46 protein-coding genes and 2 tRNA genes (1 of these 48 running past the window's edge) are annotated in these 57208 nt (G+C 72.0%); 23 read left to right on the forward strand and 25 right to left on the reverse strand.

Annotated features, from left to right (window positions below):
* The 4 genes from B4915_RS14635 to B4915_RS05645 all read left to right on the forward strand — a co-directional run.
* On the forward strand, positions 1 to 419 hold the 3' portion of the coding sequence (locus B4915_RS14635) for a CYTH domain-containing protein (RefSeq protein ID WP_181158467.1). Its footprint begins 304 nt before the window's first position; the window shows 419 of its 723 coding nt (coding positions 305–723); its start codon lies beyond the left edge, outside the window; its stop codon occupies positions 417 to 419.
* A complete protein-coding gene (locus B4915_RS05635) occupies positions 416 to 625 on the forward strand; it encodes a hypothetical protein (protein WP_105804868.1) in 210 nt (69 codons plus the stop codon). Before B4915_RS14635 ends, B4915_RS05635 begins: the two co-directional genes overlap by 4 nt.
* Positions 626 to 931: 306 nt before the next feature.
* Entirely contained in the window at positions 932 to 2353 is a 1422-nt protein-coding gene (locus tag B4915_RS05640; RefSeq protein ID WP_105804869.1) for an NAD(P)/FAD-dependent oxidoreductase, read from the forward strand.
* A complete protein-coding gene (locus B4915_RS05645) occupies positions 2350 to 2721 on the forward strand; it encodes a cupin domain-containing protein (RefSeq protein WP_245907357.1) in 372 nt (123 codons plus the stop codon). Before B4915_RS05640 ends, B4915_RS05645 begins: the two co-directional genes overlap by 4 nt.
* A gap of 70 nt (positions 2722 to 2791) precedes the next feature.
* Here B4915_RS05645 and B4915_RS05650 read toward each other — a convergent pair whose 3' ends face one another.
* Entirely contained in the window at positions 2792 to 3922 is a 1131-nt protein-coding gene (locus B4915_RS05650; RefSeq protein WP_105804870.1) for a 3-isopropylmalate dehydrogenase, read from the reverse strand.
* A gap of 174 nt (positions 3923 to 4096) precedes the next feature.
* On the opposite strand from B4915_RS05650, the gene B4915_RS05655 reads away from it, so the two are divergent.
* Positions 4097 to 5836 (forward strand): aldehyde dehydrogenase family protein, encoded by a 1740-nt coding sequence (locus B4915_RS05655; protein ID WP_245907358.1) that lies wholly within the window; start codon positions 4097 to 4099, stop codon positions 5834 to 5836.
* A 155-nt stretch (positions 5837 to 5991) separates the two neighbouring features.
* Positions 5992 to 6825 (forward strand): SDR family NAD(P)-dependent oxidoreductase, encoded by an 834-nt coding sequence (locus tag B4915_RS05660; RefSeq protein ID WP_105804871.1) that lies wholly within the window; start codon positions 5992 to 5994, stop codon positions 6823 to 6825.
* 55 nt (positions 6826 to 6880) lie between these two features.
* On the opposite strand, the gene B4915_RS05665 is transcribed toward B4915_RS05660, so the two are convergent.
* The 5 genes from B4915_RS05665 to B4915_RS05685 form a co-directional block, all read right to left on the reverse strand.
* A complete protein-coding gene (locus B4915_RS05665) occupies positions 6881 to 8305 on the reverse strand; it encodes an amidase (RefSeq protein ID WP_105804872.1) in 1425 nt (474 codons plus the stop codon).
* Positions 8302 to 10203, reverse strand: a complete 1902-nt coding sequence (locus tag B4915_RS05670) for a dipeptide ABC transporter ATP-binding protein (protein ID WP_105804873.1) — start codon at positions 10201 to 10203, stop codon at positions 8302 to 8304. Before B4915_RS05670 ends, B4915_RS05665 begins: the two co-directional genes overlap by 4 nt.
* A complete protein-coding gene (locus B4915_RS05675) occupies positions 10200 to 11108 on the reverse strand; it encodes an ABC transporter permease (protein WP_181158468.1) in 909 nt (302 codons plus the stop codon). The genes B4915_RS05670 and B4915_RS05675 overlap by 4 nt, the downstream gene beginning before the upstream one ends.
* Before the next feature lies 1 nt (position 11109).
* Entirely contained in the window at positions 11110 to 12057 is a 948-nt protein-coding gene (locus tag B4915_RS05680) for an ABC transporter permease (protein WP_105804874.1), read from the reverse strand.
* 262 nt (positions 12058 to 12319) lie between these two features.
* A complete protein-coding gene (locus B4915_RS05685; RefSeq protein ID WP_105804875.1) occupies positions 12320 to 13834 on the reverse strand; it encodes an ABC transporter substrate-binding protein in 1515 nt (504 codons plus the stop codon).
* A gap of 272 nt (positions 13835 to 14106) precedes the next feature.
* Between B4915_RS05685 and B4915_RS05690 the strand changes: the two genes are divergently transcribed.
* The 3 genes from B4915_RS05690 to B4915_RS05700 all read left to right on the forward strand — a co-directional run bounded on the left by B4915_RS05690 (position 14107) and on the right by B4915_RS05700 (position 20239).
* Complete coding sequence (locus B4915_RS05690; protein ID WP_105804876.1) at positions 14107 to 14877, forward strand: FadR/GntR family transcriptional regulator; 771 nt, start codon at positions 14107 to 14109, stop codon at positions 14875 to 14877.
* Positions 14878 to 14927: 50 nt separating this feature from the next.
* A complete protein-coding gene (locus B4915_RS05695; RefSeq protein WP_105804877.1) occupies positions 14928 to 16322 on the forward strand; it encodes a uracil-xanthine permease family protein in 1395 nt (464 codons plus the stop codon).
* A gap of 113 nt (positions 16323 to 16435) precedes the next feature.
* Entirely contained in the window at positions 16436 to 20239 is a 3804-nt protein-coding gene (locus B4915_RS05700; RefSeq protein WP_245907359.1) for an AAA family ATPase, read from the forward strand.
* A gap of 325 nt (positions 20240 to 20564) precedes the next feature.
* Here B4915_RS05700 and B4915_RS05710 read toward each other — a convergent pair whose 3' ends face one another.
* Both B4915_RS05710 and B4915_RS05715 read right to left on the reverse strand, forming a co-directional pair.
* Positions 20565 to 20897, reverse strand: coding sequence for an FmdB family zinc ribbon protein (locus B4915_RS05710; protein ID WP_105804879.1), 333 nt, complete (start codon positions 20895 to 20897; stop codon positions 20565 to 20567).
* Positions 20898 to 20908: 11 nt separating this feature from the next.
* Positions 20909 to 21550 carry a 5-formyltetrahydrofolate cyclo-ligase gene (locus tag B4915_RS05715; RefSeq protein WP_105804880.1) on the reverse strand — a complete coding sequence of 214 codons (642 nt, stop codon included), beginning with the start codon at positions 21548 to 21550 and terminating at the stop codon, positions 20909 to 20911.
* 58 nt (positions 21551 to 21608) lie between these two features.
* On the opposite strand from B4915_RS05715, the gene galU reads away from it, so the two are divergent.
* From galU to B4915_RS05735, 4 genes are all read left to right on the forward strand, one after another.
* Complete coding sequence (gene galU, locus B4915_RS05720) at positions 21609 to 22535, forward strand: UTP--glucose-1-phosphate uridylyltransferase GalU (RefSeq protein WP_105804926.1); 927 nt, start codon at positions 21609 to 21611, stop codon at positions 22533 to 22535.
* 3 nt (positions 22536 to 22538) lie between these two features.
* Positions 22539 to 23150, forward strand: a complete 612-nt coding sequence (locus tag B4915_RS05725) for a GNAT family N-acetyltransferase (protein WP_281258198.1) — start codon at positions 22539 to 22541, stop codon at positions 23148 to 23150.
* Between the two features lie 94 nt (positions 23151 to 23244).
* Entirely contained in the window at positions 23245 to 24396 is a 1152-nt protein-coding gene (locus B4915_RS05730) for a hypothetical protein (RefSeq protein WP_105804881.1), read from the forward strand.
* Positions 24397 to 24648: 252 nt separating this feature from the next.
* Entirely contained in the window at positions 24649 to 25263 is a 615-nt protein-coding gene (locus B4915_RS05735; RefSeq protein WP_245907360.1) for a YoaK family protein, read from the forward strand.
* A gap of 210 nt (positions 25264 to 25473) precedes the next feature.
* Here B4915_RS05735 and B4915_RS05740 read toward each other — a convergent pair whose 3' ends face one another.
* On the reverse strand, positions 25474 to 25716 hold the full coding sequence (locus B4915_RS05740) for an addiction module protein (RefSeq protein ID WP_105804883.1): 243 nt from the start codon (positions 25714 to 25716) through the stop codon (positions 25474 to 25476).
* Positions 25717 to 26154: 438 nt separating this feature from the next.
* A tRNA-Ala gene (locus B4915_RS05745) sits at positions 26155 to 26227 on the reverse strand.
* 101 nt (positions 26228 to 26328) lie between these two features.
* Here B4915_RS05745 and B4915_RS05750 point away from each other — a divergent pair.
* On the forward strand, positions 26329 to 26958 hold the full coding sequence (locus tag B4915_RS05750) for a LysE family translocator (protein ID WP_105804928.1): 630 nt from the start codon (positions 26329 to 26331) through the stop codon (positions 26956 to 26958).
* A 133-nt stretch (positions 26959 to 27091) separates the two neighbouring features.
* Here the strand turns inward: B4915_RS05750 and B4915_RS05755 are convergent.
* Positions 27092 to 27164 (reverse strand) — tRNA-Lys (locus B4915_RS05755).
* A gap of 120 nt (positions 27165 to 27284) precedes the next feature.
* Positions 27285 to 29123, reverse strand: a complete 1839-nt coding sequence (locus tag B4915_RS05760; protein WP_105804884.1) for an ABC transporter ATP-binding protein — start codon at positions 29121 to 29123, stop codon at positions 27285 to 27287.
* A gap of 219 nt (positions 29124 to 29342) precedes the next feature.
* Here B4915_RS05760 and B4915_RS05765 point away from each other — a divergent pair, with 219 nt between their 5' ends.
* Complete coding sequence (locus B4915_RS05765; protein ID WP_105804929.1) at positions 29343 to 30107, forward strand: response regulator transcription factor; 765 nt, start codon at positions 29343 to 29345, stop codon at positions 30105 to 30107.
* Positions 30108 to 30124: 17 nt separating this feature from the next.
* Positions 30125 to 31600: a sensor histidine kinase gene (locus B4915_RS05770; RefSeq protein ID WP_105804885.1), complete on the forward strand. Its 1476-nt coding sequence runs from the start codon at positions 30125 to 30127 to the stop codon at positions 31598 to 31600.
* Here B4915_RS05770 and B4915_RS05775 read toward each other — a convergent pair.
* Together B4915_RS05775 and B4915_RS05780 are read right to left on the reverse strand one after the other, a co-directional pair.
* The gene (locus B4915_RS05775) at positions 31545 to 32024 is read right to left on the reverse strand and encodes a GtrA family protein (protein WP_245907361.1); all 480 of its coding nucleotides are present in this window, start codon (positions 32022 to 32024) and stop codon (positions 31545 to 31547) included. The two genes, B4915_RS05770 and B4915_RS05775, sit on opposite strands and share 56 nt — an antisense overlap.
* Positions 32021 to 33184 carry an alpha/beta hydrolase gene (locus tag B4915_RS05780; protein ID WP_105804886.1) on the reverse strand — a complete coding sequence of 388 codons (1164 nt, stop codon included), beginning with the start codon at positions 33182 to 33184 and terminating at the stop codon, positions 32021 to 32023. Before B4915_RS05780 ends, B4915_RS05775 begins: the two co-directional genes overlap by 4 nt.
* A gap of 190 nt (positions 33185 to 33374) precedes the next feature.
* Here B4915_RS05780 and lysX point away from each other — a divergent pair, with 190 nt between their 5' ends.
* The gene (lysX, locus tag B4915_RS05785) at positions 33375 to 36734 is read left to right on the forward strand and encodes a bifunctional lysylphosphatidylglycerol synthetase/lysine--tRNA ligase LysX (protein ID WP_105804887.1); all 3360 of its coding nucleotides are present in this window, start codon (positions 33375 to 33377) and stop codon (positions 36732 to 36734) included.
* Here the strand turns inward: lysX and B4915_RS05790 are convergent.
* Complete coding sequence (locus B4915_RS05790; protein WP_105804888.1) at positions 36676 to 37902, reverse strand: DUF418 domain-containing protein; 1227 nt, start codon at positions 37900 to 37902, stop codon at positions 36676 to 36678. The two genes, lysX and B4915_RS05790, sit on opposite strands and share 59 nt — an antisense overlap.
* On the reverse strand, positions 37899 to 38651 hold the full coding sequence (locus B4915_RS05795) for a DUF998 domain-containing protein (RefSeq protein ID WP_105804889.1): 753 nt from the start codon (positions 38649 to 38651) through the stop codon (positions 37899 to 37901). Before B4915_RS05795 ends, B4915_RS05790 begins: the two co-directional genes overlap by 4 nt.
* An 81-nt stretch (positions 38652 to 38732) precedes the next feature.
* Between B4915_RS05795 and B4915_RS05800 the strand changes: the two genes are divergently transcribed.
* The 4 genes from B4915_RS05800 to B4915_RS05815 all read left to right on the forward strand — a co-directional run bounded on the left by B4915_RS05800 (position 38733) and on the right by B4915_RS05815 (position 43285).
* Positions 38733 to 40253, forward strand: coding sequence for a glycosyltransferase family 39 protein (locus B4915_RS05800; protein ID WP_105804890.1), 1521 nt, complete (start codon positions 38733 to 38735; stop codon positions 40251 to 40253).
* The gene (locus tag B4915_RS05805) at positions 40250 to 41062 is read left to right on the forward strand and encodes a polyprenol monophosphomannose synthase (RefSeq protein ID WP_105804891.1); all 813 of its coding nucleotides are present in this window, start codon (positions 40250 to 40252) and stop codon (positions 41060 to 41062) included. The genes B4915_RS05800 and B4915_RS05805 overlap by 4 nt, the downstream gene beginning before the upstream one ends.
* A 5-nt stretch (positions 41063 to 41067) precedes the next feature.
* Positions 41068 to 42459, forward strand: coding sequence for a heparan-alpha-glucosaminide N-acetyltransferase domain-containing protein (locus B4915_RS05810; protein ID WP_105804892.1), 1392 nt, complete (start codon positions 41068 to 41070; stop codon positions 42457 to 42459).
* A gap of 196 nt (positions 42460 to 42655) precedes the next feature.
* Positions 42656 to 43285 carry a hypothetical protein gene (locus B4915_RS05815; protein ID WP_105804893.1) on the forward strand — a complete coding sequence of 210 codons (630 nt, stop codon included), beginning with the start codon at positions 42656 to 42658 and terminating at the stop codon, positions 43283 to 43285.
* Between the two features lie 289 nt (positions 43286 to 43574).
* Here the strand turns inward: B4915_RS05815 and B4915_RS05820 are convergent, their stop codons facing one another.
* The 5 genes from B4915_RS05820 to pstS all read right to left on the reverse strand — a co-directional run bounded on the left by B4915_RS05820 (position 43575) and on the right by pstS (position 49918).
* Positions 43575 to 45383, reverse strand: a complete 1809-nt coding sequence (locus B4915_RS05820) for an APC family permease (protein WP_105804931.1) — start codon at positions 45381 to 45383, stop codon at positions 43575 to 43577.
* 356 nt (positions 45384 to 45739) lie between these two features.
* Entirely contained in the window at positions 45740 to 46519 is a 780-nt protein-coding gene (gene pstB, locus B4915_RS05825; RefSeq protein WP_105804894.1) for a phosphate ABC transporter ATP-binding protein PstB, read from the reverse strand.
* Positions 46520 to 46571: 52 nt separating this feature from the next.
* On the reverse strand, positions 46572 to 47645 hold the full coding sequence (gene pstA / locus B4915_RS05830; RefSeq protein ID WP_425436321.1) for a phosphate ABC transporter permease PstA: 1074 nt from the start codon (positions 47643 to 47645) through the stop codon (positions 46572 to 46574).
* 59 nt (positions 47646 to 47704) lie between these two features.
* On the reverse strand, positions 47705 to 48613 hold the full coding sequence (gene pstC / locus B4915_RS05835) for a phosphate ABC transporter permease subunit PstC (RefSeq protein ID WP_105804896.1): 909 nt from the start codon (positions 48611 to 48613) through the stop codon (positions 47705 to 47707).
* Positions 48614 to 48814: 201 nt separating this feature from the next.
* A complete protein-coding gene (gene pstS, locus B4915_RS05840) occupies positions 48815 to 49918 on the reverse strand; it encodes a phosphate ABC transporter substrate-binding protein PstS (RefSeq protein WP_105804897.1) in 1104 nt (367 codons plus the stop codon).
* A 253-nt stretch (positions 49919 to 50171) separates the two neighbouring features.
* Between pstS and B4915_RS05845 the strand changes: the two genes are divergently transcribed.
* Complete coding sequence (locus tag B4915_RS05845; RefSeq protein WP_105804898.1) at positions 50172 to 51347, forward strand: MarP family serine protease; 1176 nt, start codon at positions 50172 to 50174, stop codon at positions 51345 to 51347.
* Between the two features lie 129 nt (positions 51348 to 51476).
* Here the strand turns inward: B4915_RS05845 and B4915_RS15025 are convergent, their stop codons facing one another.
* From B4915_RS15025 to B4915_RS05865, 4 genes are all read right to left on the reverse strand, one after another.
* On the reverse strand, positions 51477 to 52454 hold the full coding sequence (locus B4915_RS15025) for an NUDIX hydrolase (RefSeq protein ID WP_105804899.1): 978 nt from the start codon (positions 52452 to 52454) through the stop codon (positions 51477 to 51479).
* Complete coding sequence (locus B4915_RS05855; protein ID WP_105804900.1) at positions 52451 to 54601, reverse strand: RNA degradosome polyphosphate kinase; 2151 nt, start codon at positions 54599 to 54601, stop codon at positions 52451 to 52453. The genes B4915_RS15025 and B4915_RS05855 overlap by 4 nt, the downstream gene beginning before the upstream one ends.
* Positions 54598 to 55647: a mycothiol synthase gene (gene mshD, locus B4915_RS05860; RefSeq protein ID WP_105804901.1), complete on the reverse strand. Its 1050-nt coding sequence runs from the start codon at positions 55645 to 55647 to the stop codon at positions 54598 to 54600. Before mshD ends, B4915_RS05855 begins: the two co-directional genes overlap by 4 nt.
* 234 nt (positions 55648 to 55881) lie before the next feature.
* Positions 55882 to 56550 (reverse strand): winged helix-turn-helix transcriptional regulator, encoded by a 669-nt coding sequence (locus B4915_RS05865; protein ID WP_105804902.1) that lies wholly within the window; start codon positions 56548 to 56550, stop codon positions 55882 to 55884.
* Between the two features lie 265 nt (positions 56551 to 56815).
* Between B4915_RS05865 and B4915_RS05870 the strand changes: the two genes are divergently transcribed.
* Positions 56816 to 57112, forward strand: a complete 297-nt coding sequence (locus B4915_RS05870) for a hypothetical protein (protein ID WP_245907363.1) — start codon at positions 56816 to 56818, stop codon at positions 57110 to 57112.
* Positions 57113 to 57208 lie beyond the last annotated feature (96 nt).

Raw genomic sequence — 57208 nt, forward strand, 5'->3', positions numbered from 1 at the left:
CCGAGGGACTGCGCGAGGAGATCCGCGCCCGCATCGGCGAGGCGGTCGACGCGGTGCGGCCGCTCGCCCGCATCGACACCGAGCGCACCGTCGTGCTGCTGCGCGACGCCACGGGCGCGGCGGTGGTCGAACTGGCCGACGACCGGGTGCTCGCCGCCGATGCGGCGGGCGTGCGGCGTGCCTGGCGCGAGTGGGAGGCGGAGCTCGTGCCCGGCGCCGAGCCGGCGCTGCTGGAACGGGTGGAACCGCTGCTGCTGGAGGCGGGCGCCGAGCCCTCGCTGAGCGCGGCGAAGATCGCCCGCGCCACGGGGCGCCTCGTCGAGCTGGCGGAGCGGCAGGGCGCAGACGCGGCCGTGCTCGCGGCGCTGCGCGAGCTGGACACCTCGGATCGCGAGGCGGCGCGTAGGCTGGGCTCATGAGCAGCGGATCGAAGCGCCCCGCCGGCCGGGGCAAGCGGGACGAGCCCTCGCCGGAGGCGCGGCGCAAGCAGATCATCGTGGGCATCGTGATCGGAGCCGTGATGGGCGTGGTGATCAGCGCCCTGACGACCTTCTGGCTGTGGCTGCCCGCCGGGATCGCGCTCGGGCTGGCGAGCGGCGCGATCATCAAGCCGCCCGCCCAGTAGCGCGCCGGGCGTCATCGGTGCCGCGTCCGCGTGTGCGTGTGCGTCCGTGCCCGATGCGCGCGTCGCGGATGTGTACCGTTCTCGCTGCCGTGTACCTTGATCGCCGTGACCTGGGTATACGGCGGCGAGAACGGTATACGGCGGCGAGAACGGTATACGGCGGCGGCCGAGCCGCCGGGTCCGATCCCGCGGGGCGGCGTCGACCGGACGGGCCTGCCCGACAGAATGTCAACATCGTTGACATGATCGTTTACATCAGCGGCCCGATGTGCGAGGATCGAAGCGCACACCGAGGACGAGGACGCCATGCACCCCACCATTTTCGAAACGCACCGACCCGCCGCGAAGATCGTCGAGGACTCCCTCGCCGGCACGAAGCTCGCCTGCTTCTGGACCGAGGACGTCGCCGACCGAGCCGCCCGCTACCCCGCGCTCGACGGCGACACCCGCGCCGATGACGCCGTCGTCGGTGGCGGCTACGCCGGGCTGTGGACCGCGATCAAGCTGAAGACCGCCCACCCCGAGCGCCGCGTCGTGCTGCTCGAAGCCGTGCGCGTGGGCTGGGCCGCCTCCGGCCGCAACGGCGGCTTCTGCGAGGCGAGCATCACCCACGGCGAGCCCAACGCCGAGGCCCGCTGGCCCGACGAGACGGGCACCCTGCGCCGCCTCGGCCACGAGAACCTCGACGCCATCGAGCGCTTCATCGAGCAGCACGGCCTCGACGTCGACTTCGAGCGCACCGGCCAGCTCGCCGTCGCCAACGAGCCCCACCAGCAGGAGTGGCTCGGCGAGGGCGACGACCCCGAGGTCGAGGTGCTCGACCGCGAGGCCGTGCAGCGGCGCATCACATCCCCCACCTTCCTCGGCGGCGAGTTCGCGCCCCGCGAGAACGCGAATCTGCACCCCGCCAAGCTCGCAGCCGAGCTCGCCCGCCACGCCGCGGAGATCGGCGTCGAGATCCACGAGCACACCCCGGTGCAGCGCCTCGACGGATCCGCCGAAGAGCCGATCCGCCTCACCACCGAGCGCGGCGTCGTGACCGCCGAGCGCGTCGCGCTCTGCACCAACGTCTTCCCCTCGCTGCTCAAGCGCTACCGCTTCCACACCGTGCCGGTCTACGACTACGTCCTCATGACCGAGCCCCTCACCGACGAGCAGCTCGCCTCCATCGGCTGGGAGGGACGCGAGGGCCTCGCCGACATGGCCAACCAGTTCCACTACTCGCGGCTCACGAAGGACAACCGCATCCTCTGGGGCGGCTACGACGCCGTCTACTTCGCCGGCGGGCGCATCAAGCGCGAGCACGAGGACCGCATGGAGAGCCACCGCAAGCTCGCCAGCCACTTCTTCACCACCTTCCCGCAGCTCGCGGGCGTGAAGTTCACCCACCGCTGGGCCGGGGTCATCGACACCTCCACCCGCTTCTGCGCCTTCTTCGGTCAGGCGCACGGCGGGCGCGTGCAGTACGTCGCCGGGTTCACCGGACTCGGCGTGGGTGCCACGCACTTCGCCGCCGACGTGCTCCTCGACCGCTTCGAGGGCCGGGTCACCGAGCGCACCGAGCTGGAGATGGTGAAGCAGGTGCCCCTGCCCTTCCCGCCCGAGCCCGCGGCCTCGATCGGCATCAACCTCACGCGCTGGTCGCTCGACCGCGCCGACCACAACCAGGGCAAGCGCAATGTGCTGCTGAAGACGCTCGACGCTTTGGGGTTGGGGTTCGACTCGTGAGCGCTGCGAGCGGGGAGCTGCTGCCCGAGGGGCGCAACGCCGCCGTGCGCGGCCTCGACGCCGCGGTGGAGCTGGAGGCGGTGCCCGCCGCGGAGACGGTCTCGGGGGAGCCGCGCCAGGGCATCGCCGAGCTGGGATCGATCGGCGGCGTCGCGACCGGGATCTGGGAGCTGCGCGGCGGCACCGTCACCGACACCGAGACCGACGAACTGTTCGTCGTGCTCTCGGGCGGCGCGGTGGTCGAGCTGCTCGACGAGGGACGCACCGTGGAGCTCGGCCCCGGCGACGTGATGCGCCTGCTCGCGGGCACGCGCACCCGCTGGACGGTGACGGACCACATCCGCAAGGTGTACATCGCCGCCGAGTGAGCCTCCGGCCCCGCGGCGCACGGCCCGAGCCGGGCCGGCGCCGCGAGGCGGGTTGCGCGGCCGGCCCGCCTCAGCGCCGCGAGGCTGGGAGCGCCGCGAGCGTGCCGAGCAGGGAGTCCGGCACGAGCTCGGCCGAGGCCTCGCCCGAGCGCACGAGATCCGCGATCCGCGATCCGATCTCGCCCGTGCTGAGCCCCATCGCCGGCCCCGCGAGGGCGGGCAGCCCGCCCAGCACCTCGACGGTCGCGGCCTCGACGGCGCGCGCCGCCTCGCCCTCGCCGAGGTGACCGAGCATGAGTGCGAGGGAGAGGATCGCCCCGGCGGGGTTGGCGGTGCCGGTGCCCGCGATGTCGGGGGCGGAGCCGTGGATCGCCTCGAACATGCTGGGGGCGGTGCCGTCGAGGTTGAGGTTCGCGCTGGTGGCGACGCCCAGGCCGCCCTGGATGACGGCGCCGAGATCGGTGATGATGTCGCCGAAGAGGTTGTCCGTGACGACCACGTCGAAGCGCTCGGGCGTGAGCGGCAGGTGGAAGCACATCGCGTCGACGTGCACGTAGTCGACCTCGACCTCGGGGTAGCGCTCGCCGAGCTCGGCGACGACCTGCTGCCAGAGCTGGCCGGCGGCGACGAGGATGTTGGTCTTGTGGCAGAGGGTGAGCCGCCGGCGGCGGCCGAGCGCGAGCCGGAACGAGAAGTCGACGACGCGCTCGATGCCGGCGCGGGTGTTCAGGGACTCCTGCATGGCGACCGCGTGCGGGGTGCCCGCGTGCACGGTGGAACCGCGGCCCACATAGGCGCCCTCGGTGTTCTCGCGGACGATGACCAGCTCGCAGCGCTCGGGCGTGAGATCGGCGATGGGGGTGGGGACGCCGGGGTAGAGGCGCACGGGGCGCACATTCGCGGCCTGCTGGAAGCGCTGCCGCATCTCAAGGATGAAGCCGCGCTCCAGGATGCCGGGGGTGACACGGGGGTCGCCCATCGAGCCGAAGAGGATCGCGTCGGCGTCACGCAGCTCCTCCTCGACCGCGGCGAAGAGCTCGCCGGTCTCCAGGTAGTGCCCGGCGCCTGCGGCGTACTCGCGGCGCTCCGTGGTGAAGCCGTGCCGCGCCTCGGCGGCGTCGAGCACCTGCAGGGCGCAGGAGACGACCTCGGGGCCGATGCCGTCACCGGGGAGGACGGCGATGGAGTGGGAGCGCGTCATCGGGTTCTCGTTTCTTGTCGCGGCCAAACTTTTCACCTATATTAATGGTAAGGCCACTCAGCCGCGAGGGCTGCCGCGCCCTCACCCCGGGCGAGCGGCAGCGCGACGGCGCCGGCCCACCCGCAGCGTCGCACGCACCGCCGCGACCCGCACGGCCCACGCGAAGGAACCCACATGCCTCACACTCCGCACGCCGCTCGCCCGCACGCCGCCGAGGCGCGTCCCGCCGCGCCCCACGCCGTGGAGCTTCGCGCCCCCGCCGGCGCCCTCCCCATCGGCGCCGAGTGGCGCCCGGTCGCCGGCAGCGGGGACGTCGTCTTCCCCTTCGACGGCAGCCTCGTCGCCCGGGCCCCGCAGAGCGAGGTCGCGGACTCCGCCGTGGCGCTCGACGCCGCCGAGGCCGCGCGGGCCGAGTGCGCGGCGCTCACCACCGCGCAGCGCAAGGCGATCCTGAGCGAGATCGGCCGCCGCATCGCCGCCGAGCGCGAGCGCTTCGAGCAGATCCTGGTCCTCGAGACCGGCAAGCCGCTGCGCGACTGCCGCACCGAGGTCTCGCGCACGCTCGTCACCTTCGAGGCCACCGCCGAGGAGGCCTCGCACGTCACCGGTGAGACGGTGCCCCTCGACCTGCAGGAGCTCGGCCGCGGCATGGTCGGCTACTACACGCGCAAGCCCGCCGGCGTGGTGATCGGCATCGCCGGCTTCAACTACCCGCTGCTGCTCGCCACCCACAAGCTCGCCCCGGCGATCGCCGCGGGCTGCCCCATCATCGTGAAGCCCGCCCCGCAGACGCCGCTCGCCACCATCGAGATGCTGCTGATCGTGCGCGAGGTGCTCGCCGAGCACGGCGTCACCGCCGCAGCCGCGCAGCTCGTGAACGGCGGCCCCGAGGTGGGCGAGCTCCTGGTCCGCGATCCGCGCGCCCAGGTGGTCTCGTTCACCGGCTCGGCGAAGATCGGGCACCTCATCGCCCAGCAGGCCGCGCCGCGCAAGGCGCTGCTCGAACTCGGCTCGAACACCGGCTTCATCGTCGCCGACGACGCCGACGTCGAGGCCGCCGTCGGCGCGGTGCTCGCCGGCGGTTTCTACGCGAACGGGCAGGCGTGCATCTCGGTGCAGCGCATCGTGCTGCAGCGCGGCATCGCCGAGGCGTTCTCGGCGCGGCTCGTGGAGCGGCTGGGGGAGCTGGTGGTGGGGGATCCCCGCGATCCCGGCACGCACCTCGCGCCCGTCATCAACGAGGCCTCGGGGCGCCGGATCCGCGCCGCCGTCGAAGCCGCGCTCGCCGCGGGCGCGGAGCTGCTCGCCCCCTCGCCCGAGGCGCTTGCGGCGGGCGAGGGCCCGGTCGCGGCCGCCGCGCTCCCGCCCGTGGTGCTCGGCTCGGTGCCGCGCGACGCGGAGGTGTGGCGCGAGGAGGTGTTCGGCCCGGTCGTGTGCCTGACCGTGGTCGACTCCGTCGACGAGGCGATCGCGGTGGTGAACGACTCCCGCTACGGCCTGCAGGCCGCGGTCTTCACCGCCTCCCTCGAAACCGCCTTCGCGGCGCTCGACCGCCTGGAGGTCGGGGGCGTCGTGGTGGAGCCGATCGGTCCCTTCGTGCCGGCCGAGGTGCTCGACGGGCTCGTCAACTTCTGGCGCAGCCGCTCCTTCGCCGACTTCGAGGAGCTGAGCGAGGCGGATCGCGCGCACGTGCTGCCCTTCATCGCGGAGTGGTGCCAGGCGGGCGCCGGATTCAGCGCCGCCGAGACGGTGCGCCACCGCGGCTGCGCGGACCGGATGGCGCAGCTCACGCGCGCCGCGACGGAGCCCTTCGATCTGGTGCTCTCGCCGGTCACCCCCGTCGCCGCCTTCGCGGCCGAGGATCCCATGCCGATCACGGATCCGCTGCAGACNTGTGCGGCGCAGATACATTAACGGGATGAAGTACAAGTGAGAAGTTTGCGGACGGGTTGACAGTCGGATTCGATCGGTTGCTTTTTTTTTTTTCCAAGCAGAAGCCGGCATACGAACCCAGCCTCGGTCTCGGGGGCTCGGAGTTGTGTAAAACCCACCCGCAGAAAGCAGCGCAGATGACCACCAGCACCCCCGACTACACCCGCCTCTTCCAGCTCGACGGCCGAACCGTCGTCGTGGTGGGCGCGGGCGGAATCGGCCGCGAGGCGGCCCTCGCGCTCGCCGCGCACGGCGCACGCGTGGTCGTGGCGGATCTGTCGCTGGAGGCTGCCGAGTCGACGGCTGCGGCGATCGCCGAGCGCGGCGGCGTGGCCGAGGCGACCGCGCTGAACGTGCTCGACGACGCCGAGGTGGAGGCGGCAGCCGAACGCTACGCGGACGCGGCGGGGCTCGTCTTCACCGCCGCGATGAACGTGCGCAAGCGCATGGAGGACTACACGATGGACGAGTACGACCGGGTGGTGAACCTCAATCTGCGCTCCTCCTTCCAGCTCATCCGCCACTTCGGGCGCGCCTTCGCCGCGAACGGCGGCGGCTCCATCGTCGGCTTCGCCTCGATCCGGGCGCAGGTCGTGGAGCCCGGCCAGGGCGTCTACGCGGCCACGAAGGCGGGCCTCGTGCAGCTCGCGAAGACGGCCGCCGCCGAGTTCGGGCCGAGCGGCGTGCGTGTCAACGTGGTGGCCCCGGGGATCGTGGAGACGCCACTGACGGCGCAGATCCAGAGCGACGAGGAGTGGGGCCGGGCCTACGCCACGAAGAGCGCCCTGGGTCGCTGGTCGCGCCCCGATGAGCTGGCGGGGGCCGTGGTCTACCTCGTCTCCGACGCGGCGAGCTTCGTGACCGGATCCACGCTCTTCGTCGACGGCGGCTGGACCGCCATCGACGGCCGCTTCACCCCTGTCTCTTTTACACATCCGACGCCGCCGACGATATGCAGTGGGTCGGCGTAGGGGGGCTGCGCGCTCGTTCAAAAATAAAATACAGCCTACGAACGATCAACACCGATTATCGTCGGCGGCGTAAGATGTGTATAAGAAACACCCAGTCGGGCTCGGCGGCGGGTCCGCGCACGGTCTCGAACCAGCGGGCCACGCGCAGCAGGCGGTCGTCGGAGCCGATCCGCCCGGCGATCTGCACGCCGATGGTGCGCCCGTCCGCCTGCACGCCCGCGCCCACCGACACCGCGGGCTGACCCGACATGTTGTAGGGCACCGTGAAGGAGATGTGGCCCATCGTCTGCAGCGGATCCGTGATCGGCATGGGATCCTCGGCCGCGAAGGCGGCGACGGGGGTGACCGGCGAGAGCACCAGATCGAAGGGCTCCGTCGCGGCGCGCGTGAGCTGCGCCATCCGGTCCGCGCAGCCGCGGTGGCGCACCGTCTCGGCGGCGCTGAATCCGGCGCCCGCCTGGCACCACTCCGCGATGAAGGGCAGCACGTGCGCGCGATCCGCCTCGCTCAGCTCCTCGAAGTCGGCGAAGGAGCGGCTGCGCCAGAAGTTGACGAGCCCGTCGAGCACCTCGGCCGGCACGAAGGGACCGATCGGCTCCACCACGGCGCCCGCCGCCTCAAACAGCGCGGCGGCGCGCTCCACCGCGCGGCGGGTCTCCGCCTCCACCGGCAGCCCCGATCCGGCGTCGAGCTGCAGCGCGACCCGCATCCCCTGCGGCGCGAGCGGCTCCGTCGACCACTCCATCGGCGGGTAGGGGCGCGTCAGATAGTCGCGCGGATCGGGGCGCGCCACGATCGACATCAGCCGGATCGCGTCGGCTACGGTGCGGGTGAGGGGACCCGCGGCGCGGCCGGTGTAGGGCACGTCGAGCGGGATCAGGCCCTCGCTCGGCTTGAGCGCCGCGAGCCCCTGCCAGGAGCCGGGGAGGCGGATCGAGCCGCCGATGTCGGTGCCCAGGTGCAGGGGCCCGTAGCCCGCGGCGGCGGCCGTGCCCGCGCCCGCGCTCGAACCGCCAGCCGTGTGCGCCGGGTTGAGGGCGCCGCGCGTGATCCCGTGCAGGCTGGAGACGCCGGAGGAGAGCATCCCCCAGTCGGGCATGGTGGTCGAGCCGACGATCACGGCGCCCGCTTCGAGCAGCCGCTCGGTGGCGGGCGCGTTCGCGGAGGCGATGGGCGGGTTCGGGATCGCGGTGCCCGAGGGCTTCGGCTTCCCGGCGCGCGCGATGTTCTCCTTCACCGTCGCGGGCACCCCGTCGAAGGGGCTCAGCTGGCGGCCCTCCCGCCAGCGCTCGGTCGATTCGGCCGCGTCGGCGCGCACCTCGGCGGCGTCGAACAGGTACAGCGCGTTGAGCTCCGGCTCCCGCGCCTCCACGCGCGCGATCACCGCCTCCGCGACCTCGCTGGGGGTGAGCCGGCCGTCGGCGTAGGCCGCCGCGAGCTCTCCGGCGTCGGCCGCGATGATCTGCTGCTGCTCGGTCACGGGGTGCTCCTTCCGGCGAGCTCCTGCCGCAGGGTGAGGGAGGAGTCGATGAGGCGGCGCGTGTAGGGGTGCGCCGGATTCTGGTAGACGCGTTCGGTGTCGCCGGCCTCGACGATCTCGCCCGACTGCATGACCACCACCGAGTCGCACAGGTGCCGCACCACGCCGAGGTCGTGCGAGACGAACACGAGCGTCAGGCCGTACTCGTCGACGAGATCGGCGAGCAGATTGAGCACCTGCGCGCGCACCGACACGTCCAGCGCGCTCACCGGCTCGTCGGCGACCACCACCTTCGGGCGGCAGATGAGCGCCCGCGCGATCGAGATGCGCTGGCGCTGCCCGCCCGAGAACTGGTGCGGGTAGCGCGCGGCCGACTCTGCAGGCAGGCCCACGGCCTCCAGCATCTCGGCCACCAGGCGCGAGCGCTCTGCGGCGCTCTCGTTGCGGCCGCGCACCAGCAGCGGCTCCGAGATGACCTGCTCCACGGTCATGCGCGGGTCGAGGGAGCCCATCGGATCCTGGAACACGATCTGCAGGTTCTGCCGCAGCTCGCGCAGCTGCGACTCGCGGGCGCCAGCGACCTCGTTCCCGGCGACGACCGCGCTGCCCGAGGTGGGCTGGTCGAGGCCGGCGAGGATGCGCAGCAGCGTCGACTTGCCGGAGCCGGACTCGCCGACCACGCCGAGGCGCCCGCCCTCGGGCACCTCGAAGGAGATGCCCTTCAGCGCCTGCACCTGCGGGGCGGGCTTGAGCAGGCTGGTGCGGCCGCGCGAGTAGGTGCGGACGAGCTCGGAGACGCGGATCACGGGGGCGGATCCCGATCCGGATCCCGATCCCGGCACGGATCCCGGCTTGGATCCCGGCTCGGATCCCGATCCCGGCACGGATCCCGGTCCCGATCCTGCGCCGGATCCCGGCCCGGATTCCGGCCCGGCGGCGCGCCGCTCCGCAGCTCCGCCGTCCTGCTGCTCGGCGTGGCCCGTGCCCGGCGGCACGTACGCGGCCGCGCTCGCAACCGTGAACAGCCGGCCGTTCGCGTCGGTGGCCTCCAGATCGGAGGCGGCGAGCAGCCCGCGCGTGTAGGGGTGCCGTGGGTGCGTGAACACCTGCTCCGTCGGTCCCTCCTCGACGATCTCGCCGCGGTTCATCACGAGCACGCGCGTGCACATGTTCGCCACGACGGCGAGGTCGTGGGTGATGAACAGCAGACCGGTGCCGCGCTCGCGCACGAGCTCGAGGATGAGGTCGAGCACCTGCCGCTGCACGGTGACGTCGAGCGCCGTGGTCGGCTCGTCGCAGAGCAGCAGGCTCGGGTCGTTGGCGAGCGCCATCGCGAGCATGACGCGCTGCCGCTGACCGCCCGAGAGCTGGTGCGGGTAGGCGCGCGCCGCCTCCGCGGGGTTCGGCAGCTGCACGGCGTCGAGCATCTCCACCGCGCGCCGGCGTGCCGCCGCGCGGTTCGGCACGGTGCGGTGCTGCAGCATGATCTCGGCCACCTGATCGCCCGCCCGCATGAGCGGGTTGAGCGCGCTCAGCGGCTCCTGGAACACCATCGCCGCGTCCTTGCCGCGCACCCGCATGAGCTCCCGCTCCGAGGCTTCGAGCAGATTCGGCCCGGTCTCGCCGAGCCGCACCGAGCCGGTGGCCGTGACGCCCTCGGGCAGCAGCCCGAGCAGTGCCGTCGCGGTCATCGACTTGCCGGAGCCCGACTCGCCGATCAGGCCGATGCGCTCGCCCCGGCGCATGTGCAGGGAGAGGTCGTGCACGAGGGGCTTGTCACCGGCGGTGACGCGCAGGTGATCGACGGCGAGGAGCAGCTCGCCGTGCTCCGGGCCCGTGCCACGGGCGGCGGGGGTGGCGGTGTGCGGCGCCGCGGCGCCGCTCGGGGTGGCGTTCATGCGCGGCCTCCGCTGAGCTTGGGGTCGAACCGGTCTCGCAGCCCGTCACCGAGCAGGTTGAAGCCCATCACGGCGATCGCGATGGCCGCACCCGGGAAGATCGCGAGCGTGGGGTGGGTGCCGAGGAACTGCTGCGACTCCTGCAGCATGCGCCCCCACGAGGGCGTCGGCGGCGGCGTGCCGAGGCCGAGGAAGCTGAGCGCCGCCTCCGCGAGCACGGCGAGCGCGAACGCCACCGAGCACTGCACGACCACGATGCCGATGATGTTCGGCAGCACGTGCCGCAGTGCGATGCGGAAGCGCGACTGGCTGGCGGCCCGGGCAGCCAGCACGTACTCGGTGTTCATGACCTGGCGGGTGCCCGAGCGGGCCACGCGCGCGAAGCCCGGGATCGTGGAGATCCCGATCGCGATCATCGCGGAGACCGTGGAGGGGCCGAACACCGCGCCGAACATGATCGCGAGCAGCAGCGCGGGGAAGGCGAGCGCGATGTCCGAGGTGCGCATGATGAGCTCCTCGATCCACCCGCCGCGAATGCCCGCGATGATGCCGAGCGGCGTGCCCAGGAGCAGCGCGATGCCCACCGAGATGAGCCCGACGAACAGCGTGATGCGCGCGCCGACGAGCATCCCCGAGAACAGGTCCCGGCCGTACTTGTCGGTGCCGAAGAGGTGCGCCGCGCTGGGGCCCTGAAGCCGGTCCGCCGGCACGGCCTGCACGGGGTCGTAGGGCGTCCACACGAGCGAGAGGGCGGCGGTGACGACGACGATGCCGACGAGCACCAGGCCGGCGATGAGCGTCGGCGAGAGGCGGCGGCCGCCGCGACGGCGCGGTGCTGCGGGCGCCGAGACGGCCTGCGTGCGCGGCGCCTGGCTCGCGGGGACGGGGTTCTGCGTGGTGTCCATGTCAGGCGCTCTTTCGCATACGCGGGTCGACGATCGTGTAGACGATGTCGATGAGGAGGTTCATGAGCAGCGTGATGGCGACCAGCACCATCACGAGCGACTGCACCGTGAGCAGGTCGCGGTTGCCGACGGCGTCGAGCAGCATCGAGCCGAGGCCCGGGATCACGAACACCCGCTCGATCACGACCGCGCCGATGATGAGCGCCGCGATCTGCACGCCGGTGACGGTGATGACGGGGATCGCGGCGTTGCGCATCCCGTGCTTGAGCAGCGCGCCCGTCTTGCTGAGTCCCTTCGCGCGGGCGGTGCGCAGGTAGTCCTCGCTCATGATCTCGAGGACCGCGCTGCGCACGTAGCGGGTGAGGATCGCGCCCTGCACCGAGGCGAGCGCGAGCACGGGGAGGACGAGGCGGCGCAGGAAGTCGCCGAAGTCCTGCCCGGGCGGCGTCCACCCGCCCGCTGGCAGCCAGCCGAGCTGGATGGAGAAGATCATGACGAGGAGGATGCCGGCGAGGAAGCCGGGGATGGCGACGCCGAACTGGGAGGCGGCTCCGATGGCGACGCCGGAGAAGTTGCGGTGGCGCACGGCCGCGATGGTGCCGAGCGGGATCGCGGCGAGCAGGGCGACCGCCATCGCCGTGAGCACGAGGATGAGGCTGACCTGGAGCCGGTCGATGACGAGCGGGCTGATGTCCTGCCGCGTGACGTAGGAGATCCCGAAGTCACCGCGCAGCAGGCCGCCGACCCAGTCGAAGTACTGCACGGCGAGCGGCCGGTCGGTGCCGAACTGGGCGCGCACCTGCTCGAGCAGCTCGGGGCTCGCGTTGACGCCCAGGGCGACCTGCGCCGGATCGCCGGGGATCAGGCGCATGAACAGGAAGACGACGACGGTCGCCACGAGGAAGGTGACCGCGAATCGCGCGAGATTCACGAGGAGTCGGAGTGCCATGGGGCTCCTAGCTGCTGGCCGGTCCCGGGGGAACGGCCAGCAGCTAGGAGCCCCATGGCACGTGATCGACGTAGATACGGAGTAAGTAAATGACGAAGGATAAGAACTTATGTGTTTTTTTTTTGAAGAAGCAGGGCCCCCCAGGAGCTCCACCCCTGCATGTCGTCGGCAGGGTCAGATGGGGAAAAGGGCCGGGGGCCGGGCGGGCGGTGCGGAACCGAGTGCGGGGCGGGGCGCCGAGACGCCCCGCCCCACCCCGAATCTACTGCCAGCTCAGATCGGTGAGGTCGATCGCCTCGACGATCGCGTTCTCGGGCAGGCCCTGCAGACCGGTCTTGCTGATGACGATGTTGGGGAAGAGGAACAGCACCCCGCTGGCGGCGTCGTCGACGATCTGGCGCTGGATCTTCTCCATGCCCGCGAGGTAGCCCGCCTCGTCGGCGGCGTCGGCCTCGGCGGCGATCGGCGCGATCTTCGAGTTGTCGTAGCCGATGTAGTAGTCGGGGTTGTTGAAGACCGTGAGCGCGTCGCGGGCCTCGACCGCGAGCACGGTGGTCATCTGGTAGTCGTGGTTCGTGAACACCTCGTCGAGCCACACGGCGGGGAACTCGGAGGACTCGATGGTCGCGTTGATGCCGACCTCGGCGAGCTGCGAGACGACGATCTCGGAGACGGCCTGCGCGTAGGGGCGCGTGGGCACCGTGAAGGTGATGTCGAGGTTCTCGGCGCCGGCCTCCTTGAGCAGCTCGCGCGACTTGTCGGGGTCGTAGGCGTAGGTGTCGTTGAGGTCGACGTAGTAGGGCTCGAGCGGCGTGACGTAGGTGGCGGTCAGCGAGCCGTAGCCGTTCCACGCGGTGTCGATGATGGCCTGGCGGTCGAGGGCGTGGAGCACGGCCTGGCGCACCCGCACGTCGTCGAAGGGGGCGACGCGGTTGTTGAGCGACAGCGAGACCTCGCCGCTGGAGGTGCCGGAGACGACGGAGAAGGCGGGATCCTCCTCGAAGGTGCTCACCAGCTCGGGGGCCTGCAGGTTCACGATGGCGTCGACGTCGCCGGTGCGCAGTGCGTTGGTGGTGGCGGTGGCGTCGGCGAAGTACTGCAGGGTGACCTGCTCGACGCCGGGCTTGTCGCCCCAGTAGTCGTCGCGGGTGTCGAGCACGAGGCTCTGGCCCTGGGTCCACGCGGAGACCTCGTAGGGGCCGGTCCCGACGGGGGTGTTGGCGAGGTCGTCGACCCCGGTGGGGGTGAAGATGGCGCCGACGGGGGTGGCGATGTCGAAGAGCCAGGCGTTCGAGGGGCGGCTCAGATGCACGGCGACCTCGGTGTCCGAGACGACCTCGACCTCGTCGACGACGTCCATCTTGCCGGCGAGCGTGGTGGTCCAGTCGCTCTTGACGCGGTCGAAGCTGAACTTCACGTCCTCGGCGGTGAAGGGCTCGCCGTTCGAGAAGGTCACGCCCTCGTTGAGGGTGAAGGTGTAGGTCTTGCGGTCGTCGCTGAGGCTCCAGTCCTTGGCGAGCAGCGGGACGATCTCGCCCTCCTGGTTCACCTCGACGAGGCCCTCGTAGACGTTCGACATGAGCGCCTGCGGGATCGCGGCGCCCGCGGTGGTGGTGAAGTCGAGGTTCACGGGGGCTGCCGTGAGCGCGATCTTCGCGGTGGTGGGGGTGGCTCCGCCGTCGGAGGCTCCGCCGCCGGAGCCGGCGGAGCAGCCCGTGAAGGCGAGGGCGGCGGCGAGCGCCGCGGAGAGGATGAGGGGGGTCTTGCGTCGCATCATTGCTTCCTGTCGCAGTGGCCGAGGGCTCGGCTCGTGGGCGTCGTGGCGCTGCGGGGCGTGGGTCGTGCCCCCGGCCGGGGTCTCGGCGAGGCGAGGGCCGGCGAACGGGATCGCCGTCGCTGGGGTGCTCGTCCCTCTTCCCTGAGAACCTTGGATTAGGATAGATGGTAAGGCCACTGGGTGCAAGCGTCGCCCGGAGCCGCCGACTCGCCCCGGCCCCATAGACTGAGGGCGCCTCTGTCCGCCGTCGCGCACCCGAAGGAGATTCAGCGTTGACCTCCTCGCACCGCTTCACCGCAGCCTCGCCGGTGTACACCTACCAGCGCATCGTCGAGCAGATCGAGGAGGCGATCCTCTCGGGCGAGTTCCCCGTCGGATCCCAGCTGCCGAGCGAGCGTGAGCTGATGGTGCAGTTCGGCGTCAGCCGGCCGACGGTCCGCGAGGCGCTGCGCGTGCTCCAGAGCATGGGCCTGCTCGAACCCCGCCCCGGCACCCGCGGCGGTCCCGTCGTGCTCGCCCCCTCCGCCGACACCCTCGGCAGATCCTTCCGCACCATGCTCGGCACCGCCACGCTGGGCCTCGCCGAGCTCGTGCAGTTCCGGATCGTGCTCGACGGCTCGGCGAGCGAGCTCGCCGCGATCCGGCACGACGCCGAGCAGCTCGGCCGCATGCGCGACGCGATCGAGCGGATGCGCGAGGCGGCCGAACGCGACGCCCCCGACTTCGCCGAGGCCGATCTCTCCTTCCACGAGCGCATCTGGGAGGCGAGCGGCAACCGCATCCTCTCGCTCAGCGGCCAGGCCGTCGCCGGCGCGCTGCGGGAACTGCTGCAGCGGGACGCCGAACGCAGCGGCGGCGACCCCGCGGTGAAGCGCGACTCGGCACGGATCGACGGCGGCCTGTTCGCCGCGATCGAGCGCCGGGACGCCGCCGAGGCGGGCCGCATCGCGCGCGGCGCGATCGCCGACCGCTTCGCGCCGATGCTCGACGACGCCGAGCGAGCCACTCTCGAACGGTTCCTCGGGCGGGACGCGACGCCTTAATATAGTGCGTTGGCGCGGTCGCGCCGGTCACGAACCCCGAAGGAGCCCCGATGGCGCTGCCCTGGAAGCTGCACGGAGACGGCAAGCGCGTCTCCTCCGACGCGATCGTGCTCCCCGAGGAGCGCATGAGCTGGCCCCGCACCATCGGCTTCGGCGCCCAGCACGTCGTCGCCATGTTCGGCGCGACCTTCCTCGTGCCGCTCATCACCGGTTTCAGCCCCACGGCAACGCTGTTCTTCTCGGGCCTCGGCACGCTCCTCTTCCTGCTGCTCACCGGCAACCGCCTGCCCAGCTACCTCGGCTCCTCCTTCGCGTTCATCGCCCCGATCCTGGCGGCGACCGCGGCAGGCCCCGACGGCGACCTCGGCCGCGCCTCCTTCGGGATCCTGTCGATCGGCGTGCTCATGGCGATCGTCGGGCTCGTCGTCCACCGCTTCGGCACGGCGTGGATCAACGCGCTCATGCCGCCCGTGGTGATGGGCGCGATCGTCGCGCTCATCGGCTTCAACCTCGCGCCCGCGGTGAAGAACAACTGGCTGGGCGATCCGGCGAACAACCCCGACGCGGACCAGGCGCTCTCCTCGTGGGTGGCGCTCGCCACGCTTCTCGCGATCCTGCTCATCACGGTCGTGTTCCGCGGGCTCATCGGACGCCTCGCCATCGTGCTCGGCGTCGCCGTCGGCTACGTGATCGCAGCGCTCACCGGGCTCGTGGACTTCGCCGCCGTCGCCGACGCTCCGTGGCTCGGCCTGCCCGGCTTCCACGCGGTCGGCAACCCCTTCGCGGATCCCTCGCTGTGGGGGCTGCTGCCCGCCTTCCTGCCCGTCGTGCTCGTGCTCATCGCCGAGAACGTCGGCCACGTCAAGAGCGTCGGCCTCATGATCGGCCGCGACCTCGACCCCGTGACCGGCCGCGCCCTGCTCGCCGACGGCCTCTCCACGGTGCTCGCCGGCTTCGGCGGCGGCTCGGGCACCACCACCTACGGCGAGAACATCGGCGTGATGGCCGCGACCCGCGTCTACTCGACCGCCGCCTACTGGGTGGCGGGCGCCATCGCGATCCTGCTCAGCTTCTCACCCAAGGTCGGCGCGCTCATCTTCTCGGTGCCGCCCGCGGTGCTCGGCGGCGTCACCGTCGCGCTCTACGGCCTCATCGGCCTCATCGGCGTGAAGATCTGGATCGACAACCGCGTCGACTTCTCCAAGCCGATCAACCAGTTCTCGGCGGCGGTGCCGCTGATCGTCGGCATCGCCGACTTCGGCCTGCAACTCGGCTCCGACGGCCACCCGGTCGTCTTCAACGGCATCGCCCTCGGCTCGCTCGCCGCCATCGGCGTCTACCACCTGATGAGCGGCCTCGCGCGGCTGCGCGGCGGGCGCGTCGAGCTCGCCGATCCCGTGGTGACGGCGGCGAACGGGGAAGAGGCGGCGCAGACGCGGCGCTGAGCCGCCTCGGCATCGCGCCGCCCACCCGATCCGCGTTTCGCGCTGGAACGCCAGTGCCAAGAAACACCGCACCGATTGCGGGAATTCCCCGCCGCGCCGCTTAGGGTGGCGGTGTGTGGAGTGTTGATCGGCGACGGCGGCCAGAAAAGGACCGCGGCGAGAACGGTACCGGGGAGGCGCCCGTCTCGGGGGAGCAGCCCCGGAGCGAGGGCGCCCTCGCCACCGCGCCCGATCCCGCCCCCGCTCCCCGGGAGGACGCCGCCGCGGCCCCCGATCTCGCCGCGCAGCTCGCCGGGCCCGTGACCCTCGTGGACAGCTTCGCGGACGAGCACGCCGACTGGCGGCGTGAGCTCGCGGGCATCGGCGGCCGCAACCCGCTGCTGCACTTCGACGACCGGCCCGCCAACCGCATCGAGCTCTCCACCACGCACCCAGGCGGCCTGCCCCAGTTCATCACGGGCAACAAGATCCTGCTCTCCGCGCTGATCCGCGACGACCTCGCGCTGCGCCACGCCCGCGCCGCCGCCGGCCGCGTCACCGACAAGGCGATCGAGATGCGCACGGTGCGCGGGCTTGAGACCGTCAACCTCGGCATCGGCATCGCCAAGTGGAGCTTCGAGGGCGAGGACTTCTGCGCGCCGGTGCTGCTGCGCCCGCTCGCGATCCGCCGCTATGGCCGCGACTTCGAGCTGAAGCTCAAGCAGTTCCCCGTCGTCAACTCCGAGCTGATCCGGGTGCTGCGCGCCCAGTTCGGGATCACGCTCGACGCGCGCGTGCTCATCGAGCTCTCGCAGTCGGAGGGCGTGTTCAAGCCGCAGCCCGTGATCGACCGCCTGCGGCAGATGGTCGCCGGCGTGCCCGGCTTCGTCGTGCAGCCGCGGCTCGTCGTCTCCTCCTTCCACAACGTGTCCCAGCGCATGGCGTCCGACGCGAAGGACCTCGACGTTCCGATCCTCGCCGCCGTCTGCGGCAACGAGCCGGCCAAGCGCCGCCTCGCCGAGAGCTACCGGCCGGTGAGCCCCACCCCGCCCGACGAGCGCTCACCCGACACGGACCGCTGCCTCTACGACGCCGACGCCGAGCAGGACGACGTGCTCGCCCAGATCGACGCCGGCCACTCCCTCGTCGTCCACACGCTCCCCGGCACGGGCGGCACTCAGACCGTCGTCAACGCGATCGGCAACCTCGTGCGCGCCGGCAAGCGCGTGCTCGTGGTCTCACCGCGCCGCGCCACCCTCGACGGCATCACCCACCGCCTGTCGCGGGCCGGCCTCGCGGGCCTCGCGGTCAGCCCGCGGCGCCTCCGTCGCAACCTCGTCGAGGCGATCAGCCGCAACGAGAACGCCAGGCCCGAGCAGCTGCGCGACGTCGACGAGGCGCTGACGCGCCTGCGCGGCGCCCTCCTCGACTACCAGCGCGCCCTCACCGAGCCCGACCCCACCTTCGGGGTCTCCCCGCTCGACGCCCTGCGCCGCCTCACCGTGCTCGCGCTCGGCGAGCGCCCCCCGAGCACCACCGTGCGGCTCGACGAGCAGGCGCTCGGCCAGCTCACCCTCGACCGCAGCTCCGTCGCGGAGGCGCTCACCGAGGTCGCCCGGCTCGGCCAGTTCCAGTACGGCCCCGAGGACTCGCCGTGGTACGGCGTCGACTTCGCGACCACGGAGGAGGCCCGCTCGGCGTACGCGCTCGCGGTGGACCTCGCAGAGTCCCAGCTGCCGCGGCTCGTGTCGATGGCGAACGAGGTCGTCAGCCAGACCTCCATGCGCCCCTACGAGACGATCGCCGAGCTCGGCGTGTACCTCCGGCTGCTCATGGGGATCCGCGACACCCTCGACCGCTTCACCCCCGAGGTCTACGACCGCTCCCTCACCGAGGTGATCGCCGCCCACGCGCCGCGCGGCTCGGACGAGATGTCCGCCGCCAACAAGCGCCGCCTGCGCAAGCTGGCCCGCGAATACGTGCGGCCCGGCGTCCACATCGGCGACATGTACTCGCGGCTCGTGCAGATCCAGCAGCAGCGGGTGCTGTGGCAGCGCTACACCACCGTGGTGGGGGCGCGGCCCGAGGTGCCGCTGGGGATCGCGGACGTGGTGGTGGCCTTCCAGTCCGCCTACCAGGATCTCGACCAGCTCGACCGCGTGCTCGGCGTCCACGGCGACGCGGAGCGGCTCAAGAACCTCTCCCTCGCGCGGCTCGCCGGCCGGGTCTCCGAGCTGGCGCGCGAGTCGGAGGTGCTGCAGAACATCCAGGAGCGGACCGCGATCGTCGAGCGCCTGCGCGCCGCGCACCTCGAACCGCTGCTCGACGACCTCTCCGCGCGGCACGTGCCGGCGGAGGACGTCGCGGACGAACTCGAACTGGCCTGGTGGCAGTCCGCGCTGGAGCGCATGCTGCAGACGAACCCCGCGCTGCTCAGCGCCAACACGAGCGTCATCGAGCGCCTCGAAGCCGACTTCCGCCTCGTCGACGACGCGCACTGCGGCGCGAACGGCGCCCTGCTCGCCTCCTCGCTCGCGGACGCCTGGCGCGTGGCCGTGCTCGACCACAAGCAGGAGGCGCTCGCCATGCGGGAGGCGCTGCGCGGCGGCTACGTGTCCGTGGCGGCGCTCGCGCAGCGCGCCCCCACGCTGCTGCACACGCTCGCCCCGGTGTGGACGATGTCGCCCTACGAGGTCGCCCAGCTGCCCGACGGGATGCGCTTCGACGCTGCGCTGCTCGTCGACGCGGGCGCCACGACCCTTGCCGAGAACCTGAGCGCGATCCGTCGCGCCGAGCAGGTGGTCGCCTTCGGCGACACGATGACGCAGACCCCCTCCCGCTTCGAGATCTCGGTGGGGGCGCCCGCGGAGGAGGACGCGCCGGGCGAGGAGGAGGCTGAGCGCCTGCACCAGAGCTCCGCCTTCGCGCAGCTCGGCCGGGTACTGCCCACGCTCGCCCTGACGCGCAGCTACCGGGCCGGCGGGGAGGACCTCACCGACCTCGTCAACACCCGCTTCTACGGCGGCGCGATCCAGTCGCTGCCGTGGGCGGGCAGCTTCCTCGGGCACTCGAGCCTCACCTACGAGTTCGTGCACGGCGGCCAGGGCCTGCCCGACCAGCACACGGGCGCGGTGGAGAGCACCGATGCCGAGGTCGAGCGGGTCGTGCAGCTGGTGCTGGAGCACGCGAGCGAGCGCATCTCGGAGTCGCTGATGGTGATCACCGCCAGCGAACGGCACGCGGTGCGCGTGTATCAGGCGGTGCTGCAGGCGTTCTCGAAGTTCCCGCAGTACCGAGAATTCCTGCTCGGGGAGCGCGCGGAGCCGTTCGCGGTGCTCACCCTGGAACAGGCGACCGCGCAGAGCCGCGACCGCGTGATCTTCTCCATCGGCTACGGGCGCACCCCGCACGGGCGCGTGCTCTCCAACTTCGGCGCGCTCGGCAGGCCGGGCGGCGAGCGGCTGCTCGCGGTCGCGATGACCCGCGCGCGCCGCGCGATGACGATCGTCAGCTGCTTCAAGCCCGAGGATCTCGACACGGCGCGCATCAAGCACGGCGTGGTGGAGCTCGCGGAGCTGCTCGCCTTCGAGCATCCGCAGCCGCAGCCCGCCGCCCTGCCCGCCGAGCGGGACCCCATGCTCGGGGAGCTGGCCGACCGGCTCCGGGATCTGGGTCTCACCGTCGCGATCGACTACCGCGGCGCGATCCCGCTCGCGGCGTCCCTCGGGGAGCGGGCCATCGCGGTCGACCTCGACTTCGGGACCGTGGGCGGCGAGAGCCTGCGCGACACGCTCCGCCTGCGGCCCGCGGTGCTGCGCCGGCTGGGCTGGCACTACCACCGCGTGCAGAGCTTCGACCTCTTCGCGGATCCGGCGGAGGTGGCGCTGCGCATCGCGCGCATCGTCGGCTACGACCCCGAGGGCGGCGCGGCGGCGTGACGGCTGAGCGGCGGCCTGCGGGCGAGCGCGCCGCGGGCGGGGAAGGTGCTCGGGATCGGGATCCCGGGCTCATCGCGGGGGATCGCTCCCGCGCGGAGAGCCGTCGCCCGCGACGGGTGAGCCGTCCGGCACCTGCCGGCAGCGATCCCGAACCCTACGATCCGCCGGCACAGCGGCGACCCGAGGGCGAGAACGACGCGCGCCTCGCCGCGGACCGCCCGCCGCACTGGGGCTGAGCCGGGTCGGAGCCGCGCGTGCCGGGTGCACCGTGCCGGGGTGTGCGGGGCGGGGTGCGCCCTTCCGTGCGCTCCGGCCGGGAGCCGGTTCAGGCCGCGGAGGCGGATCCCGAGCCGCCGGATCCCGACGAACCCGATCCCGATGAACCCGATCCCGAGCCGCCCGAAGCCGAGGACCCGGACCCCGAATCCCCGGATCCGGAACCCTTCGATCCCGAACCCTTCGATCCCGAACCCGATCCGCCCGCGCGCGAGTCGGTGCGGTAGAAGCCCGATCCATTGAAGGTGAGGCCCAGCGAACCGAACACCTTGCGCAGCTTCCCGCCGCACTCGGGGCAGACGGTCAGCGCGTCGTCCGAGAAAGCCTGGTAGATGTCGAAGGCGTGGCCGCAGTCGGCGCAGCGGTAGGCATAGGTAGGCACGGATCCCGATTCTACCCGCTCCCGAAGCGCAGGATGCGCTCCGGCGTCACCGCCCCGTCCACCGGCGCATCGTGCGGGTCGCGCGGCAGCCCGGGCCGCCCCGGCACGACATCCGCATCGAACACGAGCGCGAACACCGGCGGCCGCTGCTCCCGCGAGGCGAGAAAACGGTCGAAGTAGCCGCCTCCCCAGCCCAGCCGCGTGCCCCGCTCATCGACCGCGCAGGCCGGCACGAGCATCAGCTCGACGCGGGCCAGTTCCTCTGAGGTGGCCGGGACGCCCACGGGCTCCAGGATCCCGAGCGGCCCGGGGCGCAGCTCGCCCGAGGCGCGGATCCAGTCCATGCCCCGCTCCTCCCGGATCACCGGCAGCAGCACCTCCAGCGCCTCCCGCTCCGCCCACTGGAGGAAGCCCCAGGTCGCGGGCTCGTCGGGCAGCGAGGCGTAGCAGGTGACGCTGCGGGCGCCCGTCTCCGCGACGAGCTCCCCGAGGCGCTGCGCCAGCAGCGCCCCGGCCGCCGAACGGGCATCCTCGCTCATGGCGCGACGGCGCGCCCGCACGAGCGCACGCACCCGCCGCTTCTCGTCCTCGCTGCCGCCGCGGGGCTCGCGGGAGCCGCCCGAACCCCCGGAGGCGCACAACGCTTCGCTCATGGTCCCTACGGTACCCGCAGACTTTGTGGGCCCGCAGCCGCGGGATATGGTGGTCTGCATGACAGCTTCAGAGCGCGTGCACGGTTCGGTGACGAAGGCGGTCGTGCCGGCGGCGGGGCTCGGGACCCGCTTCCTCCCGGCAACCAAGGCCATGCCGAAGGAGATGCTGCCCATCGTCGACAAGCCCGCCATCCAGTACGTGGTGGAGGAGGCCGTCGCCGCAGGCCTCGACGACGTGCTCGTCATCACGGGCCGCAACAAGGGCAACCTCTCCAACCACTTCGACAGCGTGCCGGAGCTCGAGGAGACGCTCAAGCGCAAGGGTGACGAGGGCAAGCTGGCCAAGGTGCGCGAGTCGAGCCAGCTCGCCGAGATCCACTTCCTGCGCCAGGGCCAGCCCCTCGGCCTCGGCCACGCCGTCGCCTGCGCGCGCCGGCACGTCGGCCGCGAGTCGTTCGCGGTGCTGCTCGGCGACGACCTCATCGATGCGCGCGATCCGCTGCTCGACCGCATGGTCGCCGAGCACGACGCCCGCGGCGCCACCGTCATCGCCCTGATGGAGGTGCCGCGCGAGTCCATCCACCTCTACGGCTGCGCGGCGGTCGAGCCCACCGACGACCCCGACGTGGTGCGCGTCACCGGCCTCGTGGAGAAGCCCGCCGCCGAGGAGGCGCCCTCCAACCTCGCCGTGATCGGCCGCTACGTGCTGCGGCCCGAGATCTTCGGCCTGCTCGACGAGCTGCCCCCCGGCCGCGGCGGCGAGATCCAGCTCACCGACGCGCTCAACATCCTCGCCGAGGGCGGCGGGGAAGGACCGGTCTACGGCGTCGTCTTCCGGGGCCGCCGCTACGACACGGGCGACCGGGCCGACTGGATCAAGGCGAATGTGCTGCTCGGCGTCGACCACGAGGAGCTCGGTCCCGAGATCCGCTCCTGGATCCTCGACTTCGCGGATCGTCTGCAGGCACCCGCCGAGAACGACTGAGCCGTGGCCCCGCTCGGCCGCCCCATCGAGGAGCCCGAAGCCCTGAGGCACGGGCGAGTCGGCCTGCGGGTGGTGCGGATGGGTGACGCCGAAGCGCTGCGCGCGCTGCTGCAGCGCAACCGCGACTGGCTGCGGCGCTGGGAGGCGACGCACCCGGGCGGCGGCGGAGCCGAACCCGGTTCCCGCTCGATGCGCCCCACCGTGCGCCTGCTGCGACGGCAGCTGCGGCAGGGGACGGGCGTCCCCTTCGTGATGCTCTACGACGAGGAGCTCGTGGGGCAGCTGAGCGTTTCGGAGGTGAGCGGTGGCGCGCTGCAGTCCGCGCAGATCGGGTACTGGGTGTCGGAGCACGCCGCAGGCCGCGGCATCACGCCGGCCGCCGTGGCGCTCGCCACCGACTATCTGCTGGACGATCTCGGGCTGCACCGGGTCGAGATCTGCATCCGCCCCGAGAACTCCGCCTCGCTGCGGGTCGTGGAGAAGCTCGGGCTGCGCTACGAGGGGCGCCGCGCCGCCTACATCCACATCGACGGCGCGTGGCGGGATCACGAGTGCTTCGCCGTGACCCGCGAGGATGTGCCCGAGGGGCTCGCCGCCCGGCTGTCCCGGGAGTGAGACGGCGGGGCCTCCGCGCACACCGCGCGCGGATCGCGGCGCCACGCGGCGCGGCGGGAGGCGGGAAGCGGCTCCACGTCGTACAGTGATCCCCATGACGGGCGGCGTGCTGGGCGGGGGAGTGATCTTCGTGGTGGCCGCGCTGCTGTGGGCGGCGGTGCTCGTGCCGGCCTGGATCCGGCGACGCGAGTTCCGTGCCGCGGAACGCAACGCCGCGCGCCTGCAGCGCACCCTCCGGGTGCTGGCGGAGACCGCCGAGGTCCCCCGCGAGGTGCACGTGGAGGCGACGGCGCGGGAGGCGCTCGCGCACGAGCGGCTGCTGCGCACCGCGCAGAAGCGGCAGGAGGCCGAGCGCGAGGCGGAGCTGGCCGAGGCGCGGGCGGTGCAGGCTCAGGCCGAGGTGCAGGCCCAGCTGGCGCGGCGACGCGAGATCGTGGCGCGGCGCGCTGCACGGCTGCGCCGGCCCGCCGTCCGCCGGCTGCGCGCGCTTGCGGCGCTCGCCGCGCTCGTCGGACTGCTCGGCGTGCTCGTGGGGGCGGGGATCGCGCTCGCCGGCAGCGGCGCGGCCGTGCTGGTCTGGGGCGCCCTGATCTCGGCCACGGCGGTCGGCGGGCTCGTGCTGATGGCGCCCGGGCGCGCCCGGCTCGACGCGCAGCCGGCGGCGCGTGCTCGCGCGGAGGCTGCCGAGCCGTTCGTCGACACCGCAGAGCGGGCGGAGCTGCTGGACGAGACGGACGCGGAGCGGGCCGCCGAGGCCCATGCCGCGGCGCAGCGCGCGGCGGCCGAGCGGATCGAGCGGGCCCGTGCGCTCGCGCGGGCGCGGGCCGAGCGCCCGCCCGCCCGCGAGAACCAGCCCGATTCGATGCTGCTGCGCGAGGCGCGCGAGCAGGTGGCGCGGGACCGGGCGGGCGCCGCTCAGGCTCCGGCTGCTTCCGCTCCCGCTCCCGCGATGCTCGATGCCGCTGTGAGCTCCGCGTCGGGGCCCGCGTCGGGACACGCAGAGTCCGCCTCCGCGGCGGCGGCCGCGGCGGCCGCGAGAAACGTGCCGTCCGCGACTCCCGGCCTGGAGGCCGGCAACCGCGACTCCGCCGGGCCGGTCGTGTCGCGCCGTGCCCCTGCGCAGTCGCTCACCCCGCAGCAGCGCGCCGCCCGCGAGCGGCTGCGCCAGATGGGCGTGATCGGCGACACGAGCCAGGGCATGCCCGACCTCGACGCCGCGCTGCGCCGCCGCCGCAACGCCAGCTGAGCGGCTCCGTCACGCCCGCAGCGCCCTGCTGGGAGACCGGTGGCCGATTTCGTCTCGGGGGATCGCTACGCCTCGATCCGAGGGTGTCGAGATGGGCGGTGGCCATCAGGCCACGGGGCGAAGCTGCAAGGTGCCCGTCTGAGCGGCAGACATGAGTCCGCGCCTGTACCCGCGTGGCGCGCGTGCGGTGTTCCGGCGGGGTATAACAGAGAGATGAAGTCGATGTCGGGGGCCGCGTACGGAGGGTCTCTCGTGCTCACCGGTGTCGCCGGCTTCGTTGACGCGATCGGCTTCATTCTCTCCGGCGGGTTGTTTGTCTCGTTCATGAGCGGGAACTCGACCCAGGCGGGCGTGGAGTTGACCCGAGGCGATGCTGAAACGGCGGTGCTGGCTCTCGGCCTCGTCGGAGCGTTTGTCGGCGGGGTCGTGCTGGGGCGGCTGCTGACGTTGCGCTTTCCGGGGCGCGGCGTCGGGGGCCGGATCATCACCATCGCCTTCGGGCTCGGCGCTGCAACCGGCGCTGTGGCGCTCTGGCCCACCGCGGGCGTCCCGCTGGTGGGTCTCGCAGTCGTGATGGGGGCAATGAACACGCTGTTCGTGGTGGACGGGCGAGCTCGGATCGCATTGACCTATGCAACCGGGACGCTCGTGAGCCTCGGGCTCAGTGTCGCGGAGCGCATGAGCGGGAGCCGCAGCAGCAGCTGGGTCCGTCCGTTGTTGCTGTGGGGAGCGATCAGCGGTGGGGCTGTGGTCGGGGCGATGAGCTGGCGCTTGTGCGGGCTGTGGTCGCTCGTGATCGCATCGCTCACGCTTCTCCTGCTCGGCGCCGCGCAGGTGCTGCGCACTCGACGTCGTCGCGTGACCTGACTTGGGGGCGAGATCAGCGCCACGTCGGCACCGGGCTGCTGGGCCTCGTACCAGGCAACCGCAGCCTCGAGCTCCGCGACAGCCTCGGCGTGAGCGCATCTTGCGCCTCGTGGGCGAACCGCTCGGCGAGACGAGGTTCCCGGTCTGCGTACCAGACCGCGGCTTCGTATGCTTCGCGGCGAGCCTCGGGATGCTCTCGTCGCGGCAGACTCATACGCCTCGACGATCAGCGATCATCCGGCGGATCATCGCGAACGTCTCGTCGCTGTCGACGAGTTCCACCTCGCCGTTCACGATCTCGGAGACGCGGCGGTCGATCTCCTGATCCCACGCGGCGTCGACTTCAGCCTGTTCGGTATCATCGAGCTGCTGGAGGGCAAGCGCTGCGATCTCGCGCTCATCAGGATCGAGGCGCTTGCCCGCCTCGATGTAGTCCGCCAGCTTAGGAGTCATAGGATCAGTGTACTTGCCCGCTCTGAACGCTGACCAGATCCGAAGTGGTCCGCGAGCGTCTTGACCTCAGACGAGTTCCAGCGCCCACGCGGCGGCATTCCGAGTCACGACTCATGCCCGCGTTGAACTTGTTAACTTTCTTCGAAGCGGTCAGCACCGAGCCAGTATCCTCAATGTATTTCTTGAGCATCGAATCAAGTGCCTCGTACGAATCAGACTCCTGAGGAGTCTGATTCAAGGCTCCCGTCATCAGTTCAATGTTGCGTATAGTTCGCGGAACACGAACATCTCGAGTGACCATTGTTCCGATGAGCGTAAGCAAAGCTGCAAGATCGCACACTTCCACCACACTCTGAAACGCTGGCTCGCCGGGAGTGCTGGATTCCGCGCGATTCCCCGAAGATCGGAAAAGCCCCGCGCTGCGGGGCTTTTCAAGGGTGGATCTGAGGGGAATCGAACCCCTGACCTTCTCATTGCGAACGAGACGCGCTACCAACTGCGCCACAGACCCTGACAGCGACCCACTCTAGCAGGATCGGCCACTCAACACGAAATTCCCGTGGCGTGACTCCGGGGGCGGGACGCGATCCCGACGGGCACTACACTGTGCCCGTGCACCCCGCGATCTGGCTCTCGCTGCTCACCACCTCGGTCGTCATCAGCCTGACGCCCGGCGCGGGCGCGGTGAACACGATGTCGAACGCGCTCTCCGTGGGCTGGCGGCGCTCGCTCTGGGGGGTGCTCGGGCAGCAGCTCGCGCTGCTCGCCTACATCCTGATCGTGGCCGCGGGCGTGGGCGTGATCGTCGCGAGCAACCCGGTCGTGTTCACCGCGATCCGCTATGCGGGGGCCGCGTACCTCGTCTTCCTGGGGCTCCGGCTGATCCTTTCGCGGCCGAACCCCGCCGCGCCGAGCGAGGTCGAATCGGGGTACCGGGGCGAGAGCGCATGGTCGCTGCTGCGCCGAGGATTCTGGGTGAACATCCTCAACCCCAAGGCGGTCGTGTTCTTCCTGGCGTTCGTCCCGCAGTTCGTCCGCGCAGACGAGCCGCTGCTGCCGCAGTACCTCGTGCTGATCGGCACCATCGTGGGCGTCGACATCCTGGTGATGTGGTTCTTCTTCGCGGTGGCGGCGAGGCCCTTCCGCCGGTACGTCTCCACGCCGCGCGGCCAGCGGATCCTCAACCGCGTCTTCGGGGGCCTGTTCATCGCGATGGCGGCGCTGCTCCTCTTCGTGCACTGACCGCACGGCGGTCCGGCAGGGACAGGATCCCGGCCGGAGCGGGATCCCGGCGAGAACAGGATCCCGGAGCAGGATCCCGGCCGGAGCGGCGCCCCGGTGGGGGAATGCCGTCGCGCGCAGCCGAGCGGTGTCGTAGGCCCCGTGGGACTCGAACCCACGACCCGCGGATTAAAAGTCCGATGCTCTACCAACTGAGCTAGAGGCCCGCGGACACCGATTCTAGCGGTTCCGCGGCGACCACGGTGACCACGGTGACCGCGGTGACGCCACGGCGACCGCGGTCACCGCGGCCACCGCGGCGACCGCCGCCGCCGCGCCTCGCGGATTCACCGCGTGAGGGGCTGCGGCGACTCGGTGGCGCCCGGGGAAGCCTCGGGGCGGATCCGCAGGGCCTCGACCAGGCGGGCGTACAGCCCGTTCGACCGCAGGAGCTCGGCGTGCGTGCCGCTCGCGCAGAGCTGGCCGTGGTCCATGACGAGGATCCGGTCCGCGTCCATCACGGTGGAGAGCCGGTGCGCGATGGTGATGACCAGGGTGTCCTCGGAGATCGCGGCGATGGCGCTCTGGACCGCCGCTTCCGTCAGCCCGTCGAGCTGGGCGGTCGCCTCGTCGAGCAGCAGCACCTCGGGCGGGCGGACGATGGCCCGTGCGACGCCGATCCGCTGGCGTTGCCCGCCGGAGATGCCGGTCGAGCTGACCGGTTCGTCCAGTCCGCGGGGCAGCGCCTCGACCATTCCGCGGAGCCTGACCGCGTCCAGGGCCGCCCACAGTTCCGCGTCGCTCGCCTCCGGGAAACGGTAGGCGAGGTTGTAGCGGATGGTGCCCGCCAGCAGCGGCGTGTCCTGTTCCACGTAGGCGATCCGCTCCCGGATCGAGCGCAGCGACAGCTTGGAGTAGTCCGTTCCGCACATGCGGATGCTCCCCGCGTCGGGGTGCGAGAACCCCAGGATGAGCGAGAACAGGCTCGTCTTGCCGGCGCCCGAGGGGCCGACGACGGCGAGGCGGCCGCGCTCGGGGAGCGACAGGCTCAGCTCCTCGACGGCGGGGCGTGCCGTTCCCGGATAGGTGAAGGTCACGCGATCGAGCTCCAGCGTGGGTGCGCCCGGCCGCCGTGCGGCGGCGTCCTGGCCGGTGTCGGTGTCCTCGGCTACGATGTCCTCGGTTTCGCGGATCCGCGCGGCGGCCGCCGAGCCTGCCTGGAGCTCCGACACGTACATCGTCAGCGAGCTCACCGGCTCCACGAGCTGGAACGCGTAGAGGAGGAACGCGACGAGCGTCGAGATTTCGAGCGCGCCCGCGCCGATCCGCCAGGCGCCGATCGACAGGATCACGAGGATGCCGAGCTGGATTCCCGTCGACGCGATCGTCCAGGCCAGGGCCTCGGTGCGGTTCGCCCGCTTGCCATGCCGGCGCGACTCGTCGGCCTCGTCGAGGATCCGTTGTTCCTCGGTGCGCTCGGCGCGCGCGGCCTTCACTGTCCGGACCGCGCGAGAGACGCTTTCGAGGATCGTGCCGAGCCGGCCCACGGACTCCTGGGCGCGCTGCTGCGCCGCGCCGATCCGCGGCATGAGCCGGCCCACGAGCGCACCCACCACGAGGACGCAGCCGAGTGTCAGGGCGAAGAGCACGGGGTCGAGCATCGCCATCAGCGCGAGCGCCCCGATGAGCGCGATGAGCTCGTTGACGATGTTCACCAGCGCTGACGATGTCGCCTCCCGGAGGAGGACGGTGTCCGAGGTGACGCGGGTGACGACCTCGCCGCTCGGCCGCGACTGCAGATCGGGGATGCGCCCGCGCAGGAACCTGCGGATCAGGAGCTTCCTCACCGAGTAGACGACGTCCTCAGCGAGGTTCCCCAGCAGCACCGCCTGTGCGAAGCCGAATCCTGCGCCGAGCACGACGAGCCCGAGCAGCACGGCGATCGGCCAGGCGACCTCGCCGGAGGTGCCGACGGCGTCGAGGATGCGCTTGGCGACGAGCGGGGTCGCGAGCGCGGCCGCGGTGGTGCCGAGTCCGAGCAGGAGGCCGAGCGCCAGGCGGCCACGGTAGGGCCGGACGAAGTACCACAGCGTGCCGAGGTTCGGCAGCCGCGGCTCGTCGCGGGTGACGGGCGGCGGCACGGCGCCGTGCTCCGGTGCGGGCGGGGGCGGTGTAGTGGTGGTCATCGCAGGCAGGCTATCCGCGGGCGTTAAGCCCCGGATAAGCGGGCGCTGCCCCGGCGCAGCTCGCGCGTTAGGCCCCGGATCGACGCGCGCTGCCCGGGCGCCGCCTCGCTCGGTGGGCCCCGGGCCGGCGCGCGCTGCCCGCGCGCCGCCTCGCGCACTGGCGGCTTGCGCGCAGCGGGCCCTTACCCGGCACATATCCCGATCCGGATAATGGACACCATGCAGCAAACCTCCGCGGAGCCCTCGATCCGGGTGCTCATCGTCGATGACGAGCCCAACCTCCGGCACCTGCTCTCAGCGGTGCTCGGCCGGCAGGGCTGGGAGGTGTCGGTTGCCGGGACCGGTCACGCTGCGATCGAGACCGCGCGCCGGGTGCGTCCCCACCTGATCGTCCTCGACGTCGTCCTGCCCGATATCGACGGGATGCAGGTGCTGCGCGCCATCCGCCCGGAGCTCCCGGAGAGCATGGTCCTCTTCCTCACGGCGAACGGGACCGTCGCGAATCGCATCAGCGGGATCGCGGCGGGAGGCGATGACTACGTCACGAAGCCGTTCAGCGTCGAGGAGGTCGTGGTGCGCCTGCGCGGCCTGCTGCGGCGCAGCCCGATGCTGATGGCCGATGCTCCCACGCCGATCCTCGAGGTCGGCGATCTGAGACTCAACGAGGACAGTCACGAGGTGAGCCGAGGGGGCGTCGACATCCGGCTCACCGCGACCGAGTTCTCGCTGCTCCGCTTTCTCATGCTCAATGCCGATCGCGTGCTCAGCAAGGAGCAGATCCTGGACCGGGTGTGGGAGTACGACTTCGGGCGCGAGTCGAACATCGTCGAGATCTACATCTCCTATCTCCGCAAGAAGATCGATCGCGGGCGCCCGCCGATGATCCACACCCTCCGCCGGGTGGGCTACATCCTGCGTGCGGCGCCCCCGGAGGAAACCGCGGAAGCGCCCCCGGAGGCAGCCCCGGAAGCGGCGCCGCGGTGAGGCGCGCCGCGCGGAGGATGCGCAGCACCCGGGGTCGCCTGCTTGTCGTCGTCACCGGCCTGCTTCTCTCCGCCCTGGTGCTGCTCGGAGCGACCTCGGTCGTGATCCTGCGGGAGAGCCTCGTCACGCAGGTCGAGTCGACGGCGTACCTCTCGAACGAGAGCGTGCGCAGCCGGGTCGAGACGACGCTCGACGAGGACGGCGGCCTGCCGCCCTTCGACGACCTCTCGATCGTGATCCCGCCGGACGGCTTCTTCTTCGTGCTCGAGGGGCGCACCCCGCGCCTGACGGCGTTCTTCACCCGCGACTACGACTTCCGGCGCCTGTCCCGGGCCGAGATCGCGGAGCTTCGGGATCAGCCCTTCGTGCTGGACGGAACGCGCACGGTGACGCTCGGGGTGCACGGGAACTATCTGGTCACCGCGAGCACCGTCGAGGGACCGGAGGGGACCCGGTACACCGTGGTCACGGGCGTCGGGCTCACGGACACCGACGACATCATCACGATCTATGTCCTCTGGACGACGCTGGTGGGGCTCGTCGTGGCCGCGCTCGCCGCGCTGTTCGGGTATCGCCTCGTCTCGCGCGAACTGGATCCCCTGGAGCACGTCGCGCAGATCGCACAGCAGGTCGCGGCGACGCCGATGTCCTCCGGTGCGGTTGCACCGCAGGGCCGGGCGCCGCGGGATCCGCGCCTGCGCGGCTCGGAGGCGGACCGGGTCGCTCTGGCGTTGAACCTCCTGCTCGACCACGTGGAGTCGTCGTTCAATGCGCGCCACCGGGCGGAGGAGTCAATGCGGCGCTTCATCGCGGAGGCGAGCCACGAGCTGCGCAATCCGCTGGCGTCGATCCGCGGCTATGCGGACTTCTACGCGCAGCCGGGCGCGGACCCCGACGAGATGGCGAACGCCCTCGGCAGGGTCGGCTCCGAGGCGAAGCGGATGAGCGCCCTCGTCGACGATCTGCTGCTCCTGGCCCGCCTCGACGCGGACCCGCGGATGCGGCACGAGCCGGTGGATCTCACGCAGCTCGTGCTGGAGACGGTCTCCGACACGCGCTTCGCCTTCCCCGAGCACGGGTGGAGGATGGCGTTGCCCGATGAGGAGGTGATGACGACGGGCGACGAGGACGCGATCCGTCAGATCCTGCTGAACCTCGTCGGCAATGCCGGGCATCACACCCCCGGGGGCACGAGCGTGCGCGTCTCGCTCCGCCAGGACGAGGGGGAGATCGTGCTGGCCGTGGAGGACGAGGGCCCCGGGATCCCGGCTGAGGCGATCCCGACGCTCTTCGACCGCTTCACCCAGGCCGGCGGTGACGCGGGAGTGACCCGGAAGTCGACGGTGGGCCTCGGTCTCGCCATCGTGCGGGCCCTGGCGGACGCCTCGGGCTACTCGGTGAGCGTGGAGTCGGATTCGAGCGGGACCCGCTTCGCGGTTACGATCCCGCGGCTCCCGCCGGCCGAGGGGCCGTCTCCCGATCCGGCCGGCTGACCCCGGTGAAGATCCAGCGCCGGTAGAGGACGAAGCGGGCGGCGGCGCCGAGGAGCAGGCCGACGACGTTCGCCGAGATGTTGTCTGCGAGGGCGGAGCGGAGTCCCAGCAGGACGTGCGACACGAAGAGGCAGGCGAGGGGGATGAGCATCGCGGCGATGCTCACTGCGAAGAAGCCGAGCGCCTCGCGCCCGGGGCGCTCCGTGCGCTGGGCGGCGAACGACCAGTAGCGGTTGCCGACCCAGTTCACGGCGATCGCGGCGACGGAGGCGAGCGCCTTCGCGAGGAGCACGGCCCCCGCGAAGGCCTCGGGGGTGAGGATGCTCGCCCGGAGCAGGTTGAAGAGGCCGACGTCGACGAGCAGGCCGATCATCCCGACGGCGCCGAAGGCCGTGAGCTGCCGGAGCAGTGCGGTGCGTCTCACTGCTGTTCCCAGCCGAGCTGCCCCGCGGCCCACACCAGGCCGTACGGCATGATCGTGCGGGCAGCCGTCCAGTTGTGGGCGAGGCCGGGGAGGACGCGCAGCGTGGTGGTCTGGCCCTGCGCCCGGAGCGCGTCCCGGATCTGGGTCGCCTCCTCGCTCGGCTCACCGTCCCCCTGCCCGAGGAAGATGCGCTGGGAAGTCGCGGACTTCCGGGCCGCGATCACTTCGAGGGGCGAGTTCTGCCGCAGTGCCTCCGGATTCTGCACGACCGACGGCGTGTACGGCTTCGTGTACGGCATGATCGACACGACCCCGCCGAACACATCCGGCCGGTGGAGCCCGTACAGCAGGGAGGCGAGGCCGCCGGCGGACATGCCGGAGATCAGCCGGTGTTCGGCGTCTGCGCGAGTCCGGAAGCGGCTGTCCGCCCACTGCACGACGTCCTGGGTGACGAAGGTCTCGAGCTGCGCCCCTCCGGGCCGGTTCAGCGGCTCCTGGTCGACGCGGTCGGCGCCGGCGTTGAGATCCGGTGAGACGGCGATGACGGGTGGGAGCTTCCCGGCCGCGATCAGGGTGTCCAGCACGTAGTCGATGCGTCCTCCGGCGAACCAGTCTGCGGCGCTGCCGGGCGCCCCGTGCAGCAGGTAGAGCACGGGGTACCGCTGCGTGTTACCGGGGGCGTCGTATCCGGGAGGGAGATAGACCCAGGCGCCGGTGTTCGGGACCTTCTCGGCGGAGGAAGGCACGGCGGTGAGGAAGGAGTAGCCGCGGCTGTCGGTCGTGACGCGCTCCCCGTCCTTCGGTCCGCCGTCCTCGCTCGCCTGCACCGCGCTCTCCGGAAACTCGGCCACGGGCGCGCGCAGCTTGTCGTCGACCCAGCGCTGGAAGGTGACGACGGAGGGGAAGTACCCGACCCAGGTGTTCACCCCGAGGGCGAGCGACACGACCAGCACGCCCGCGCCGAGCGTGCCCCAGCCTCCGGCGCTGAGCACGCGCCGGCCCCGGCTGCGGCTCTTCCTGAGGGCTCCTCGCACGGCGAGCACGATCACGGCGATCGCGATCAGCGCCGCGATGGCCGAGGGCCAGTACGTCGAGAGCAGGTCCGTCCCGGGATCCTGCAGGAGCGTCGGGGGCACCTCGATGGGGGCGTCCGGGTCCATGTGCTCCTCCTTCCGCCGGCACCCGCCAGACGGGGCGCTCTGTTTCGAGCCGGCGATCCGAGCGTACGAGGTCCGCGGAGCTCGGGAGCTGGGATCCGGGTGAAGTCATATCCGGCACTTCCCTCAGCGGTGGATCATTGCCTTCCAGCGGCGGGCAGACACGCCACGCCATGAGGGAAAGGACTTCGGGATGCACGCATCGCCGGTCGTTGCCGGAGCCGCGGGCGGGCCCGCGAGCACCATCGCACCAGAGCCCGTCCCCGCCGAGCGGGCCACCCCCGCAGCGGGGGGCGGCGCCCCCGGCGCGGGGCGGCCGCGCGGGCAAAGGCGCCGGGCGCACCCCCTTGCGGGCGTGCCCCTGTGGCTCGGGCGGGCGCTGCAGGTGGTGTCGGTGACGATGCTGCTGATCGCGTTCACCGACGTGGTGCTCCCCGAGGGCGTGTACTGGGCCGCCTCCTATTTCGCCGTGATCGGGCTCAGCCCGGAGCCGTTCGTCTTCAATGCGGTGCTCCTGTTCATCGTCGGGAGCGCGTCGAAGCGCAGGCTCCGCGGGGCGATGCTGTTCCTGATCGCCTTCGAAGTGCCGACGGTGCTGCTCCCCGTGGTGCAGCTGATCCGCTCCGACGACGGGGGAGCGGCGTTCTTCGAGAGCGGCGGGATCGTCGACCTGATCGCCGGGCTCGTCGCCGCCGGCGTGATCGCGCTGCTCGTGGCCGCGCGGGGCGAGTACTCCGCGCGGAGTGAGCCCGCCTCGTATCTGGGCGCGCTCGCGGTGTTCGTGGGGGGAGCCGGCGTCGCCGTGATGGTCGGCCACGTGCTCTCGGGGATGTTCCCGGTCCGGGACCTGACGACGTCGGAGCGGTGGTGGGCTTCCCTGCACGCGGCGACGGGCATTTCGCCGGGCGACTGGCTGCTGGGCGACCGCGCCAACGAGCTGGCCACGGGCGTCGAGCTCACGGTCGCGTCGCTGTCGGCCTGCGCGCTGCTCGTGGCGCTGTGGCTGCTGCTGCGCAGCGCGCGGCAGATGCGGCTGATCAGCGAGGCCGAGGAGCTGGGCGTGCGGCGGATCCTGCGCTCGAGCCGCACGGAGGACTCGCTCGGCTACTTCGCGACCCGGCGTGACAAGTCGGTCGTGTTCTCGCCCGACCGAAGCGCAGCCGTCTCGTATCGCGTCGTGAACGGCGTGGCACTCGCGAGCGGGGACCCGCTCGGCCCGGAGGGCCGGTGGCACGCGGCGACGAGCGAGTGGCTGCGGGTCGTGGAGGGCCACGGATGGCGCCCGGCGGTGCTCGCGGCGACGGAGCGGGGAGCCGACCACTTCGCCCGCCACGGCATGCGCGGGGCGGGGCTCGGCGACGAGGCGATCCTCATGATCGACGATCCGCTCCGGCACTCCGTGCTTCGCTCCCCGCAGTTGCTCGCCGCGCGCCGGAGGGCGAGGCGGGCCGGGTACACCGTGCAGATCCGGCGTCAGCGGGAGCTCTCGGCGGAGGAGCTGGTTCGGCTCCGCGAGCGGGCGGAGCGGTGGCGCGGCGCGGGGGCCGAGCGCGGTTTCTCGATGGCGCTCTCGCGCATCGGCGACCCCTGCGACGCAGACTCGCTGTGCGTGACCGCCCACGACAGCAGCGGCGAGCTCGCCGCACTGCTGATCTTCGTCCCGTGGAATCGCGACGGCCTCTCGCTCGACGTCATGCGGCGCAGCCCGGACGCGGTGAACGGCGTGAACGAGTTCCTGGTCTCGGCGCTCCTGTCCGAGGCGGAGCGGCTTGGGATCCGACGCGTCTCGCTGAACTTCGCGGTGCTGCGCGATGTGCTGGTCCGCGGTGCGCGCGTCGGTGCCGGCCCGCTGCTGCGCGCGCAGCGCCGCCTGCTGCTGCTGCTCTCGCTGCGCTGGCAGCTGGATTCGCTGCGTCGCTCCAATGAGAAGTACGCGCCGGAGTGGCGGCCCCGCTTCCTGCTGTGGTCGCGGCGCACCTCGCTCAGCGCGGTGGTGCTCGCCGTCGCTCGCGCCGAGGGCTTCGCCGGTTCGGACTGCGGAGGGTCCAGCGCCTCCGACCGGCCGCGCAGCCGCGCCTTCCTGGAGGCGCTGGAGTCCGAGCACGTGCAGGGCGAGGCGGCGGAGGAGCTGCCGGCGCCGGCCACCCCGCGGGCGGCCTCCGTGCTGGCGCTGCGGCACCGCGGCGTGGAGCCGTATCCGCCGTCCGTGCCGCGCACGCACGCGATCTCCGAGGTGCGCGGCGTGGACTCCGGCAGCGCCTCGGTCGCGGGGCGCGTCGTCGCCCGGCGCAGGCACGGAGGCATCGCCTTCATCGATCTCGTCGAGGATCACGTGCGGTTCCAGGTGATCGCGAGCGCGGATCGGACGGCCGGTTACCGCGAGCTGGTCCGGGCGGCACTGGGCGACATCGTCTCGGTGACGGGCGAGCTCGGCCGCAGCCGCTCCGGCGAGCCGAGCCTCTACGCGGTGAACTGGATGTACGCGGCGAAGGCGCTGCAGTCGCCGCCCGATCCGCGGACGGGACTGCGGGATCCGGAGGCCCGGACCCGGCGCAGGCACATCCACCTCGCGACTTCGGCCGAAGCCACGGAGCTGCTGCGCACACGCTCGCTCGCGGTCAAGGCCCTGCGGGATCGTCTGATCCACGAGGGCTACCTGGAGGTGGAGACCCCCATCCTCCAGCGCACCCACGGCGGCGCGAACGCGCGCCCGTTCCGCACGCACATCAACGCCTACCATCAGGATCTGTCGCTGCGGATCGCCCCGGAGCTCGCCCTGAAGAAGCTGATTGTCGGCGGGCTGCCGCGGGTGTTCGAGATCGGCCGCAACTTCCGCAACGAGGGTGTGGACAGCACCCACAATCCGGAGTTCACGGCGATGGAGGCGTACCGCGCGTACGCCGACTACGACGATATGCGGGAGCTGGCCGAGCGCCTCGTCAAGGACATGCTGAGCGTCCGCACGGGGTCGCCGTTGATGGTCGCCCCGGACGGGACGTCCTTGGACGTGTCGGCGCCGTGGCGGGCGGTGTCGGTCTGCGACGCGCTTACGGAGCGGATCGGCGTGCCGATCTCCGTGGAGCTGGGGGCCGAGTCGCTGGGCGAGATCTGCCGGGCCTTCGGCGTGCACGTCGGCGCTGAGGACACCGCCGGCGTGCTCATCGAGCGACTCTACGAGGAGCTCGTCGAGGGGCAGACCACCCTGCCGACCTTCTACACCGACTTCCCCTCGGACACCTCCCCGCTCGCGCGGCCCCACCGGCGGATCGAGGGGCTCTCGGAACGCTGGGACCTCGTGGCCTTCGGCATGGAGCTCGGCACCGCCTACTCGGAGCTGGCCGACCCGATCGAGCAGCGCCGACGGCTGACGCGTCAGTCGGTTCTGGCGGCCGGCGGCGACCCCGAGGCGATGCAGCTCGACGAGGACTTCCTCTCGGCGCTCGAGTTCGGCATGCCGCCGACGGGGGGCCTGGGGCTCGGCGTCGACCGGATCGTCATGGCCGGGACGGGCGCGTCGATCCGGCAGACGCTCGCCTTCCCATTCGTTCGATGACGGCCGTGGCCCGCCCGAGCAGCCACTCGAGCGGGCCACGGGGGAAGCGCCGCAGCCAGAGCACCGAGAACAGCATCAGGCCGAGGGTGAAGCCGAGGAGCATCAGGGGGCTCTGTGCTCCGCTGAAGGAGTGCCCGGTGGCGGCGGTGATGACAGCCATCGCGACGATGTGCGCCGCGTACACCGAGAGCACCATGGTGCCGAGGGGGGCGGCGAGCGTGACCAGGAGGCCGACGGCCCGCTGGCCCGCTGGCCGGCCGTTCTCCGCCCAGCGCGACAGTTCGCCGATGGGCAGCAGCACGGCGAGGAGCAGCAGGCACACGCCGAGGCAGCCGAGCACATCGGCCCAGCTGCCGGAGTGGGGTGCGGGCACGAGCAGCCACAGCCAGCTCCCGGTGTCGGTGACGCCGCTCTCGGCGAAGAAGCGGCGGGCGAACTGCTGTGCGGCGTCGCCGTCGGCGCCGGCGGGAAGGGTGTCCAGGATGCGCGCGGTGAGACCCCCGGAGAGGAGCAGGCCCGACAGCAGGTATCCGATGCCGATCAGCGCGGCGCCCGCCGCGGCGAGCCGCAGGCGGATCCGCTTCGACGACAGTTCGAGGCGGCCGACCCCGAGTCCCGCCACCACGAACGGCATCCACGTCATCGCCGGGTAGTCACCGGCCACGAGGGCGTCCCACAGGGCGTTGCCGGGCAGTGTGATGGAGCGCCGCAGCAGGAAGGACGCGGCTGGCCCGAGCACGGCCCAGGCACCGGCGACGATGAGCAGGGCCGGTGCGCCGAGCCGGCGCAGTGGCAGCACGAGGACGAACCACACGGCGAAGGAGGTGAGGATCACGACGACGGGGGTGCCCAGCCAGGTGAGGGCGAAGCCGCAGGCCGCGAGCAGCGCGGCCCGGATCAGGGTGGGGACGACGGCGGGCTGCGCGGCGCCGCTCGCGTGCGCGCGGCCGAGATTCAGCGAGAGTCCTGCGGCGAAGGCGAACATTGCGGGCATGCGGGAGTGGAAGATCTCCCACTCGACGTGAACGGTGCCGAAGCCCTCGCCGGGGGTCCAGGCGGCCGGGCCGACGTGGGCGACGAGCATGCCGAATACCGCGACGGCACGGAAGAGGTCCAGGCCGAGCAGCCGCCCTGATGCGCGCGGCGCCCGCGCCTCCGGGCGGCTCACGAGCCGCTCGCCGTCCGCGCCGCGCCCGCGTCGAGCGGTGCCCCGTCGCGGGGTGCCGCGTCCCGGCCGCCTGCCGGCGCGGGGAGCGCCGCGAGCGCGAAGGCGATGAGGCTGGCGCTCATGAGCAGCACCTGGATGCGCTGGAAGAACCCGCCGCCGTCGACGAGGCGCCCGTCGCTGCCGCTCAGCAGCGCGAGCACGCTCACGATCGCGGTGACGACGGCGAGGACGCCCGCGAGTGCGATGATCGCGGCCTTGGCACCGCCGCTTCGCCGGAGTGGCTCCCGTGCCGCGCAGATGGCGAGCAGGATCACCGCGCCCACCGCTGCCGCCACCGCCCCCGAGCTGCTCAGCGTGTGGATCTGGTGGGCGAGGCCCAGCTGGTTCGCGGCGTCCGCCCGAGCGCAGCTGGCGCTCACCGAGCTCGCGCACGCCATGGGGAAGAGGGCGTCGAGCATCGTGAGCAGCGCGAAGGCCGCGAGTGCCAGTGCGGCCGCCCGGCGCACCCCTCGGGTGCGGTTCAGCGCGCCCGTGATGAGGAGCGCGAGGAGGATGAGCGCGCCGCTCGTGAGGTCGAGGGCGCGGAACAGGGGCCCGCTCGGCTGGTCTGCCGCCGCGAGCTCGGAGAGGTAGGAGCTGGAGGGATCCAGCGGCGTGCCGGCGGCCAGCTCCCAGGGAACGCCCGAATAGGTGATCGCCGCGATGATGAGCAGAAGACGGCCCGCCGCCGTCCGAGGGTCTCTCCGCATGGGCTCACGGTACCCAGTCAGCTTAAGACGCAGATAAGCCCGTTTACCTTGCGCTTACGATGGGCGCCTAGCGTCGCTCTCGTGACCTCGACCACTGATTCGCCGTCCTCCGCCCGGAAGCTTGCCCGGCGGACGCTCCTGCGCCACGGGGCCGCCGTCCCGGTCGCGGTGGGGCTCGGCGCCGCGCTCGTCTCGGGCATCGGGATCGGCGTGCCCTCCATGTGGGGCGACGAGGCGGCCAGCGTGATGTCCGCGCAGCGGCCCTGGGATTCGCTGTGGGCGATGGCGGCGAACATCGACGCCGTGCATACCATGTACTACGCGCTGCTGCACCTCTGGATCGACGCGTTCGGGGCCTCCGCCTTCGCGGTCCGCCTGCCCAGCGCGCTCGCCGTCGGCGTCGCCGTCTCCGGAGTGTTCACGTTGTGCCGGATGCTCTCCGAAGCGCGGCTCGCGTTCATCGCGAGCATCGCCTGCGTGCTGCTGCCCCGGTTCGGTTTCATGGCTGCCGAGACCCGCTCCGCGGCCCTGTCCGCGGCGCTCATGACGTGGCTCACGGTGCTGCTCGTGCACCTGGTGCGGTCTCGCGAGCTCCGCCTGCGCTGGTGGGTGCTGTACGGCGTCGTGCTCGTCGTGAGCGTGCACCTCTTCCTCTACACCGCGCTGATCGCGGCCGTCCACCTGCTGACCCTGCTGGTGCTGCGCGCGCCGCGCCCGGTGTGGTGGCGGTGGGCGTGGGCCACCGTGCTCGCGGGCCTGGCGTGCATCCCCTTCGCGCTCGTGGCCTCGGGCCAGCAGGGGCAGATCGCGTTCTTGGCCCGCCGGGATCCGAAGAATCCGATGGCGATCTTCGTGCATCAGTGGTTCGGCGCGCTGCCCATCGCGGTGTTCGCCTGGATCCTCATCATCGGCGCTGTCGCCTGGGCGGTGACCTCTCGCGTGCGCGCGCCCTCGCGGGAGGCGGACGCGGATCGCCGCGCGCTCATCTCGATCGCGGCCGCGTGGCTGATGGTGCCGATGCTGCTCCTGCTGCTCGCCGACGCGGTGGCCGGGCCGCTCTACACCGGCCGCTACCTGTCGTTCAGTGCCCCGGCGGCCGGGATCCTGATGGGCGCCGCCGTCTCGCTCGTCCGACCGCGCCCGCTCGCCGCGGTCGTCGGTGCCGTGGCGCTGCTGCTCACCGTGCCGTTCGCCGTGTCCCAGCGGACGGAGAACGCGAAGTACGGCAGCGACTGGGCGCAGGTGTCCGCCTACGTGGGCGCGCGCAGCCAGCCCGGTGACGGCGTCGTCTTCGACGAGGGGGTGCGGCCGTCGCGCAAGCCCCGTCTGGCCCTGCGCCTGTACCCCGAGGGCTTCAGGGACACGAGCGATCTCGGGCTCGTCCGCTCCTACGAGCAGACCGACGGTCTGTGGGACGTGGTGAAGCCGCTGCACGAGCTCCCCGGCGCGCTCGACGGCCGGGAGCGCGTGTGGGTCATCGCTCGCTCCGACGAGGGGACGAGCGACGACGAGCGCACGCTGCGCCGCGCCGGCTTCCGTCTCGTGGACACCCACTGGCTCTCGCGCGACGTCATCCTCCTCTACACGAAAGGCACCCCATGAGCACGCTGGTCATCGTCCCCACCTACAACGAGGCGGCGAACATCCTCCACACCCTCGATGAGATCCGCATGTACCTGCCGGAGGCCGATGTGCTCGTCGTCGACGACGGCTCTCCGGACGGCACGGGGGATCTCGTGGCGTCGCGGGGTCTCGCGGATCCGCAGATCGCCCTGCTCTCCCGCGCGGGGAAGAGCGGTCTCGGGGACGCGTACCGGGCGGGCTTCGCGCACGCCCTGGAGCATGGCTACGAGATTGTCGCCGAGATGGACGCGGACGGATCGCACCCCGCACGGCGTCTTCCCGCGCTCGTGGAGGCGCTCGGCTTCGCGGATCTCGCGATCGGCAGCAGGTGGGCGCCGGGCGGGAGCACCGCGGGCTGGGCGCGGCACCGGCATCTCCTCTCCCGGATGGCGAGCCGCTATGTGAGACTGCTCCTCGGGACGCGGGTGAGCGACGCGACGAGCGGCTTCCGCGCGTTCCGCGCGGCGACCCTCGACACGATCGACGCGCTCTCGACGGTGTCCAACGGCTACAGCTTCCAGATCGAGACACTTCACCGTGCCCACCGCAGCGGCGCGGTCATCACGGAGGTGCCGATCGTCTTCTCGGAGCGTGCGCACGGCCGCTCGAAGATGTCGGCGGGGATCGTCGTCGAGGCGTTCACGCGCGTCATCCAGTGGCGACGGCGCCCGTTCCGGCCGCTCGCGCAGCGCCGCGGCGAGCTCGCGCAGCGGCCGTCATCCGAGGGGCAGCGCGGCGATTCCGCATCGCGGCGCGCTGAATCCGCGCCCTCGCTCACGAAGGCGTAACCCCGATGCAGCTCCTCGACTCCGCTCCCGGCGCCGCCCCGACCGTCGGCGACCCGGCAACCCGGAAGCCCCGCCGTTCGCTCCGCAACGCCTGGCGGGAGTTCGGCCGCGCCCCGCGGCTCATGGGAGTCGACGTCGCGCGCGGGCTCGCCGTCTTCGGCATGATCGGCGTGCATGCCGGCGTCTCCGCGAGCTTCGAGGCGGGGAATCCGCTCAGCTGGACCGCCCTCGTGGAGGGGCGCTCCTCGATCCTCTTCGCCGTGGTCGCCGGGATCTCCGTCGCCTTCGCGACCGGGATGCGTTCGCGCCCGACGGGCGAGGTGCTGCGCAGCGCGCGCCTGCGCATGGCCGGGAGGGCGATCGCGGTGCTCGCGGTCGGGCTCGCGCTCGAACTGCTGGGCAGCAGTATCGCCGTGATCCTGCCCGTCTATGGGCTGCTGTTCCTGATCCTGATCCCCTTCCTGGGTGTGCGCCGGAGGACGCTCGTGATCACGGCGATCGCGCTCGCGCTCGCCGGCCCCACGCTGCTCGCGCTCGTCCGCGCGCTCGCGCTCGGGGGGAGCGGGGCCGGCGTCGAATTCCTCATCTCGGGCTCGTATCCGCTCACCGTGTGGCTGCCTCTGATCCTCGCGGGCATGGCGGTGGGTCGATCCTCGTTGCGCGAGACGCGGACCGCGGCGATCGTGACGGGCCTGGGCGTGCTCCTGGCCGTCGGCGGCTACGGCGTCGGCACCGCGCTCAACGGCGCCGGGAACGGATGGGCGTCCGGACTGGCGATGGCGGGGAGCTCGGGCGGCTCATCCGCCTCCTTCGGCGCCGGCGGCTTGAAGCCCGGCGGCGGAGATCTCACTGGCAAGACCTGCGTCTCGAAGTCCGAGGGCCCGATCGCCTGCTTCCCCGGCTCCGGTGGCTCGGGCGCCGGATCGGGCGGTCTCGGCGAGGCGAGCGGCAGCTACCTCGAACGGCTGGGGTCCTCCGACCTCGGCGCCTCTCTGGCGGGCGCGTGGGGCGTGTCGCCGCACTCCGGAGGGACGTTCGAGATCCTTGGCTCGGGGGGCTTCGCCCTCGCGCTCGTCGGGGCCTGCCTGCTGCTCGCTCGGCCGCTCCGCTGGCTGCTCATCCCGGTGGCGGCGGTCGGTTCGATGCCGCTCACCGCGTACTCGGCCCACGTCGTCTCGTTCGCCGTGCTCATCTCGCCCATCGGCCTCGCTCCCGGCATCATGAGCTTCGAGGGGGGTGCCACGAGCAACGCGTTCTGGCTGGCCTGCGTCGGAGTGCTCCTGCTCGGGTGCACGGCCTGGGCGCTGACGCTCGGGCGCGGTCCGCTCGAGCGGGTCACCGCGCGCGCCGCCCGGGCGATGGATCGTCCGGCCCCTGCGACGAGCGGGGCGGGGTAACGGTGCGGGGAGCACGCGAGGGCTGCGCTGCCAGGAGACCGCGAGCGGGGTGCCGCGAGGACGCTCGCGAGCGATAGCTCGATGGTACTCCCCGCAGGTGGGCGCCGGCTGGGGGCGAAAGCCGGGGCCGAGGCGTAGACTCGCGGGGTCCGCGCGGCCGGCGCGGCATCCTCCACCCCCGTCCCGAAGGAGCCGAGTGACCCGAGAGCACCCACGTCCTCTGCTGCAGCCCACCGACGACTTCGACTGGATCATCGGATCGGACGAGCCGGGCGCGGCGCAGCGCCTCGCGCAGGAGACCTCCTGGGCGCTGCTCGATCGCGTGCGCGAGGGAGCCGACCCGGCAGTGGTCGACCGGGTGGTCGGGCTGGCCTCGGGAAGCGGGATCGACGACATCGCGGAGCTGTGGGCGGGGGAGAGCACGCACTCCCTGGCGGGGGTGCTGTGGCGGCTCTACCTGCTGCGCAGGGTGGTCGCGGGCGACGCCGAGGGCTCCGCCGAGCTGTTCCGCCGCGGGGTCGCCGTGGCGGTCACGATCGACCCGGTGGTCGCGGGGGTCGCCGAGCCGGTGACGCCACTCGGCATCGCGGAGCTGTGCGACACGATCCTCCGCGGCGCGTTCACCGGGGATCTCGGGGACGCGCTCGACCGGGCCGCGAGCTACTGCCGGATCATGTCCCTGGGCTCCGCCGATCTCGCCGATGCGCGCGACGAGCTCGACGACGCTCACGCCGCGCACCTCACGACCCGCGCGCTGCGCTATCAGACGCTCGCGCAGGAGCTCCACGCGGGTGCCCGGCGGTGGCGCGACGGCACCCTGGCGTGAGGCTTCTCCGGTCCGGCGGTCCCGCTCCCGGAACGGGTGCGGAGCGTACCGCCCGGCGCGCCCGGAGGAAACCCTCTCGGACGCGGCCGGGCTGCCCGCGGTAGAATGGTGAGTGCCGGGCCGCAGTAACCCCGGGCTCCAATTTTTGCCGCTTCGAGCGGCCTTCCGCCGAGAGGCGTTCTGCGGTCCGGTATTTTTCTGCCCGGATCCGCGCCGCTCAGGGCCCGGCCCCCGGATCCCGGTTCGGATCTCGGCCCGCGTCCAGGATCCCGGCCCGGATCCGCGCCGCTCAGGCCACGTGCACCCACGGCCGCCGCACCAGCTCCGGCTCCGCCTCGCGCAGCACCTCGCGCGTCATGGGGGCGATCTCGCCCGCGCCGAAGACGAGGAAGCGCAGCAGATTCGTGATCGGGTTGCCCTCCGTCCAGCGGAAGTAGATGTGCGGGTTGCAGCCGAGCTCGCTGCGCAGGTGCAGCGCCGCCGCCGCGATGCCGTTCGGCACGGTGGTGCCCTGCACGGCGAGCACGCGGTAGCCGTGGCGCTCGATCCCGCGCACCAGCAGCTCGCCCTCGAAGTCGGAGCTGTCGCCCACCTCCACCTCGATGAACAGCACGTCGTCGCCCTCCGGCAGGTGGTGCGCGAGGCGTGCGTGCTCCAGCTTGAGCCGGTAGCGTTCGGCGCTGACGTCGTCGGGCTCGTGCGCGATGAGGCGGACGGTCTGCCCGGGCGCGAGATCGAGGAAGGCGGAGGCTGCGGGATCGAGCCGCACGGAGGTGGCGCGCAGCTCGGTGGAGCGGGCGACCCGGGAAACGATGCTGACGACGACGATGCCGAGGATGAACCAGCCCGCGATCTTGATGCCGTCGGGGCGCTCGACGATGTTCGCGACGGTCGTGTAGACGAAGACGGCCGTGATCATCCCGAAGCCCACCGTGGCGCCGCGCTGACCGCGGGCGTGCGCGGCGAGCGTCACCGCCACCGCCGCCGAGGTGATGAGCACGAGCACGCCGGTCGCGTAGGCGCCGCCCTGGGCGTCGACGCTGGCCTGGAAGATGATCGTGATGAGGAAGGCGACGCCGGTGAAGACGAGCACGAGCGGCCGGGTGGCGCGTGCCCAGGCGGGCGCCATGCCGTAGTGCGGCAGATAGCGGGGCACGAGGTTGAGCAGGCCCGCCATGGCGGAGGCCCCCGCGAACCAGAGGATCGCGATGGTGACGAGGTCGTAGGCGGTGCCGAAGCCGTCGCCGAGGAACTCGTGGGCGAGGTAGGCGAGGGCGCGGCCGTTCGCCTCGCCGCCCTCCTCGAACTTCTCGGCGGGGATCAGCGCGACCGTCGTGATCGACGAGGTGATGAGGAAGCCGCTCATGATGAGCGCCGAGGTGGTGAGCAGGCGCTTGGCGTCGCGGATCCTGCCGCGTGGGTTCGCCTCGGTGTCGCTCTCGTCGCCGCGGATCTGCGGCATGACGGCCACGCCGGTTTCGAAGCCGGAGAGCCCGAGGGCGAGCTTCGGGAAGACGACGAGGGCGATCGCGACCACGAAGAGCGGGTTGCCGTGCTGGGTGGTGAGCACCGTCCACCAGTCGCCCACGACGACGGGGTTCGCGAGGAGGTGCGCGACGGCGACGACCACCACGACGAGGTTGAGCGCGAGGAAGGCGCCCACGAGTACGGTGGCGAGGCGGATCGCCTCGCGGAAGCCGCGCAGGAACACGACGCCGAGCCCCGCGAGCAGCGCGAGCGTGATGACGACCTCCTGGCCGCGCAGCGAGCGGGGCGCGAAGGGGTTCTCGACGAGGTGCGCGGTGGCGTCGGCCGCCGAAAGCGTCATGGTGATCATGAAGTCGGTGGCGGCGAAGCCGAGGAGGGCGAGGATCGCGAGCTTGCCGCTCCAGCGGGGGAGGTGCTTGGCGAGCATCGAGATCGAACCGGTGCCGTGCGGGCTCTCCTGGGCGACGCGACGGTAGACGGGCAGCGCCCCGGCGAGGGTGACGAGCACGAGCACGATCGTCGCGATGGGGGCGACGGCGCCGGCGGCGAGGGCGGCGATGGCGGGCTGGTAGCCGAGGGTGGAGAAGTAGTCGAGCCCGGTGAGGCACATGACGCGCAGCCAGTGCTGGCGGCGGTGCTGATCGGGGCGGCCGTGGGGGCCGGTCTGCTGCCCCGGGGGTTCTGCGGTGTCGGCGAGAAGCCAGCGCCGGAGGGCGGCTCCCCGCCCGGGTTCGTCGGGGTCTTCGGGGGCGGTCTCGAGCGATGAGCTCGATGCGGCGCTGCGCGTGTTCACGGCGCAACAGTACGCCTCTGAGACGGAGTCCATGCTGAGAGTTGCTTGTGAGGCCGGGGATCGTCTCGATCCCGGGTCCGTCTACCCGGTGCGGCCTGCGCGGCTGCTCGGCGGCGACAGCCATTTCTGGCTGTCGTACAGCCGCGCCGAGGCCGTCTCGGCCTCGGGTCCGTCTACCCGAACCTACCCGACACGTAGTCTTCCGTAGCCTGCACCGCGGGCGTCGAGAAGATCGTGGAGGTGTCGTCGTACTCGATGAGCTTGCCCGGCTTGCCGGTGCCCGCGATGTTGAAGAAGGCGGTGCGGTCGGAGACGCGGGAGGCCTGCTGCATGTTGTGGGTCACGATCACGATCGTGTACTCCTTCTTCAGCTCGTCGATGAGGTCCTCGATGGCGAGCGTGGAGATGGGGTCGAGTGCCGAGCAGGGCTCGTCCATGAGCAGTACCTCGGGGGAGACGGCGATGGCGCGAGCGATGCACAGGCGCTGCTGCTGGCCGCCCGAGAGCCCGGAGCCGGGCTTGTCGAGGCGGTCCTTCACCTCGTTCCAGAGGTTCGCGCCCTGCAGCGAGCGTTCCACGAGCTCGTCCGCGTCGCTCTTGGAGATGCGGCGGTTGTTGAGGCGCACCCCGGCGAGCACGTTCTCGCGGATCGACATGGTGGGGAAGGGGTTGGGGCGCTGGAAGACCATGCCGACCTGCCGCCGCACGAGCACGGGGTCGACGCCGGGGCCGTAGAGGTCTTCGCCGTCGAGCAGCACCTGGCCTTCGACGCGGGCGCCCGGGATGGCCTCGTGCATGCGGTTGAGGGTGCGCAGGAAGGTCGACTTGCCGCAGCCGGAGGGGCCGATGAAGGCGGTGACGCTGCGGGGTTCGATGTTCATCGTCACGCCCTCGACGGCGAGGAACTTGGAGTAGTAGACGTTGAGGTCGGAGACCTCGATGCGCTTCGACATGCGGTGTGGCTTTCCTTCGGGAGTCTGGGGGAGGGGAGGATCCGGGGCGGGATCAGCGGCCGGTCTTCGGCGCGAACCACTTCGCGATGAGGCGCGCGAGGAGGTTGAGTGCCATGACGATGAGGATCAGCAGCAGCGCGGCTGCCCAGGCGCGCTCGAAGAACGCGAAGGCGGGGTTGCCCTGGTTGGCGAACTGCGTGTACACGTACACGGGCAGCGACTGCATGCGGTCCTGGAAGAGGTTGTAGTTCATGGAGGCGGTGAAGCCGGCGGTGATGAGCAGCGGCGCGGTCTCGCCGATGACGCGGGCGATGGCGAGCATGATGCCGGTGGTGATGCCGGCGATCGAGGTGGGCAGCACGACCTTCACGATGGTGCGCCACTTGGGCACGCCGAGCGCGTAGGCGGCCTCGCGCAGCTCGTTGGGCACGAGCCGCAGCATCTCCTCGCTGGATCGCACGACGACGGGGATCATGAGCACGGAGAGCGCCACGGCGCCGACGATGCCCATGCGCACGCCGGGTCCGAGGAAGACCGCGAAGAGCGCGTAGGCGAAGAGGCCGGCGACGATGGAGGGGATGCCGGTCATGACGTCGACGAGGAAGGTGATGGTCTTCGCGAGCCGGCCGCGGCCGTACTCCACGAGGTAGATGGAGGTCATGAGGCCGAGCGGCACGGAGATGATCGTGGCGGCGAGGGTGATGAGGAGGGTGCCGATCATGGCGTGCAGGGCGCCGCCGCCCTCGCCGGTGATGTTGCGCATCGAGGAGTTGAAGAACTCGCCGTCGAAGCGGGCGAGCCCGTTGGAGACGACGGTGATGCCGACGGAGACGAGCGGCACCATGGCGAGCAGGAAGGCCCCGGTGACGAGCCCGGTGACGAAGCGATCCATCGCCTGGCGCGTGCCCTCGACGATGGCCGACATGACGGTGATGACGAGGAGGTAGAGGATCGCGGCGACGAGCACGGCGCCGACGACGGAGAGGGTGCCGCCTGAGGCCGCCGCGAGCAGCCCGAAGAGCGCGAAGGAGGCGAGGAGCGCTCCGGCCAGCACCAGCCAGGGGGTGGTGCGGGGCAGTCGGTTGCCGGCGAGCGCGGAGCCCGGGGTGACGGTGCGGACGGTCAGGGCCACGGCTTCGGTCCTCTTTTCTGTGCCTCGTGCGGCACCTCGGCTCGGCTGCAGCATCAGTTCGCGCCCGAGAACTCGGCGCGACGCGAGACGATCCAGCGCGCGAGGGCGTTCACGAGGAAGGTGACGATGAACAGGATCAGGCCGGTCGCGATGAGCACGTTGATGTTCTCGCCGTAGGCCTCGGGGAAGGAGAGCGCGATGTTCGCGGCGATGGTGGAGGGGTTCTCGCTGGTGAGCAGCCGGAAGGTGAGCAGACCGGTGGCGGAGAGCACCATCGCGACGGCCATGGTCTCGCCGAGCGCGCGGCCGAGGCCGAGCATGGCCGCGGAGACGATGCCGGGCCGGCCGAAGGGCAGCACGGCGAGGCGGATCATCTCCCAGCGCGTGGCGCCGAGAGCGAGCGCGGCCTCCTCGTGGAGGGCGGGCGCCTGCAGGAACACCTCGCGGCAGATCGCGGTCATGATGGGGAGGATCATCACCGCGAGCACGAGGGAGGCGGTGAGGATGGTGCGGCCCGTGCCGCTCGCGGTCCCCCCGAAGAGCGGGATCCAGCCGAGGTGCTCGTTGAGCCAGAAGTAGACGGGCTGGGCGGCGGGTGCGAGGACGCCGATGCCCCACAGGCCGAAGACGACGCTGGGCACGGCGGCGAGCAGGTCGACGACGTAGCCGAGCAGCTGAGCGAGCTTGCGGGGCGCGTAGTGCGAGATGAAGAGCGCGATCCCGATGGAGAGGGGCAGCGCCATCAGGAGGGCGAGCGCCGCGGCCCAGACGGTGCCGAAGACGAGCGGGCCGACGTAGGCCCAGAAGTTGGAGGTGAGGAGCGAGGCCGTCTCGTCGGTGGCGACGAAGGCGGGGAGACTGCGCACCACGAGGAAGATCGCGACCGCGGCGAGGGTCACGAGGATCATGCTGCCCGCGAAGAGGGCGGAGCGCGAGAACACGCGGTCGCCGAGGCTGAGCACGGGCTTCGCCGGGGCCTGGACGGGGGCGGGGGTTCTCGCGCTCCGCCCTCTTCGCGGGCCCGCCGTTTAAAAAAAGAAAGGGGCATACGATTTCAACCAGGGTCCGGGGGGCGAGGAGATGTGTAGAAGCGTGGGCTCGGAGATGTGCCGCAGAGAGCGGACGCCGGCCGTTTCGGGCACGGCGTCCGCTCGCTGCGGATGCTAGCCGATCGCGTCGATCGCGGTCTGCACCTTGCCGCGCAGTTCCTCGGAGATCGGGGCGCTGCCGGCCGCCTCGGCCGCGGTCTGCTGGCCTTCCTCGCTGACGATGTAGGAGAAGTACTCCTTGACCAGCTCGGCGTTGGCCGAGTCGGCGTACTTCTCGCAGCCGATGAGGTAGCTGACGAGCACGATCGGGTAGACGCCGGCCTCGGTGGAGGTGCGGTCGAGGGTGATCGCGAGGTCGTGGTCGCTGCGGCCCTCCTCGAAGGGCGAGGCGTCGACGATGGCGGCGGCGGCCTCGGGCGAGTAGCCGACGAACTCGTCGCCGACCTTGATCTTCACGGTGCCGAGATCGCCGGCGCGCGAGGCGTCGGCGTAGCCGATCGTGCCGGTGCCGTTGGTGACGGCGTCGACGACGCCGGTGGTGCCCTGGGCGCCCTCGCCGCCGAACTCGGTCGGCCACGATTCGATGGAGCCCACTGTCCAGTCATCGGGCGCCGCGGCCGAGAGGTAGTCGGTGAAGTTGCCGGTGGTGCCCGACTCGTCGGAGCGGTGCACAGCCGAGATGTTGGTGTCGGGGAGGGTGACGCCCTCGTTCTGGGAGGCGATCGCCGGGTCGTTCCACTTGGTGATCTTGCCGCTGAAGATCTGCGCGACCGTGGCGGCGTCGAGCTGCAGCGAGTCGACGCCCTCGACGTTGAAGATGATCGCGATCGGGGAGATGTAGGCCGGGAACTCGACGATGTCGCCCGTGGCGCAGCCCTCGAAGGGGCCGGCCGCGATCTCGTCGACCGTGAAGGCGCGGTCTGAGCCGGCGAAGGCGCTGGCGCCCTGCTGGAAGGTCTCGCGGCCCGCGCCGGAGCCCGTCGGATCGTAGTTCACGGTCACGCCGGAGTGGGTGGTCTGGAATCCGGCGATCCAGGCCTCCTGGGCCGAGCCCTGCGAGGAGGCGCCGGCACCGATGAGCTCGCCCGAGAGCGAGGAGTCCGAGGTGCTGCCGTCGCCCGAGTCAGCGGGCGCAGCCTCGTTGGCGGCGCAGGAGGTGAGCGCGAGGGCGGCGATGCCGCCGATGGCCGCGACCTTGGCGAATGCTGAGAGCTTCACGGTGGGGTGATCCAATCTGAGAGCTGATGGGGGCGCGGCCGCGATCGGCCACGACTCCACGCTAGGCAAGCTGCGTGAAGCGCGGTCTGCCGGAGGGTGAACAACGGGTGAACACGCAGCGCTCGACGGGTGCCCGCGAGCCGCTCATCACGCAGGAGTGAGCCTGGCGGCCGGCCCGGGCGAACGCGGCTCGGGGGCCGGATGGGGCGGGCTCTCATGAGACGCCCGGCGGCCGCGTCCTAGGGTGGAGCACATGTCCGTGGGTCTCGTCATCGATGTCGCGGTGGTGCTCGTCCTGCTCTCCGCGGTCATCACGGGGATCGCGCGCGGGCTGATCCGGGGGCTCGGCGCCGCCATCGGGCTGATCGCCGGCGGAGCCGCGGCGCTGGTGGTCATGCCGCTCGTCTCCGCGCACGTGCCGGCGATCGGCTGGAACGTGGCCGCGGCGCTCGCCGCCGGGCTCGCCCTGATCGCGGTCGGCGTCTCCATCGGCGCGTGGATCGCGAAGGCGTTCCGACGGCCCGTGCACCGGGTGGGGCTGGGGGTGCTCGACCGGCTCCTGGGCGGCGCGGCCGGCCTGGCCGCCGCGGTCGCGGTGGTGCTGATCCTGTCGATGAGCGCCGCCATGTCCGGGGTGCCCGGGGCGACGCAGGCGGTCGCCTCGTCGACGGTGCTGCGCTTCCTCGACGATGCGGTGCCGTCGCCGGTCACCTCGGCCCTGGCCCGCCTGCGCGCGATCGCGGTCGACGACGGTATTCCGACCGTGCTCGACGCGGCGGGCATCACGGGAGCCCCCGTGCCCGACGCCGACGCTGACACCCCGGCGCTGCGCACCGCCGCCGAGTCCGTGCTGCGCATCACGACGAGCGCGCCGAGCTGCGCGACGGCGAGCACGGGCAGCGGCTTCGTGGTGTCGGACGGGGTGGTGATGACGAACGCGCACGTGGTGGCGGGCGCGAGCGAGGTGGTGGTCGCGGCGCGCGGTGAGCTGCCGCGGGCGAGCGAGGTGGTCTACTTCGACCCGGAGGCGGACATCGCGGTGCTCGCGGTGCCGGATTTGCAGGCCGCCGCGCTGCCCTTCGACGCGACCCCGGCGGTGGGGGAGACGGTGTTCTTCCAGGGCTACCCCTACGGAGGGCCCTTCGTCTCGCGCAGTGCGGCGGTGCTCGCCGCGGGGCCCATGACGGCGGTGGAGGTGGCGGGCGGCGGCCCGGTGACCCGCTCCGCGGTGCGGCTCGCCGCGCAGGTGGAGCCGGGCAACTCGGGCGGCCCGCTGCTCACCGCGGAGGGGGCGGTGTCGGGCATGATCTTCGCGCGCTCCGACACCGACCCGCGCGTGGGTTTCGCCCTCGGGATGGACGAGCTCGCCCCGGTCCTCGCCCAGGCCCCCGGCCTGCGTGAGCCCGTCTCGACGGGCCCCTGCGCCTGAGCGCTGCCCCCTGCGCGCCCGCCGAGCTTCCCTTGTCGATTCGCCATCGCCGAAAGGGAGAGAGCGCGTCCGGAAACGCGGTGGGAGCCCGGGTTCGTTCCTTGTCGTCGGCGAGGCTCGGGCCTGAGGTCAGTGCTTGAGGGGGTAGCTTTCGACGGCGAGGATGCCGGCGTCGGGGTGGCGGCGAGAGAGGTGGAACACGGAGAAGCCCGCGGGCGGCAGCGCGGTCGCCGCGTCCAGGTAGGCGCCCGCGGGGCTGCCCGCGGCCCGGCGCAGCTCACGGGCGAGATCGGGCAGCACCGGGCGGTGACTGCACAGGATCGCGTTCTTGCGGCGGCCCACGATCTTGCCGACGCGGCGGCGCAGCGCAGAGAGATCCCCCTCGTCCCAGGAGTCCTGACTCAGGGAGCGCTTCGCCCGCACCCGCTTCCGCAGCTGCGCCGCGAGCGGCGCCACGGTCCGCAGGCAGCGCTCCGCCGTCGAGGAGTAGATGCGCCCGGGGCCGAAGGCGGCGAGGATCGGCACCAGCGTCTCCGCCTGCTCCTCGCCGAGCTCGGTCAGTGGCCGCAGGTGATCCTTGCGGGAGCCCTTCCCGCGCGGATCCGCCTTCGCGTGGCGCAGCAGCGTGATCGCGTAGGAGTCGATGAGGTCGCGGGAGGCGAGCCGCACGAACACGTCGTAGAGCTCCCGGTCCGCCCGGTAGCTCAGCCGCTCGCGCACCTCCTCCATCGGCACCCACTCGATCGCCGCGACCTCACGGTTCGGCTTGAAGCGGGCCGCCTCCACGTCCTTGGCGCGCACCTTCGCCGCCCAGTACTGCACCGTCTTGGTGCGGTTGCCGCTCAGCTCGTAGTGGATGGTGCCGAGGTTGATGCCGAGCCGCACCCGGTAGCCGGTCTCCTCGCGCGTCTCACGCACCGCTGCCGCCGGCATGCTCTCGCCCGGATCGAGCTTCCCCTTCGGGAACGACACATCGCGCTGCTTCGCGCGGTGAATGAGCAGCACCAGGATCCGGGCGTCGCCGTGCTCGTCGTAGACGCGCCGCCAGCACACCGTGCCCGCCGCCAGCACCTCCTCCTGCGATCCCGTGCGCGCGCCCCCGCTCACCTGGCCCTCCGCGACCGCGCCTCGGTGCGGTCCAGCATCACCAGATCCTGCAGATCGGGCAGCGGCTCGCCCGACTCGCCCACCACCCGGCGCTGCCAGCTGCCGTCGGGCAGCATGCGCCAGGCCGATACCTCGTCGCTGAAGGCGAAGCCGAAGAAGCGGTCGATGCGGGCCAGGTGCTCGCGGTCCGTGAGCTGCACGAGCACCTCGATGCGGCGGTCCAGATTGCGGTGCATGAGATCCGCGCTGCCGATGAACACCTCGCGTTCGCCGTCGTTCTCGAAGGCGTAGATGCGGGAGTGCTCCAGGTAGCGGCCGAGCACCGAGCGCACGCGGATCGTCTCGGACAGCCCCGGCACGCCCGCCTTGATCGAGCAGATGCCGCGCACCCACACGTCGATGGGCACCCCGGCCTGGCTCGCCCGGTAGAGCGCGTCGATGATGGACTCGTCGACCATCGAGTTCGCCTTCAGGCGGATCCCGCTCGGCCGTCCCGCCCGCGCGTGCTCCGCCTCCCGCTCGATGCGTTCGAGCAGTCCGCCGCGCAGCTGCAGGGGTGCGACGAGGAGCCGGTCGTAGTCGGTCTCGATGGCGTAGCCGCTGAGCACGTTGAAGAGCTTGGTGACGTCGCGGCCCACCTCGGGGGAGGAGGTGAAGAGGCCGAAATCCTCGTAGATGCGGCTCGTCTTCGGATTGTAGTTGCCGGTGCCGATGTGGCAGTAGTGGGCGAGCCGGCCGCCCTCGTCCCGGATCACCTGCACGAGCTTGCAGTGGGTCTTCAAGCCGACGAGGCCGTAGACGACGTGCACCCCGGCCTGCTCGAGCTTGCGGGCCCAGGTGATGTTCGCCTCCTCGTCGAAGCGTGCCTTCACCTCGACGAGCGCCAGCACCTGCTTGCCGGCCTCCGCGGCCTTGATGAGGGCGGCCACGATGGGGCTGTCGCCCGAGGTGCGGTAGAGGGTCTGCTTGATGGCGAGCACGTCGGGGTCGGTGGCGGCCTGCTCCACGAAAGCCTGCACGCTCGTGGAGAAGGACTCGTAGGGGTGGTGGACGAGCACCTCGCGGCGCGCGATCGCCGCGAAGGTGTCGGGCTTCTCGCTGGGCGAGCTGGTGCGGAACTGCGGCGCGGTGACGGGGATGTGCGGCTGGAACTTCAGATCGGGCCGGGCCACGCGGGTCAGCGCGAAGAGGCCGCTCAGGTCGAGCGGGGCGGGCAGCGTGTAGACCTGCTGCTCGTCGATGTCGAACTCGCGCACCAGCAGTTCGAGGGTCGCGTCGTCCATGTCGTCGGAGATCTCGAGGCGGATCGGCGGGCCGAAGCGTCGCCGCAGCAGCTCCTTCTCGAGCGCCTGGATGAGGTTTTCGGTCTCATCCTCCTCGATCTCCATGTCCTCGTTGCGGGTGACGCGGAAGACGTGGTGGTCGATGACCTCCATGCCGGGGAAGAGCCCGCCGAGCTGGTTCGCAATGAGCCCCTCCAGCGGGATGAAGCGCACATCGTCCGCGCTCTCCCGGCGGTCGACGCGCACGTAGCGCGGGATCATCTGCGGCACCTTGAGGCGCGCGAACTCGACCTTGTCGGTGCGGGGGTTGCGCACCCGGATCGACAGGTTGAGCGCCCGGCCGGAGATGTAGGGGAAGGGGTGGGCGGGGTCGACCGCGAGCGGCATGAGCACGGGGTAGATGTGCTTCTCGTAGTAGTCGGTGAGGATCTCGCGGTCGGCGTCGTCGAGCTGCTCCCAGTCGACGATGCGCACCCCCGCGGCGGCCAGCTCGGGCTGCACCTGCTCGCGGAAGCAGCGGGCGTGCCGCAGTTGCAGCTCGTAGGCGATGCGGTTGATGTCGGCGAGCACCTCGGTGGGGGCGCGGCCGATGTTGGTGGGCACCGCCAGGCCGGTGACGATGCGGCGCTTGAGGCCGGCGACGCGCACCATGAAGAACTCGTCGAGGTTCGAGGCGAAGATCGCGAGGAAGTTGGCGCGCTCCAGCAGCGGCACCGAGGGGTCCTCGGCCAGTTCGAGCACCCGCTGGTTGAAGGCGAGCCAGCTCAGCTCCCGGTCGATGTAGCGGTCGGGGGGAAGCTGGGCGTCGAGCGGCGCGGGCAGCGCCTCGGCGCCGCCGGCGGACTCACGGGTGTCTTCGCTCATGGCTCCATTCTGGCATCGACGGTCTCGCGGCCCGAGCGCGCCCACTGACGGCTGCGTGAATCGACGGTGAACGCCGCCCGCTCGTAGAGCCGTACCGCCGGTTCGTTCTCGCCGTCGACGTAGAGCGAGACGCGGTCCGGGCGGTGCTGGGCCATGCGCGCGAGCGTGACGTCGAGCAGCAGCCGGCCCAGGCCGCGGCCGGCGTACTCGGGGCGCACGCCCACCGCGTAGAGCTCGCACTCGACCGCGCCCGTGTCCGTGCCCGTGCCCGTGTCCGTGCCCGTGCTCGCGCCCGCGCCTCCGGAGGCTCCGGCCGCTCCGCCCCCGCCGGCCGCTGCTTCCGTCCGCACGGTCTTGATCCAGGTCGATCCGGCGAGCTCGGCGCCGTCGCGCTCCGCGAACAGGATGAGGTCCGGCGGGTCGAACCACGGCTCCTGCCGCATCAGCGCGAAGTCGTCCTCCGTGATCCGCCCCTGCTCGGGGTGGGTGGCGAAGGCGGCCGCGTTGGCGCGCACCCACGCGCCCGCGTCGCCGGGGCGTGCCGGATCGAAGGCGCGCAGCTCCAGGCCGGGCGGGGTGGGCAGCGCCAGCGGATCTCGGCCGTCGTCCGGAAGCCGGGAGGGATCGAGGGTCATGCGCAGCAGCGTGCGCACGGGAGCGAAGCCCGCACCGCGCAGCAGCGCCTCCGCCGCCGGATTCTCGCCGTGCGCCCACGCCCGCAGCTCGCCGCCGTCCGGATCGCCGCCGTGCCCGAGCAGCAGCGCCAGCGCCGCCGAGCCGAGCCCCCGCCCTCGCGCCTCCGGCCGGACGACGAGATCGACTTCGCCCTGGCCGATCACGCCCAGGGCGACGACCGCCCCGGCCTCGGGGGCGCCGCCCTCCTCGCCGAAGAGCAGCAGCGTCCGCTGCCCCTGCGCGGCAGCGAGCATCGCCTGATCCGACACCGGCGAGACGCCGTCCGCGGCCTCGGCCGCCGCGATCAGCGCGCGGGCCTCGGCGAGATCCTGCTCGGTGCGCGCCTCCCGCGCCAGCAGTGCTGCTGCCATTGATCGCCTCCCGTCATCCCGGTGTGCACCAGGCTACTGGGCGCCACTGACATCCCCGCAATGCCGGGCACGGCACCGCGATCCCGAGCAGCGATCCAGCGCGCTTGCAGCAGTGAGCCGCGATCCCGAGCGCCTGCAGCACGAGCGGCGATCCCGAGCGCCTGCAGCACGGGCCGCGATCCCGAGCCGCGATCCCGAACCCGGCACCGGCATCCCGGGCCAGCGGGCGCCGCCCTATTCCTCGCCGTCCTCGAACCGCGCCCGCGCGAAGCCGTAGCCGACGCCGCGCACCGTGCTGATGAGCCCGTCGTGCTCGCCGAGCTTCGCGCGCAGGCGCCGCACATGCACGTCCACCGTCCGCGTGCCGCCGAAATAGTCCGTGCCCCACACCTCGCTGAGCAGCTGCTCCCGGGTGAAGACGCGACCCGGGTGGGCGGCGAGGAAGTGCAGCAGCTCGAACTCCTTATAGGTGAGGTCGAGCGGGCGCCCGAAGAGCCGCGCGGTGAAGTTCGACTCGTCAATGACGACGCCCGCGGCCTGGACCGCGGGCGGAGGCGCTGCTGCCGAGGGCTGCTCGAGCAGGCGGAGGCGCAGCTCGATCTCGGCCGGGCTCGCCGTGGGAAGCAGCAGCTCGCTCACGCCCCACTCCGCGGTGAGGGCGGTCAGGGCGAGTTCCGGCAGGATCACGACCCGAGGCGTCGCAGCGCCGTCGACGAGGCTCAGGCAGGCGGAGCGGGCGCGGCGCGCATCGAGGGTGCCGTCGACCAGGATCGCGTCGAAACGCTCCGCCATCGTCTCGGGAACCCTGAGCGAGAGCGGCGAGGTGCGCACCGCGTGCGGCAGCAGGTCCAGGCCCGGCAGCGAGTCCGCCGGATCGCGATCGGTGAGGCAGAGAAGCTGCATCGAACCGCCTCCTTCACCATTGCTTCGTCCCGGTGCAATAGTACTGTGCGCACTGTTTCGTCCCCGTTTCGTGCGCGTTCCGCGCCCGCCGTCCGCCCGGCCAGAACTCGTCGAGTCCGCACTCTTCCGCCGAGTCCGCGCATTCCTGCGCCACCGAAACGTGCGGACTCGGCGGAAACAGGCGGACTCGGCGGAAATGGGCCGGCTCGGCGGAGGGGCGCGGGCTCGGCGGGTGCGCCGGGTCGGGGTGTGGGAAGATGAGGGGGTGACCGCACCCGACGACGCCCCCGAGATGCCCACGGCGCACTCGTGGCACCTGCCACGGCTGTTCGCCGCGTGGGCCGTCGCCGCGGTGATCGGGGTGCTCGTGACGGTCTTCTTCTCCGGCGACGAGCGCTTCGCCTGGCTCGCCTTCGCCATCGGCCTCAGCACCCTCGTCACCTTCGGCCTGCAGCTCGGCACCGCCCAGCGCGAGGGCTTCATCACGCGGCTCGCATTCAGCGTGGCGGGATCCGTGCTCGTGATCGCCGTGATCGACGTGATCGGCCTGCTGCTGAGCTGATCCCGCGCCTTCCGCCGGCGGCCGCCCCGGCCCGCTCCCGTGTAGACTGGCGGCATGCTTCTCGCGCTTGAACTCTTCTTCCTCGGGCTGCTCGGC

It is taken from the genome of Leucobacter massiliensis (assembly GCF_002982315.1).
In the GTDB taxonomy this organism is placed as follows: domain Bacteria; phylum Actinomycetota; class Actinomycetes; order Actinomycetales; family Microbacteriaceae; genus Leucobacter; species Leucobacter massiliensis.

What these genes read in the sequence shown, in the direction of transcription:
- B4915_RS05635 (WP_105804868.1), top strand. Translation starts at nt 416, where the DNA reads ATGAGCAGCGGATCGAAGCGCCCCGCCGGCCGGGGCAAGCGGGACGAG.
- B4915_RS05640 (WP_105804869.1), top strand. Translation starts at nt 932, where the DNA reads ATGCACCCCACCATTTTCGAAACGCACCGACCCGCCGCGAAGATCGTC.
- B4915_RS05650 (WP_105804870.1), bottom strand. Translation starts at nt 3,922, where the DNA reads ATGACGCGCTCCCACTCCATCGCCGTCCTCCCCGGTGACGGCATCGGC.
- B4915_RS05660 (WP_105804871.1), top strand. Translation starts at nt 5,992, where the DNA reads ATGACCACCAGCACCCCCGACTACACCCGCCTCTTCCAGCTCGACGGC.
- B4915_RS05670 (WP_105804873.1), bottom strand. Translation starts at nt 10,203, where the DNA reads ATGAACGCCACCCCGAGCGGCGCCGCGGCGCCGCACACCGCCACCCCC.
- B4915_RS05675 (WP_181158468.1), bottom strand. Translation starts at nt 11,108, where the DNA reads ATGGACACCACGCAGAACCCCGTCCCCGCGAGCCAGGCGCCGCGCACG.
- B4915_RS05680 (WP_105804874.1), bottom strand. Translation starts at nt 12,057, where the DNA reads ATGGCACTCCGACTCCTCGTGAATCTCGCGCGATTCGCGGTCACCTTC.
- B4915_RS05685 (WP_105804875.1), bottom strand. Translation starts at nt 13,834, where the DNA reads ATGATGCGACGCAAGACCCCCCTCATCCTCTCCGCGGCGCTCGCCGCC.
- B4915_RS05695 (WP_105804877.1), top strand. Translation starts at nt 14,928, where the DNA reads ATGGCGCTGCCCTGGAAGCTGCACGGAGACGGCAAGCGCGTCTCCTCC.
- B4915_RS05715 (WP_105804880.1), bottom strand. Translation starts at nt 21,550, where the DNA reads ATGAGCGAAGCGTTGTGCGCCTCCGGGGGTTCGGGCGGCTCCCGCGAG.
- galU (WP_105804926.1), top strand. Translation starts at nt 21,609, where the DNA reads ATGACAGCTTCAGAGCGCGTGCACGGTTCGGTGACGAAGGCGGTCGTG.
- B4915_RS05730 (WP_105804881.1), top strand. Translation starts at nt 23,245, where the DNA reads ATGACGGGCGGCGTGCTGGGCGGGGGAGTGATCTTCGTGGTGGCCGCG.
- B4915_RS05740 (WP_105804883.1), bottom strand. Translation starts at nt 25,716, where the DNA reads ATGACTCCTAAGCTGGCGGACTACATCGAGGCGGGCAAGCGCCTCGAT.
- B4915_RS05760 (WP_105804884.1), bottom strand. Translation starts at nt 29,123, where the DNA reads ATGACCACCACTACACCGCCCCCGCCCGCACCGGAGCACGGCGCCGTG.
- B4915_RS05765 (WP_105804929.1), top strand. Translation starts at nt 29,343, where the DNA reads ATGCAGCAAACCTCCGCGGAGCCCTCGATCCGGGTGCTCATCGTCGAT.
- B4915_RS05770 (WP_105804885.1), top strand. Translation starts at nt 30,125, where the DNA reads ATGCGCAGCACCCGGGGTCGCCTGCTTGTCGTCGTCACCGGCCTGCTT.
- B4915_RS05780 (WP_105804886.1), bottom strand. Translation starts at nt 33,184, where the DNA reads ATGGACCCGGACGCCCCCATCGAGGTGCCCCCGACGCTCCTGCAGGAT.
- lysX (WP_105804887.1), top strand. Translation starts at nt 33,375, where the DNA reads ATGCACGCATCGCCGGTCGTTGCCGGAGCCGCGGGCGGGCCCGCGAGC.
- B4915_RS05795 (WP_105804889.1), bottom strand. Translation starts at nt 38,651, where the DNA reads ATGCGGAGAGACCCTCGGACGGCGGCGGGCCGTCTTCTGCTCATCATC.
- B4915_RS05805 (WP_105804891.1), top strand. Translation starts at nt 40,250, where the DNA reads ATGAGCACGCTGGTCATCGTCCCCACCTACAACGAGGCGGCGAACATC.
- B4915_RS05810 (WP_105804892.1), top strand. Translation starts at nt 41,068, where the DNA reads ATGCAGCTCCTCGACTCCGCTCCCGGCGCCGCCCCGACCGTCGGCGAC.
- B4915_RS05820 (WP_105804931.1), bottom strand. Translation starts at nt 45,383, where the DNA reads ATGTGCCTCACCGGGCTCGACTACTTCTCCACCCTCGGCTACCAGCCC.
- pstB (WP_105804894.1), bottom strand. Translation starts at nt 46,519, where the DNA reads ATGTCGAAGCGCATCGAGGTCTCCGACCTCAACGTCTACTACTCCAAG.
- B4915_RS05845 (WP_105804898.1), top strand. Translation starts at nt 50,172, where the DNA reads ATGTCCGTGGGTCTCGTCATCGATGTCGCGGTGGTGCTCGTCCTGCTC.
- B4915_RS05855 (WP_105804900.1), bottom strand. Translation starts at nt 54,601, where the DNA reads ATGAGCGAAGACACCCGTGAGTCCGCCGGCGGCGCCGAGGCGCTGCCC.
- mshD (WP_105804901.1), bottom strand. Translation starts at nt 55,647, where the DNA reads ATGGCAGCAGCACTGCTGGCGCGGGAGGCGCGCACCGAGCAGGATCTC.
- B4915_RS05865 (WP_105804902.1), bottom strand. Translation starts at nt 56,550, where the DNA reads ATGCAGCTTCTCTGCCTCACCGATCGCGATCCGGCGGACTCGCTGCCG.